At 72.4% G+C, this 57,671-nt stretch carries 51 protein-coding genes and 1 pseudogene; 34 read left to right on the top strand and 18 right to left on the bottom strand.

Annotation, left to right across the window (positions count from 1 at the left end):
* Positions 1 to 87: 87 nt before the first annotated feature.
* Genes ABZS37_RS15815 through ABZS37_RS15790 form a run of 6 tightly spaced genes read right to left on the bottom strand, consistent with a single transcriptional unit; the run spans position 88 to position 5,275 of the window.
* Positions 88 to 603 (bottom strand): NUDIX domain-containing protein, encoded by a 516-nt coding sequence (locus ABZS37_RS15815; RefSeq protein WP_355169473.1) that lies wholly within the window; start codon positions 601 to 603, stop codon positions 88 to 90.
* A 54-nt stretch (positions 604 to 657) separates the two neighbouring features.
* A complete protein-coding gene (locus ABZS37_RS15810) occupies positions 658 to 1,299 on the bottom strand; it encodes an SRPBCC family protein (protein ID WP_355169471.1) in 642 nt (213 codons plus the stop codon).
* Complete coding sequence (locus ABZS37_RS15805) at positions 1,299 to 1,664, bottom strand: metalloregulator ArsR/SmtB family transcription factor (protein ID WP_355169469.1); 366 nt, start codon at positions 1,662 to 1,664, stop codon at positions 1,299 to 1,301. Before ABZS37_RS15805 ends, ABZS37_RS15810 begins: the two co-directional genes overlap by 1 nt.
* Positions 1,665 to 1,692: 28 nt before the next feature.
* A complete protein-coding gene (locus ABZS37_RS15800; RefSeq protein ID WP_355169467.1) occupies positions 1,693 to 3,792 on the bottom strand; it encodes a xanthine dehydrogenase family protein molybdopterin-binding subunit in 2,100 nt (699 codons plus the stop codon).
* Complete coding sequence (locus ABZS37_RS15795; RefSeq protein WP_355169465.1) at positions 3,789 to 4,781, bottom strand: xanthine dehydrogenase family protein subunit M; 993 nt, start codon at positions 4,779 to 4,781, stop codon at positions 3,789 to 3,791. Before ABZS37_RS15795 ends, ABZS37_RS15800 begins: the two co-directional genes overlap by 4 nt.
* A complete protein-coding gene (locus ABZS37_RS15790; protein WP_354994389.1) occupies positions 4,778 to 5,275 on the bottom strand; it encodes a 2Fe-2S iron-sulfur cluster-binding protein in 498 nt (165 codons plus the stop codon). The genes ABZS37_RS15795 and ABZS37_RS15790 overlap by 4 nt, the downstream gene beginning before the upstream one ends.
* A 112-nt stretch (positions 5,276 to 5,387) precedes the next feature.
* Between ABZS37_RS15790 and ABZS37_RS15785 the strand changes: the two genes are divergently transcribed.
* The 4 genes from ABZS37_RS15785 to ABZS37_RS15770 all read left to right on the top strand — a co-directional run bounded on the left by ABZS37_RS15785 (position 5,388) and on the right by ABZS37_RS15770 (position 9,914).
* Positions 5,388 to 5,984, top strand: coding sequence for a nucleotidyltransferase family protein (locus ABZS37_RS15785; RefSeq protein WP_355169463.1), 597 nt, complete (start codon positions 5,388 to 5,390; stop codon positions 5,982 to 5,984).
* 110 nt (positions 5,985 to 6,094) lie between these two features.
* Positions 6,095 to 6,736 carry a helix-turn-helix transcriptional regulator gene (locus ABZS37_RS15780; RefSeq protein ID WP_355169461.1) on the top strand — a complete coding sequence of 214 codons (642 nt, stop codon included), beginning with the start codon at positions 6,095 to 6,097 and terminating at the stop codon, positions 6,734 to 6,736.
* On the top strand, positions 6,733 to 7,458 hold the full coding sequence (locus ABZS37_RS15775; RefSeq protein ID WP_355169459.1) for an ABC transporter ATP-binding protein: 726 nt from the start codon (positions 6,733 to 6,735) through the stop codon (positions 7,456 to 7,458). Before ABZS37_RS15780 ends, ABZS37_RS15775 begins: the two co-directional genes overlap by 4 nt.
* A complete protein-coding gene (locus ABZS37_RS15770) occupies positions 7,455 to 9,914 on the top strand; it encodes an ABC transporter permease (protein WP_355169457.1) in 2,460 nt (819 codons plus the stop codon). The genes ABZS37_RS15775 and ABZS37_RS15770 overlap by 4 nt, the downstream gene beginning before the upstream one ends.
* Positions 9,915 to 10,040: 126 nt before the next feature.
* Here the strand turns inward: ABZS37_RS15770 and ABZS37_RS15765 are convergent, their stop codons facing one another.
* The 4 genes from ABZS37_RS15765 to ABZS37_RS15750 all read right to left on the bottom strand — a co-directional run bounded on the left by ABZS37_RS15765 (position 10,041) and on the right by ABZS37_RS15750 (position 14,640).
* On the bottom strand, positions 10,041 to 11,417 hold the full coding sequence (locus tag ABZS37_RS15765; RefSeq protein WP_355169455.1) for a GH1 family beta-glucosidase: 1,377 nt from the start codon (positions 11,415 to 11,417) through the stop codon (positions 10,041 to 10,043).
* A 29-nt stretch (positions 11,418 to 11,446) separates the two neighbouring features.
* Entirely contained in the window at positions 11,447 to 12,286 is an 840-nt protein-coding gene (locus ABZS37_RS15760; protein ID WP_355169453.1) for a carbohydrate ABC transporter permease, read from the bottom strand.
* Entirely contained in the window at positions 12,279 to 13,271 is a 993-nt protein-coding gene (locus ABZS37_RS15755) for a sugar ABC transporter permease (RefSeq protein ID WP_355169451.1), read from the bottom strand. Before ABZS37_RS15755 ends, ABZS37_RS15760 begins: the two co-directional genes overlap by 8 nt.
* 70 nt (positions 13,272 to 13,341) lie before the next feature.
* Positions 13,342 to 14,640: a sugar ABC transporter substrate-binding protein gene (locus tag ABZS37_RS15750; protein WP_354994264.1), complete on the bottom strand. Its 1,299-nt coding sequence runs from the start codon at positions 14,638 to 14,640 to the stop codon at positions 13,342 to 13,344.
* 233 nt (positions 14,641 to 14,873) lie between these two features.
* Between ABZS37_RS15750 and ABZS37_RS15745 the strand changes: the two genes are divergently transcribed.
* Complete coding sequence (locus ABZS37_RS15745; RefSeq protein WP_355169449.1) at positions 14,874 to 16,073, top strand: ROK family transcriptional regulator; 1,200 nt, start codon at positions 14,874 to 14,876, stop codon at positions 16,071 to 16,073.
* A gap of 226 nt (positions 16,074 to 16,299) precedes the next feature.
* Positions 16,300 to 18,933 (top strand): discoidin domain-containing protein, encoded by a 2,634-nt coding sequence (locus tag ABZS37_RS15740; RefSeq protein WP_355169447.1) that lies wholly within the window; start codon positions 16,300 to 16,302, stop codon positions 18,931 to 18,933.
* A gap of 112 nt (positions 18,934 to 19,045) precedes the next feature.
* On the opposite strand, the gene ABZS37_RS15735 is transcribed toward ABZS37_RS15740, so the two are convergent.
* Complete coding sequence (locus tag ABZS37_RS15735; RefSeq protein ID WP_355169445.1) at positions 19,046 to 20,431, bottom strand: FAD-dependent oxidoreductase; 1,386 nt, start codon at positions 20,429 to 20,431, stop codon at positions 19,046 to 19,048.
* 230 nt (positions 20,432 to 20,661) lie between these two features.
* Between ABZS37_RS15735 and ABZS37_RS15730 the strand changes: the two genes are divergently transcribed.
* Both ABZS37_RS15730 and ABZS37_RS15725 read left to right on the top strand, forming a co-directional pair.
* The gene (locus ABZS37_RS15730) at positions 20,662 to 21,018 is read left to right on the top strand and encodes a YciI family protein (RefSeq protein ID WP_354994260.1); all 357 of its coding nucleotides are present in this window, start codon (positions 20,662 to 20,664) and stop codon (positions 21,016 to 21,018) included.
* 2 nt (positions 21,019 to 21,020) lie between these two features.
* Positions 21,021 to 22,228: pseudogene (locus ABZS37_RS15725) on the top strand (RNA polymerase sigma factor).
* Positions 22,229 to 22,242: 14 nt separating this feature from the next.
* On the opposite strand, the gene ABZS37_RS15720 reads toward ABZS37_RS15725, so the two are convergent.
* Positions 22,243 to 22,965 (bottom strand): hypothetical protein, encoded by a 723-nt coding sequence (locus ABZS37_RS15720; RefSeq protein ID WP_355169443.1) that lies wholly within the window; start codon positions 22,963 to 22,965, stop codon positions 22,243 to 22,245.
* Positions 22,966 to 23,081: 116 nt separating this feature from the next.
* On the opposite strand from ABZS37_RS15720, the gene ABZS37_RS15715 reads away from it, so the two are divergent.
* Positions 23,082 to 24,215: a glutamate--cysteine ligase gene (locus ABZS37_RS15715; RefSeq protein WP_355169441.1), complete on the top strand. Its 1,134-nt coding sequence runs from the start codon at positions 23,082 to 23,084 to the stop codon at positions 24,213 to 24,215.
* A 10-nt stretch (positions 24,216 to 24,225) separates the two neighbouring features.
* Here the strand turns inward: ABZS37_RS15715 and ABZS37_RS15710 are convergent, their stop codons facing one another.
* Positions 24,226 to 26,010 (bottom strand): N-acetylglutaminylglutamine amidotransferase, encoded by a 1,785-nt coding sequence (locus ABZS37_RS15710; RefSeq protein WP_355169439.1) that lies wholly within the window; start codon positions 26,008 to 26,010, stop codon positions 24,226 to 24,228.
* A 204-nt stretch (positions 26,011 to 26,214) separates the two neighbouring features.
* Positions 26,215 to 26,646, bottom strand: a complete 432-nt coding sequence (locus ABZS37_RS15705) for a MarR family transcriptional regulator (protein WP_354994255.1) — start codon at positions 26,644 to 26,646, stop codon at positions 26,215 to 26,217.
* Positions 26,647 to 26,741: 95 nt separating this feature from the next.
* On the opposite strand from ABZS37_RS15705, the gene ABZS37_RS15700 reads away from it, so the two are divergent.
* Entirely contained in the window at positions 26,742 to 28,520 is a 1,779-nt protein-coding gene (locus ABZS37_RS15700) for an ABC transporter ATP-binding protein (protein WP_355169651.1), read from the top strand.
* A gap of 31 nt (positions 28,521 to 28,551) precedes the next feature.
* On the opposite strand, the gene ABZS37_RS15695 is transcribed toward ABZS37_RS15700, so the two are convergent.
* Positions 28,552 to 29,406, bottom strand: a complete 855-nt coding sequence (locus ABZS37_RS15695; RefSeq protein WP_355169437.1) for a TetR family transcriptional regulator — start codon at positions 29,404 to 29,406, stop codon at positions 28,552 to 28,554.
* Positions 29,407 to 29,515: 109 nt separating this feature from the next.
* On the opposite strand from ABZS37_RS15695, the gene ABZS37_RS15690 reads away from it, so the two are divergent.
* From ABZS37_RS15690 to ABZS37_RS15660, 7 genes are all read left to right on the top strand, one after another.
* Positions 29,516 to 30,496: an ABC transporter ATP-binding protein gene (locus tag ABZS37_RS15690; protein WP_355169435.1), complete on the top strand. Its 981-nt coding sequence runs from the start codon at positions 29,516 to 29,518 to the stop codon at positions 30,494 to 30,496.
* Complete coding sequence (locus ABZS37_RS15685) at positions 30,493 to 32,118, top strand: anibiotic ABC transporter (protein WP_355169433.1); 1,626 nt, start codon at positions 30,493 to 30,495, stop codon at positions 32,116 to 32,118. The genes ABZS37_RS15690 and ABZS37_RS15685 overlap by 4 nt, the downstream gene beginning before the upstream one ends.
* 203 nt (positions 32,119 to 32,321) lie before the next feature.
* Positions 32,322 to 32,627, top strand: coding sequence for a hypothetical protein (locus tag ABZS37_RS15680; protein WP_355169431.1), 306 nt, complete (start codon positions 32,322 to 32,324; stop codon positions 32,625 to 32,627).
* Complete coding sequence (locus ABZS37_RS15675; RefSeq protein ID WP_355169429.1) at positions 32,605 to 33,276, top strand: DUF559 domain-containing protein; 672 nt, start codon at positions 32,605 to 32,607, stop codon at positions 33,274 to 33,276. The genes ABZS37_RS15680 and ABZS37_RS15675 overlap by 23 nt, the downstream gene beginning before the upstream one ends.
* A gap of 112 nt (positions 33,277 to 33,388) precedes the next feature.
* Positions 33,389 to 33,955: a hypothetical protein gene (locus tag ABZS37_RS15670; protein ID WP_355169649.1), complete on the top strand. Its 567-nt coding sequence runs from the start codon at positions 33,389 to 33,391 to the stop codon at positions 33,953 to 33,955.
* Between the two features lie 81 nt (positions 33,956 to 34,036).
* Positions 34,037 to 34,312, top strand: a complete 276-nt coding sequence (locus ABZS37_RS15665; RefSeq protein ID WP_355169427.1) for a hypothetical protein — start codon at positions 34,037 to 34,039, stop codon at positions 34,310 to 34,312.
* Between the two features lie 141 nt (positions 34,313 to 34,453).
* On the top strand, positions 34,454 to 35,413 hold the full coding sequence (locus ABZS37_RS15660; protein ID WP_355169425.1) for a DUF559 domain-containing protein: 960 nt from the start codon (positions 34,454 to 34,456) through the stop codon (positions 35,411 to 35,413).
* Between the two features lie 79 nt (positions 35,414 to 35,492).
* On the opposite strand, the gene ABZS37_RS15655 is transcribed toward ABZS37_RS15660, so the two are convergent.
* Positions 35,493 to 36,326, bottom strand: a complete 834-nt coding sequence (locus ABZS37_RS15655; RefSeq protein ID WP_355169423.1) for a hypothetical protein — start codon at positions 36,324 to 36,326, stop codon at positions 35,493 to 35,495.
* 230 nt (positions 36,327 to 36,556) lie between these two features.
* Between ABZS37_RS15655 and ABZS37_RS15650 the strand changes: the two genes are divergently transcribed.
* The 17 genes from ABZS37_RS15650 to ABZS37_RS15570 all read left to right on the top strand — a co-directional run bounded on the left by ABZS37_RS15650 (position 36,557) and on the right by ABZS37_RS15570 (position 55,104).
* Positions 36,557 to 37,006 carry a ribonuclease domain-containing protein gene (locus tag ABZS37_RS15650; protein ID WP_355169421.1) on the top strand — a complete coding sequence of 150 codons (450 nt, stop codon included), beginning with the start codon at positions 36,557 to 36,559 and terminating at the stop codon, positions 37,004 to 37,006.
* Between the two features lie 67 nt (positions 37,007 to 37,073).
* A complete protein-coding gene (locus tag ABZS37_RS15645) occupies positions 37,074 to 37,421 on the top strand; it encodes a barstar family protein (RefSeq protein ID WP_355169419.1) in 348 nt (115 codons plus the stop codon).
* A gap of 173 nt (positions 37,422 to 37,594) precedes the next feature.
* A complete protein-coding gene (locus ABZS37_RS15640; protein ID WP_355169417.1) occupies positions 37,595 to 38,536 on the top strand; it encodes a hypothetical protein in 942 nt (313 codons plus the stop codon).
* 103 nt (positions 38,537 to 38,639) lie between these two features.
* Positions 38,640 to 39,809, top strand: coding sequence for a hypothetical protein (locus tag ABZS37_RS15635; RefSeq protein WP_355169415.1), 1,170 nt, complete (start codon positions 38,640 to 38,642; stop codon positions 39,807 to 39,809).
* A gap of 17 nt (positions 39,810 to 39,826) precedes the next feature.
* Entirely contained in the window at positions 39,827 to 40,255 is a 429-nt protein-coding gene (locus tag ABZS37_RS15630) for a hypothetical protein (RefSeq protein WP_355169413.1), read from the top strand.
* A gap of 50 nt (positions 40,256 to 40,305) precedes the next feature.
* Positions 40,306 to 40,560, top strand: coding sequence for a hypothetical protein (locus ABZS37_RS15625; protein ID WP_355169410.1), 255 nt, complete (start codon positions 40,306 to 40,308; stop codon positions 40,558 to 40,560).
* Between the two features lie 2 nt (positions 40,561 to 40,562).
* A complete protein-coding gene (locus ABZS37_RS15620) occupies positions 40,563 to 43,784 on the top strand; it encodes a hypothetical protein (protein WP_355169408.1) in 3,222 nt (1,073 codons plus the stop codon).
* On the top strand, positions 43,781 to 45,262 hold the full coding sequence (locus ABZS37_RS15615) for a hypothetical protein (RefSeq protein WP_355169406.1): 1,482 nt from the start codon (positions 43,781 to 43,783) through the stop codon (positions 45,260 to 45,262). Before ABZS37_RS15620 ends, ABZS37_RS15615 begins: the two co-directional genes overlap by 4 nt.
* Positions 45,263 to 45,264: 2 nt before the next feature.
* Entirely contained in the window at positions 45,265 to 45,762 is a 498-nt protein-coding gene (locus tag ABZS37_RS15610) for a hypothetical protein (protein ID WP_355169404.1), read from the top strand.
* A complete protein-coding gene (locus ABZS37_RS15605) occupies positions 45,762 to 46,412 on the top strand; it encodes a hypothetical protein (RefSeq protein ID WP_355169402.1) in 651 nt (216 codons plus the stop codon). The genes ABZS37_RS15610 and ABZS37_RS15605 overlap by 1 nt, the downstream gene beginning before the upstream one ends.
* The gene (locus ABZS37_RS15600; RefSeq protein WP_355169400.1) at positions 46,409 to 48,436 is read left to right on the top strand and encodes a hypothetical protein; all 2,028 of its coding nucleotides are present in this window, start codon (positions 46,409 to 46,411) and stop codon (positions 48,434 to 48,436) included. The genes ABZS37_RS15605 and ABZS37_RS15600 overlap by 4 nt, the downstream gene beginning before the upstream one ends.
* Positions 48,437 to 48,446: 10 nt before the next feature.
* Positions 48,447 to 48,770, top strand: coding sequence for a hypothetical protein (locus tag ABZS37_RS15595; RefSeq protein ID WP_355169398.1), 324 nt, complete (start codon positions 48,447 to 48,449; stop codon positions 48,768 to 48,770).
* Position 48,771: 1 nt separating this feature from the next.
* Entirely contained in the window at positions 48,772 to 49,275 is a 504-nt protein-coding gene (locus ABZS37_RS15590; RefSeq protein WP_355169396.1) for a hypothetical protein, read from the top strand.
* Positions 49,268 to 50,704 carry a baseplate J/gp47 family protein gene (locus ABZS37_RS15585; protein ID WP_355169394.1) on the top strand — a complete coding sequence of 479 codons (1,437 nt, stop codon included), beginning with the start codon at positions 49,268 to 49,270 and terminating at the stop codon, positions 50,702 to 50,704. The genes ABZS37_RS15590 and ABZS37_RS15585 overlap by 8 nt, the downstream gene beginning before the upstream one ends.
* 11 nt (positions 50,705 to 50,715) lie before the next feature.
* Positions 50,716 to 53,061, top strand: coding sequence for a hypothetical protein (locus ABZS37_RS15580; RefSeq protein ID WP_355169392.1), 2,346 nt, complete (start codon positions 50,716 to 50,718; stop codon positions 53,059 to 53,061).
* Positions 53,062 to 53,074: 13 nt separating this feature from the next.
* Positions 53,075 to 54,202 carry a hypothetical protein gene (locus tag ABZS37_RS15575; protein WP_355169390.1) on the top strand — a complete coding sequence of 376 codons (1,128 nt, stop codon included), beginning with the start codon at positions 53,075 to 53,077 and terminating at the stop codon, positions 54,200 to 54,202.
* Positions 54,203 to 54,339: 137 nt separating this feature from the next.
* Positions 54,340 to 55,104 carry a BTAD domain-containing putative transcriptional regulator gene (locus ABZS37_RS15570; RefSeq protein ID WP_355169388.1) on the top strand — a complete coding sequence of 255 codons (765 nt, stop codon included), beginning with the start codon at positions 54,340 to 54,342 and terminating at the stop codon, positions 55,102 to 55,104.
* Between the two features lie 39 nt (positions 55,105 to 55,143).
* Here ABZS37_RS15570 and ABZS37_RS15565 read toward each other — a convergent pair whose 3' ends face one another.
* Together ABZS37_RS15565 and ABZS37_RS15560 are read right to left on the bottom strand one after the other, a co-directional pair.
* On the bottom strand, positions 55,144 to 56,637 hold the full coding sequence (locus ABZS37_RS15565) for an FAD-binding oxidoreductase (protein ID WP_355169386.1): 1,494 nt from the start codon (positions 56,635 to 56,637) through the stop codon (positions 55,144 to 55,146).
* A gap of 151 nt (positions 56,638 to 56,788) precedes the next feature.
* Positions 56,789 to 57,517 carry an HD domain-containing protein gene (locus ABZS37_RS15560; RefSeq protein ID WP_355169384.1) on the bottom strand — a complete coding sequence of 243 codons (729 nt, stop codon included), beginning with the start codon at positions 57,515 to 57,517 and terminating at the stop codon, positions 56,789 to 56,791.
* Positions 57,518 to 57,671 lie beyond the last annotated feature (154 nt).

The raw sequence follows: 57,671 nt of genomic DNA, 5'->3' as shown, positions 1-57,671 counted from the left end.
AACCAGGATCGAGCACGATCTTGCGGCGGGCGGCGGGCGGCGGGCGGCGGGCGGCGGGCGGCGGGCGGCGGGGCCGGGTCAACGCGGTCAGGCGCGGCGGTCGGGGGTGAGGAAGTCGGCGAGCGCCCGGGTGTGGGTGGAGAACGCCAACTCGACCGGGTCGGTGAGCACCAGCCACTCGGTGGCCTCTTCGGTCGGCGTGGACGACGGCAGCTCCTCGACCGGCCGCTCGGGCAGCACCCCGAAGATCATCAGCGTGCCGCCTGCCGGGGCGCCGTGCACCGCGAAGAGACGCGCGTCCTCGGCCGCCGCGACCAGCCCGGTCTCCTCCCGCAGCTCACGGACCAGCGCTTCGGACCACTCCTCGCCGTACTCGATGAAGCCGCCGGGCAGCGCGAGCAGCCCGCGGGCCGGCTCGATGTCCCGGCGGACCGCCACCACACCGAGGCCCTGCGGGGTACGCACCGGCAGCACCGCCACCGCGACGGGCAGCGGGTTGCGCCAGACGGTCTCGCCGCAGGTCGCGCAGACGCGCGGCCATCCGGCGGCCGGCGGGTAGGCGGCGCCGCAGTAGGAGCAGTGCGAGTACGGCGTGCCGGTCATGCCGCAGCACGTTACCCCCGATCGCCGCTCAGGCTGCGGCGCCGCCGCCCGCGCTCAGGCCTCCGGGGCGCCGGTGTAGAAGGCGGTGGTGCGCTCGGCGGCGGCCTTCGCCTCGTCGGCGTCGGTGCCGGCGGCGATGCTCGCCTCACCCCACAGGTGGCTGCTCAGTTCCATGGCCCGTCGTCCCTCGGCGGAGGCGCTCCATTCGGCGCTCTTCTCCGGCGTGATCCCGCTGCCGTCGCCGGCCAGGTGCGAGGCGAGGCCGAGCAGCCCCAGGTCCCAGCCGACGCCGACGGCGCCCGGCCCGAACTGGGCCCACCGGTCCTGGTCGACGTGGGCGATGTGGTCCAGGTCGAGGCGGGTCCGCTCGTCGTCGACGGGGGTGAGTCGTACCTCGATCCAGCTCACCTCGTCGCCGTACTCCCAGGTGGCGGTGAAGCGGTGCGGCGGCTCGCAGCTCTCGATGGTGCCGTGGGCGTTGCCCTGGAGCTCGTACGTGCCGTGCAGCCGCAGGTCGCCGGAGACCGGTAGGAACCAGCGCGGGATGCGCTCGGCGCTGGTGCAGGCGTCCCAGAGATCCTCGACCGTCGCCTGGTAGGTCTGGCTGATCGTGGTCACCCGAGCCTCGCCGGCTGCCAGGGTGCGGCTGCCGACCTGCCGTTGGACGGCGTTGATCTGCTCGGTCGCGTCGAACATCAGGTGTTCCTCTCGTCGGGTGGGTCGGCGGGCCCGTGTAGCCGACGTTCACGTCGGCCCCGGGCCAGCTCGGTGGCGAGTGCCGCCAGGGGCGGGGTCCAGAACCGGCGGAAGTGTTCCAGCCAGCCGTCGACCTCGCGCAGTGGGCGCGGGTCGACCGCGTACAGCCGCCGGGTGCCCTCCGGTCGCACGGTGGCGAAGCCGTTGTCCCGCAACACCTTGAGGTGCTGGGACACGGCGGGCTGGGAGATGCCGAACTCGTCGCGGATGACCGCGCTGACGGCGCCAGCGGTCTGCTCGCCGCTGGCGAGCAGTTCCAGGATGCGGCGCCGGACCGGATCGCCCAGCACATCGAAGGCGTGCACGACAACCTTTATATCACCACACGCTTATTTAAGCGAGGGCTGATACCCCGACCAGCTTGTCCAACCGGATCGGCAGATCCCGGATCCGCACGCCGGTGGCGTGATGCACGGCGTTGGCGATCGCCGCCGCAGCGCCGACGATGCCGATCTCGCCGATGCCCTTCACCCCGGCCGGGTTCAGCTCGCCGTCCTGCTCGTCCAGCCAGTACGCCTCGATGGACTCCACGTCCGCGCAGCCGGTGATGTGATAGGTGGCCAGGTCGTGGTTGACCCAGTCGCCGTACCGCTCGTCGAGCAGACCCTCCTCGTGCAGCGCCATCGACAACCCCATCGTCATGCCGCCGATGAGCTGGCTGCGCGCCGTCGTCGGGTTCACCACCCGGCCCGCCGCGAACACCCCGAGCATCCGGTTCAGCCGTACCTCACCGGTGTCCGCGTCCACGCGCACCTCGGCGAACTGCGCCCCGTACGCGTACCGGGGCAGCGCGGCCTGCCCGCCCACCTCGTCGGCGGTGTCCGCCTCGGCGGTCACGGCACCGTCCGCCGGCACCCCACCGGGGAGGTCCCGCAGCTTGTCGCGCAGCGCCTGACAGGCTCGGATCACCGCCCAGCTCCAACTGGCGGTGCCCATCGAGCCGCCGGCCACCGGGGCGGTCGGCAGGTCGCTGTCACCGATGCGGATCTCGACCCGCTCCGGCGGCACCCCGAGCGCGTCGGCGGCCACCTGCCACATCGCCGTCCGGGCGCCGGTGCCGATGTCGGTGGCGTTGATCTGGACCAGGAAGCCGCCGTCGGGCCGGGCGGTGGCCATGGCCGAGGACGGCCTGGCCCGGGCCGGGTAACTCGACCCAGCCACACCCGTGCCGATCAGCCAACGCCCGTCGCGCCGGGCGCGGGGCGTCGGGTCCCGGTCCGCCCAGCCGAACCGCTGGGCACCCTCGCGCAGACAGGCCACCAGGTTGCGGCTGGTGAACGGTCGCCCCTGGTCGGGGTCAACCTCCGCGTCGTTGCGGATCCGCAACTCCACCGGGTCGATGCCCACGGCAATCGCCAGCTCGTCCATCGCCGACTCCAGGGCGTACGCGCCGGGGCACTCGCCCGGGGCGCGCATCCAGAACGGCGTGGGCACGTCGAGGCGGACCAGCCGGTGCGTGGTGCGTCGGTGGGGTGCGGCGTACATGCTGCGGGTGTAAACGGCGGTCTGCTCGGTGAACTCCCGGATGGTCGAGGTCTGGCTGATCGCGTCGTGGCAGATCGCGGTGAGTCGCCCGTCGGCGTCGGCGGCGAGGCGGACCCGCTGGATGGTGGGGGTGCGGTAGCCGACCGGGCCGAACAGCTGCTGGCGGGTCAGCGCCAGCTTGACCGGTCGGTCGACGTGCCGGGCCGTGAGGGCGGCCAGCACCACGGCTGCCTTGGCGTACCCCTTGCTGCCGAAGCCGCCACCGACGTGCTCGGTGACGACCCGGATCGACTCCGGCGGCAGCTCGAACAGCTCGGCCAGCGTGCCCCGTACCGCCGACGCGCCCTGGTTGGAGTCGTGCACCAGCAGCCGCCCGTCGCGCCACTGCGCCGTCGTGGCGTGCGGCTCCATCGGGTTGTTGTGGTAGGCCGGCGTGCGATACGTGGCATCCATGCGCACCGGGGCAGCCGCGTACCCGGCGTCGAAGTCGCCCTCGGCGGTGTCCGTCGGGTAGCTGGGGTTGACATGGTCCGGCCGGTACAGGCCGGGATGGTCGGAGGTGAGCACGGTGCTGTGCGGCTCGGCGTCGTAGTCGATCCGCACCAGCCGGGCACCCTCCCGGGCCGCCTCCAGGCTGGTGGCCACCACCACCGCGATCAGCTGCCCCCGGTAGTGCACCCTCGGCTCCTGCAACAGCCACAGCTCCGGCTCCGGGCCGGGCGCGAGGCGGGGCGCGTTGCCGTGGTGCAGGACGGCCAGCACGCCGGGAGACGCGAGCGCCTCGGCCGTGTCGACCCGGGTTATCCGGCCCCGGACCACTGCCGACGGCACCGCCCAGCCGTACGTGACCCCGTCCACCGGGTACTCCACCGCGTACCGCGCCGTGCCGGTGACCTTCTCGCGGCCCTCCAACCGGGGGTACGCCCGGCCGACCGCGTCGGCGGTCACGACGACGCCCCCTCGGCCAGCTCGCTGAGCGCGCGCACGGTGATGGCCCGGATCAGCGGCAGCTTGAAGCCGTTGTGCCGCAACGGGCGCGCCTGGGCCAGTTCCGCGTCGGCGGCCCGTGCCGCCAGCTCCGGGCTGAACGGTCGACCCCGCAGCTCCTCCTCGGCCCGGTGCGCCCGCCAGGGCCGGTGCGCCACCGCCCCGTACGCCAGTCGCACGTCGCGGACCACGTCGCCGTCGAGGTCCAGCACCGCGGCCACCGAGCCGGCGGCGAAGGCGAACGAGGCCCGGTCGCGCACCTTGAGGTACGTCGAGCGGCGCGCTGCCGGCAGCGGCGGCAACCGGACGGCGGTGATCAGCGCGCCCCGGGCCAGGGTGGTCTCCCGCTCGGGGTGCGTGCCGGGGGAGCGGTGCAGGGCGGTGATCGGGATGTCGCGGGCGCCGTCGGTCTCGTGCACCTCCACCACCGTGTCGAGTGCGGCCAGCGCGACGGCCAGGTCGGACGGGTGGGTGGCCACGCACTGCTCGGACCAGTCCAGCACCGCCAGGTCGCGGTTCTGGCCGTGCAGCGCCGCGCAACCGCTGCCCGGGTCCCGCTTGTTGCACGGCTTGCCGGTGTCCTGGAAGTAGACGCAGCGGGTGCGCTGCAACAGGTTGCCGCCGGTGGTCGCCATGTTGCGCAGCTGTCCGGAGGCGGCGGCGAGCAGGGCGCGGGCCAGCACCGGGTAGTCCCGGCGGACCACCGGGTGGGCCGCGAGGTCGCTGTTGCGTACCGTCGCGCCGATCCGCAGCCCGCCGTCGGGCGACTCCTCGATGGTGTCCAGCGGGAGCCGGGTCACGTCCACCAGCACGTCGGGGCGCTGCACCCCGAGTTTCATCAGGTCCACCAGGTTGGTGCCGCCGCCCAGGTACGCCGCCTGCGGTTCCGCGGTGAGCACGGCGACCGCGTCGGCCACGTCGGTCGGGCGGTGGTAGCGGAACGCCCTCATCGGGTCGCCGCCGTCTCGCGCACGGCCGCCACGATGTGCGGGTACGCGGCACAGCGGCACAGGTTGCCGGCCATCCGTTCGCGGATCTCCGCGTCGGTCAGCTCGGCCGGTGCGCTCAGGTCGTCGGTGACCGCGCTCGGCCAGCCCCGGGCGACCTCGTCGAGCATGCCGCGGGCGGAGCAGAGCTGCCCGGGGGTGCAGTAGCCGCACTGGAACGCGTCGTGCGCGATGAACGCGGCCTGCAACGGGGACAGCTCGTCCGGCCCGGCCAGCCCTTCGACGGTCACCACCGACCGGTCGGCCAGCGTGACCGCGAACACCAGGCAACTCTTCACCCGGCGGCCGTCCAGCAGCACTGTGCAGGAGCCGCACTGGCCGTGGTCGCAGCCCTTCTTCGCCCCGATCAGGCCGAGGTGCTCGCGCAGCGTGTCCAGCAGTGTGGTGCGGTTGTCCAGCCGCACCTCGCGTGACGCGCCGTTGACCTCGAACGCCACCCGGGACGAGTGCCGCTCGTCGGTGGTTGTCTCGTTCTCCGGTCCGCCCTGCACCGGCCCAGACTAGCTTTATCGGTACATTTGAGGGCGAATAACGCGGGAGGTGGGGCGGGTGCCGGACCTACCGGTGACCGCCGGGTTGCTGCTGGCCGCCGGCGCCGGGCGGCGGTACGGCCGACCGAAGGCGCTGGTCGAGCTGGCTGGCGAGCCGCTGGTGCGACGCGGGATCCGGCTGCTCGGCGACGGTGGCTGCGCACCCGTGCACGTGGTGCTCGGCGCGGGCGCCGACGAGGTGCCCGACCTGTCCGGCGCGGTGCCGGTGCGTCACGACCGCTGGCCCGAAGGGCTCGGCTCGTCCCTGCGCCGGGGCCTGGCCTCACTGCCGGCCGACGTACCCGCTGCTGTCGTGGTCCTCGTCGACCAGCCGCTGCTCAGCCCGGTGGCGGTCCGCCGGGTGCGAGGGGCGTACGCGAGGGGCGCGGTCGTCGCGGTCGCCACCTACGCCGGTCGGCGGGGGCACCCGGTCCTGCTGTGTCGGGAGACCTGGCCGCTGCTGGACGGGTACGCCGTCGGCGACCGGGGTGCCCGCGACCTGCTGCGCGACCGACCGGACCTGGTGGTCGAGGTGCCCTGCGACGACGTCGGCTCACCGGTCGACGTGGACACCCCGGCCAACCTGCTCGGGCTGCGACGGGTCAGCGACGTGTGAGCCACCGGGGGCCGTACAGGACCACGACTGTGGACGGAGGTCGAACGGGGGAGTGTCAGCGCGATAATACTGTGTATTATACCGAGTATGCTGACTGTAGGTGATGGATCGTGAGTATTCGTCATGCCATGCTGGCGCTGCTCACCGAGGCACCGAAGTACGGTCTCCAGCTCCGGCAGGAGTTCGAGGCGCGCACCGGCGAGGTCTGGCCGCTCAACGTCGGGCAGGTCTACACCACGCTGCAACGCCTCGAGCGCGAGGGACACGTCGAGACCGACGACGCCGGCCGCGACGGCGCCCAGAAGCGCTACCGGCTCACCGCCGACGGCGAGCGGGAGCTGCACACCTGGCTGCGGACGCCGCCGCAGGCCGGGCCGCCGCCCCGCGACGAGCTCGTGATGAAGGTCCAGGTGGCGATGCGGCTGGCCCAGGTGGACGTGACCGAGATCCTCCAGGCCCACCGCCGGCGGATCGTCGAGGAGATGCAGCGCTACACCCACCTCAAGGCCGACGCGGCACCGGAGGACATCGGCCTCGGCCTCGTCGTCGACGCCGAGCTGTTCCGCCTGGAAGCGGTCGTCCGCTGGCTGGACGCTGCGGACGCCCGCCTGCGCAGCCACCGGACCGCGCCCGCCGCGGGCGCACCGCCCGTCGCCAGCGCACCGCCCACGGACACGTCGCCGACCGCGGACGGCCAGGACAGTCGCCCCACGCGGCCGGCCCGGGGCGACGCCGCAGGAGCCCGGCGATGAGCGTCGTGCTGAGCCTGCGTCAGGTGTCCAAGGTGTACGGCTCGGGCGCCGCCGCCGTGCACGCCCTGCGCGCGGTCGACCTCGACGTGGTCGCCGGTGAACTGGTCGCGGTCATGGGCCCCAGCGGTTCGGGCAAGAGCACCCTGCTGACCATCGCCGGCACCCTGGAGGAGCCGACCGCCGGCCAGGTGACGGTCTGCGGGTCCGACCTGGCCGGTTTCTCCGCCGACGCCACCGCCCGGTTGCGTCGCCGCTCACTCGGCTTTGTCTTCCAGGACCTGAACCTGCTCGCCGGTCTCTCCGCCGTCGAGAATGTGGCCCTGCCCCTGGAGTTGGACGGCATGGCCGTACGCCCGGCGCGCGCCGCCGCCCTGCGCGTGCTCGACGAGCTGGGGCTGACCGACCGCGCCGGTCACTTCCCCGACGACCTCTCCGGGGGCGAGCGCCAACGGGTCGCCATCGCCCGGGCCGTGGTGGGGGAGCGGCGGCTGCTGTTGGCCGACGAGCCCACCGGCGCCCTCGACGCCGCCAATGGCGAGGCGGTTCTGCGGATGCTCCGCTCGGCCTGCAAGCGTGGCATCGCCGGAGTGATGGTCACCCACGATGCCCAACTCGCGTCCTGGGCCGATCGTGTGATCTTCATTCGGGACGGTCGGGTGGTCGACCAGACCGCCCCGTCGGCCGGTCCGGACGCCCTGCTCGCCCCGGGCCCGACGCCGTGACCGCCGACCCTGGCCGCAGCCGGACGACCGCCCGGCCCGCTGGCGGCGGGCTCCCGGCCCGCCGCGCGGTGATCCGCTGGGCGGTACGACTGTTCCGCCGCGAGTGGCGGCAGCAACTGCTGGCCATCGCGCTGATCACGGTCGCGGTCACTGGCACCACCTTCGGTCTGGCGGCGACCTGGAACCTGGCCGCGTCGACCGACGCCACGTTCGGCCGCGCCGACCAGCTCCTCCGGATCCCCGGTGACGACCCGGCCGCGCTGGACGCCCGGGTCACCGCCGCTCGGGCATGGTTCGGCACGATCGACGTGATCGGTCACCGGCACGTGCCGGTGCCGGGGCTGTTCGACCCGGTCGACGTCCGGGCCCAGGACCCCGCTGGCGCGTACGGCGGCCCGATGCTCGCCCTGCGGCAGGGCCGCTACCCGACCGGGCCCGCCGAGGTGGCGGTCACCGACGGGGTGGAGCGAGCGCTGCGGGCCGGGCTCGGCACCCGGGTCCAGCTCGGTGACTCCGACCGCCTGATCGTCGGGGTCGTGGAAAACCCGGCGGACCTGCACGACGAGTTCGCCCTCACCGACCCGGCGCACGCCGATCGACCGCAGTCGGTGACCGTGCTGGTGGCCGGCGACCGCGACACCATGGAGGAGTTTCGCCGGACCATCGACGGCCCGCTGGTACGCGAGGCCCGGCCGGCGGCCGAGCGCACCACGCTCACCATCGCCGCGCTGGCGCTGGCCACCGTCGGTCTGCTGCTGGTGTCTCTCGTGGCCGCCGCCGGGTTCGTGGTGCTGGCACAGCGCCGGCTGCGTCAGCTCGGCATGCTGGCGGCGATGGGCGCCACCCGTCGGCACCTGCGGTTGGTGCTGCTGGTCAACGGCGCGGCGGTCGGGTCAGTCGCCGCAGTCTGCGGCACCGGCGTCGGGGTCGCCGCCTGGCTGATCACCGCCGGCTTCGTCGAGACCTCTGCCGGGCACCGCATCGCCCGGTTCGACCTGCCCTGGCTCACCATCGGCGCGGGCATGCTGCTGGCCGTGGTGACGGCTACCGCCGCGGCCTGGTGGCCGGCCCGCGCGGTTGCCCGTACCCCGATCATGAGCGCACTGTCGGCTCGGCCGCCGACCCCGCCGGCGGCGCGGCGGACCGCCGTGGTCGCGGTCGCGCTGCTCGCCGCCGGCCTCACGGCATTGGTGCTCTCCGACGGGTCGAACCCGCTGCTCATCGGGGTGGGCGCCGTCGGCATCACGCTCGGCGTGCTGTTCGTCGGTCCGCTGGCCATCCCGGCGCTGGCGGCGGCCCGGGGAAACCTCCCGGTGGCGGTCCGGCTGGCCCTGGCGGATCTGGCCCGGTACCGCGTTCGGGCCGGGGCCGCGCTCGCCGCGATCAGTCTCGCGGTGGGCCTGTCGGCGGCGATCGTGGTGGGTTCCGCCGCAGCGGAGTACCGCAGCCGGGAGGCGGCCGGGCTGGGCAACCTCGCGGCCAGTCAACTGCTGATCCGGATCGGCCAACCGGATCCGGTGATTCCAGAGCGCACGGCGGCCGAGCTCGCCGCTCTCCAAGCCCGGACCGACACCATCGCGGCCACCGTGGGAGCGGCCACCGTCATTCCGCTCGACATGGCGGTGGTGGCCGCGCACACCGACCCCGGCCGGGAGGGTGGACCGACCGGCCACCCGGCGGTCGAGATTGGCGCCCCGGTCGCAGACGGCGAGTCGACGCCGTCCCATCCGCTCTACGTGGTCAGTCCCGGGCTGCTCCGGCTGAACGGCGCGGCCGGGATGGCCGTCGACGCCGACACCGATGTGCTCACCACCCGCACCGGTGAGCTGGCGCTGCTGAACATCCCCGCCCGCGGGGTACGGCCGACCGTGCGCCCCCTGCCCCGGTCCGGCTACACCGGGCTGCCCGACTCGCTGATCACTCCCGCCGCGCTCGGCCGGCACGGCTGGCAGCCGGCCCGGGTCGGCTGGTTCCTCGCGGCCGATCATCCCCTCACCGACGCGCAGCTGGCGACGGCCCAGGACCTGGCCGCTGCCGCCGGGCTCACCATCGAGTCCCGTCGGGAGCAGAGTTCGCTGACCCCGCTGCGGACCGGCGCGACCGGCGCCGGCGTGCTGCTCGCGCTCGGCGTGCTGGCGACGACCGTCGGGCTCATCCGGGGTGAGGCGGCGGGGGACCTGCGCACGCTGGCCGCGACCGGGGCACCGAGGCGGGTACGGCGGACGCTCACCGCCACCACCGCCGGAGCGCTGGCCCTGCTCGGTGCCGTGCTGGGCGTGACCGGCGCCTACCTGGCGCTGGCCGGCGCCCTGCACCGCGACCTCGATCCGCTCGGCGCCGTGCCCGTCGCTCACCTCGTCGCGATCGCCGCCGGGCTGCCGTTGCTCGCCGCCGGCGCCGGCTGGCTGCTCGCCGGCCGACTGCCGCCGTCGCTGTCCCGCCGCGTCCTGGACTGAGCGCCTGGTCCCGCGTCCTGGACTGAGCGCCGGTCGCGTGTCCTCGACCGAGCGCCGGTCGGCGGACGGAACGCCCTGGGCGCCGCTCGACGCGGCGCCCAGGGTGCCGGCCTCGCCGGCCCCCGTTCAGGCCACCGGTGTGGCGGTCCCGGTGGCACCGGCGAGACGCTGGTGGGCGCGGATCAGCTCGGCGTAGCGCAGGCCGCTCGCCTTCACCGTCCGACGCTGGGTGGCGTAGTCGACATGCACCAGCCCGAAACGCTTGTCATAGCCGTACGCCCACTCGAAGTTGTCCAGCAGCGACCAGACGAAGTAGCCGTCCAGGGGCACACCCCGGGCCACCGCCGACGCGCACGCGGCCAGGTGCTGCTCCAGGTGGTCGGTGCGCTCCTTGTCCTCCACCGTGCCGTCCGCGGTGACCTCGTCGGGCCACGCCGAGCCGCTCTCGGTGACGATGATCCGGCCCGGCCGGTACTCCTCGTGCACCTCGACCAGCAGCCGCTCCAGCCCCGCCGGGTACACCTCCCAACCCATCCCCGTCTCCACCGAGCCGGGCACCGGCACCTGCCGGGCGTACGGGGGCGGTCCGGCCGGGTCGTCGACCACCAACTGACGGAAGTAGTAGTTCACACCGAGGAAGTCGGTCGGCGTGGCGATGACCGCCAGGTCGTCGCCGCGTACCGGTGGCTCGACCCCGTAGGTGGCGACCATGTCGGCGGGGTAGCCGCGCCCGTGGATCGGGTCCAGCCACCACCGGTTGACGTGCCCGTCCGCGCGTCGGGCCGCCGCGACGTCCTCGGGTCGGTCGGTCGCCGCCTCGATCGGGCTGAGGTTGAGCACCAGCCCCACCGAGGCCGGTCGGGCGGCGTTGGCGCGGATCGCCTGGGTGGCCAGCCCGTGCCCGAGCAGCACGTGGTGCGAGGTGTGCACCGCGCGGGTGAGGTCCCGCTCGCCGGGGGCCATCTTCCCCTCCAGGTGCCCGATCCAGGACACGCAGAGCGGCTCGTTGACCGTGTTCCAGTCGGCCACCCGGTCACCGAGGCGGGTGGCGACCACCGCCGCGTAGTCGGCGAACGCGTCGGCGGTTGTGCGCTGCGGCCAGCCACCCCTGTCCTGCAGAGCCTGCGGCAGATCCCAGTGGTAGAGCGTGACGAACGGTCGGATCCCGTCGGCGAGCAGCGTGTCGACGAGCCGGTCGTAGAAGTCCAGCCCAGCGGGGTTGACCCGCCCGACGCCGTCGGGCATCACCCGGGGCCAGGCCACCGAGAAACGGTACGCGTCCACGCCGAGCCGACGCAGCAACGCCAGGTCCTCCGGCCACCGGTGGTAGTGGTCGCAGGCCACCGCGCCGGTGTCGCCGTTGTCGACGTTGCCCGGGGTCGCCGAGAAGGTGTCCCAGATGGACGGCGCCCGGCCGTCGACGTCGACGGCCCCCTCGATCTGGTACGCCGCGGTGGCGACGCCCCAGAGGAAGTCGGGTGGCAGCTTGGACAGGTCGGGCACGGGTCGGTTCTCCTCTGAGGTTGGATGACTCACTTGACCGCGCCGGCGGTGAGGCCGGCGACGAAGTAGCGCTGGAGGGCCAGGAACCCGACGACGACCGGGATGCTGACCACCAGCGAGGCGGCCATGATCTGGTTCCAGTAGACGTTGAACTGGGTGGAGTAGCCCTGGAGACCGACGGCCAGGGTGCGGCTGCCCTCGTCGGTCATCACCGACGCGAAGAGCACCTCACCCCAGGCGGTCATGAACGCGTACACGGTGACCGCGACGACGCCGGGCACGGCGGCCGGCAGGATGACCTGGAACAGGATGCGCAGCGGCCCGGCCCCGTCGACCTGCGCCGCCTCGTCCAACCCCCGAGGGATCGAGTCGAAGTAGCCGACCAGCATCCAGATGGAGAACGGCAGCGAGAAGGTCAGGTACGTGATCACCAGGCCGGTGCGGCTGGCGTACAGCTCGATGCCGGTGGCGTTGCCCAGGTTGACGTAGATGAGGAACAGCGGCAGCAGGAACAGGATGCCGGGGAACATCTGGGTGGACAGCACCGTCACCGAGAAGACGCCCCGGCCGCGGAACCGGTACCGGCTGACCGCGAACGCGGCGAAGATGGCCACCGCCACCGAGCAGACGGCCGCGATGCTCGACACCACCAGGCTGTTCACCAGGTACCGGGCCAGCGGCACCGTGCTCCACATGTCGACGAACGGTTGCAGGGTGGGTCGGCTGGGCAACCAGGTGAAGCCGTTCTGCACGTCCTGCAACGGCTTCGCCGCGGAGGTGACCATCACGTAGAGCGGGATGACGACGAAGAGGGTGAGCAGGGTCAGCACGATGCGCCGGCCCCAGCGCTCACCGGCGGTCTCACGCATGGTCGTCCCTCCGACGGTTGGTGATCAGCAGGTAAGCGGCCGAGACGATCATCAGGAACAGCAGCAGCGCCACGGACATCGCCGAGCCGGAGCCGAAGTCCCAGGTCTTGAAGGAACTGCGGTAGATGTGGATGGAGATCAGGTTGGCCTGCTCCGGCGCGGAGCCGCCGAAGAGCACGTACGGGGTGTTGAAGTCGTTGAAGGTCCAGAGGAACAGCACCAGCAGCAGCACCAGGTTCACCGGCCGCAGCATCGGCAGGGTGACCGAGCGCAGTCGGCGCCAGAACCCGGCGCCATCGATCGCGGCGGCCTCGTACAGCTCGCCGGGCACGTTCTGCAGGCCGGCCATCAGGCAGAGGAACGCGAACGGCCAGTTGCGCCACACCGACACCACCAGCAGCGACCAGAAGCTGTTGTCGCCGATCAGCCAGAACGGCCGCTCGTTCAGCAGCCCGAGCTGGTCGACGAGGACGTGGTTGACCAGGCCGGTGTCGCGTTGCAGCAGGAAGCTCCAGGTGATCACCGCGGCGTAGACGGGCAGGGCGTACGGGGTGAGGAAGAGCGCCCGCAGGATCGCCCGCCCACGGAACGGCTTCTGCAACACGACCGCCGCCGAGATGCCGAGCAGCCAGGCGAACCCGACCGAGAGCAGGCTGTAGGCCAGGGTGACCCAGAACGAGTGCAGCAGTTCCCTACCGGCGGCGCTGTTCAGGTCGAGCGTCGCCCGGTAGTTCTCCCACCCGACGAAGGGGGCGGTGGACCAGTCGCGGATGTGGAACTGGGTCAGCTCCAGCAGGCTCATCCAGACCCCGACCACCATCGGGATCACGTGGATGGCGAGTTCCAGCACGATGGCCGGTACGAGCAGCAGGTACGGCAGGAGCGAGCGGCGGGGGCCGCGGGGCCGGCGGGCCGGCCCCCGAGCCGGTGACCCGGCCCGGGGTTCGCGCCGGTCGGCGTCCGGCGCGGTGGTGCTGGTTGCCATCGGGGTCCTCTCGGAGGCGGTGGCCGTGGCCGGGCTCAGCACCCGACCACGGCCACCGGTGACGCCTGGGTCAGCGCATCTTCTGCTGCGCGTCGGTCAGCTTCGCCTTCACCGACTCCTCGGTGACCGGCTTGCCGCTGGCCGCGTCGGCGAACAGCTCCTTCATCGCGGTGCCGACCAGGGTCTCGAAGGTGCTCTCCTCGGGCACCTGCGGCAGCGGGGCCGCGGTGGTGACCAGGGTCTCCTGGATGGTCTTCTGCTCGACGGCGGTGAACGCCGGGTCGGAGCCCGCGGTCTTCACCGCCGGCAGCGAGCCGTACGTGCGGTTGAGGATCGTCTGCTCCTCGTCGCTGGTCATGAACTTCACGAAGTTCAGCGCGCCGTCACGGTTCTTGGTGTGCTTGAAGACCGCCATGTTGATGCCGGCGACCATGCTGTTGACCTTCTTGCCGCCGGCCGGTGGGCTGGCCAGGAACGGCACCGGGGCCACCCCGTACGCGTCGGCGGGCATGTTCTGCGTCTTCAGGTTGGAGCCGGCGGACTGCCACAGCAGCATGGCGGCCTTGCCGTTGGCGAAGTCGGAGACCGACTGGTTCTGCGCGTACTCGGCGTTGCTCGGGTTGGTGATCTTGTCGGCGGCCATGAAGTCGATGTAGCGCTTGATCGCCGAGACGTTCTGCGGGGTGTCGAAGGTCGGCTTGCCGGCCGAGTCGAACCACTCACCGCCGTACTGCTGGCTGAAGGTGAAGGCGTGGTGGGCGTTCTCCGACGGGTTGGCCCCCTCGATCGCCAGGCCCCACTTGCCGCCGGTGCTCAGCTTCTTGCCGTACTCGGCGAGCTGCTCCCACGTGGTCGGCGGTGCGGTGATGCCGGCGTCGGCGAACGCCTTCTTGTTGTAGTACAGGCTGTACGCCATGCTGTAGAGCGGCACGGCGGCCGGCGGCTTGCCGGGGGCGCCGGCTGCGGCGAGCGCGGCGGGCACGATCCGGTCCTTGCCGCCGACGGCCTGCAGTGTGGCGTCGTCGAACTCGACCAGCGCGCCGGTGGCCTGCAACGACGCCGACCAGGTGTTGCCGATGTTGACCACGTCCGGGCCCTTGCCGGAGGCGGCGGCCGCGAGCAGGCGGTTGAGCAGGTCAGACCACGGGACCACCTCGACGGTGACCTTGATGCCGGTCTGCTTCTCGAACTTGTCCAGCTCCGGCTGGAGGATCGTCTTGTCGGCCTCCAGGCTGGCGCCCTGGTTGCTGGCCCAGTAGGTGAGCGTCTTCGGTGCTGCGGCAGAGTCGTCGCCGGAGCCGCCGCAGGCCGTCAGCGAGGCGGCCGCCAGTACGGCGGCGGTGAATATCCCGAGGTGTCGTCTCGACACGGTCAGCCCTTCCGGTGCGTGGTGGGAGTCCGCCGACCTCCGTCGTCGATAGGGGTGGGCGACGGGCGGCCGGCTGCGGACGGGTTTCGGGGGTGCGCCGTCGGGGGCCGACGGCGTTTCCCGGGAGTTACATCACGGCTTAATGAATGTCGTCATTAAAGTTCCTGTCCAGTGGGTCGTCAAGCACGGGGCGGTTACAGTCGCTCGAACGACCGACGGGATCGAGGTGCCGAGTGGAGCTGGCGCGAGCCACCAACCGGAGTGTCCGGCTGCGCAACAGGTCTGCCCTGCTGACGAAGCTCTTCCTCGATGCCCCGCTCACCCGGCAGGACCTGGTGCGCAGCACCGGGCTGAGCCAGCCGGCGGTGAGCAACGTGGTGGCCGACCTGATCGACGAGGGGCTGGTCGCCGAGGCCGGCGCCGCCGAGTCCGACGGCGGGCGGCCCAGCATGCTGCTGCGAATCGCGCCCCGCTTCGCGTTCGTGATCGGCGTGGACGTCGGCGAGACCCGGGTCCGGGTCGAGCTGTTCGATTTCGCGATGACCCTGCTGGCCAGCGTCGAGTACCCGCTCGATCCGGCGCGCACCGAACCCGACCTGGTGGCCGGGCACGTGCTGGCCGGTATCGACGCGGTGACCGGGCAGGCCGGGGTCGCCACCGGCGACGTGCTCGGTGTCGGGATCGGCGTCTCCGGCGTGGTCGAGCAGGGCACCCAGGCCGTGGTGGACGCCCAGGCCCTCGGCTGGGACCGGGTGCCGCTGGAGCGCCTGATCGGCGCGGGCACCGACCTGCCGTTGCACATCGACAACGGCGCGAAGACCCTCGGGCAGGCCGAGATGTGGTTCGGTGCCGGCCGGGGCGCCCGGCACGCGGTCTTCGCGCTGGTCGGCTCCGGCGTGGGCGCGTCGGTGGTGACCAACGGCGCCACCTACCGGGGCGCGTCCAGCAGCGCGGGGGAGTGGGGGCACACCACCCTGGTGTACGGCGGACGCGCCTGCCGGTGTGGCGCGCGCGGCTGCCTGGAGGCGTACGTGGGTGCGGAGGCGATCATCGACCGCTACCGGGAGGCACGCCGGGGTCGAGCGGTGCCGGGGGAGGACGAGGAGTCCCAGATCGCCGCGCTGGTGGCCGCCGCCGCGACCTCGGCCACCGCCCGGCGGGTGCTGGACGACACCGCCGGCTACCTCGGCGCAGGCGTGGCCAACCTGATCAACCTGTTCAACCCGGAGCGGGTGGTGCTCGGCGGGTGGGCGGCGATGGCGTTGGGCGACCTGCTGCCGGCCGTCCGGGAGGCCGCCGGCCGGCAGGCACTGCGCCAGCCGTACGAGCAGGCGTCGATCGAGCTGTGCCGGCTCGGGGTGGACGCGGTGGCGTTGGGCGCCGCCACGCTGCCGATCGCCCGGTTTCTCACCGAGGGTGGCGTCCGCCGCTGACCCGACGGTGGCCTCCGCACTGAGGGCGAACCGCCCATAGCTAACCTTCGGGATAAATAACAGTGTTATAGATCGATGTCTTGACGCCGTCGCAATCGCGCCGCAACACTCCTACGAGAGCGCTCTCCACCCCGCGACGCCGCATCGGCGGCACCACCCACGGCATCACGGGCGAGCCCGATCCCACCTGCGCGTCGTCCGGAACCCCCTATCGACAGGCGATGTCATGACATCTCGTGCTACATCCGTACGCCCGCGTCCCCGGCGTGCCGTCCGCCACCTGCTCCTCGGGCTCACCGTGGCGCTGGTCGCCGCCCTCACCCCGACCGGCGCCAGCACACCGGCGCAGGCCGCGCCCACGCTGCTCTCCCAGGGGCGCCCCGCCACCGCCTCGTCCACCGAGAACGCCGGCACCCCGGCCGCCGCCGCGGTCGACGGCAACACCGGCACCCGCTGGGCCAGCGCCTTCAGCGACCCGCAGTGGCTCCAGGTCGACCTGGGGACCCGGGCCACCATCAGTCAGGTCAACCTGCTCTGGGAGGGCGCGTACGGCCGGGCCTTCCAGCTCCAGACCTCCGACGACGCTGCCACCTGGACCACGATCTACTCGACCACCACCGGCGCCGGCGGCACGCAGAACCTCACCGTCACCGGCGCCGGCCGCTACGTACGTATGAACGGCACGGCCCGGGGCACCGGCTACGGCTACTCGCTCTGGGAGTTCCAGGTCTACGGCGAGACCGGCGGCAGCACGCCGACCTGCGGCAGCACCAACGTCGCGCAGGGCAGCCCGGCCACCGCCTCGTCCACTCAGGATGCCGGCCTCGCGGCGTCCGCCGCGGTCGACGGCAACCCGGGCACCCGCTGGGCCAGCGCCGCCAGCGACCCGCAGTGGCTGCGCGTCGACCTCGGCAGCACCCGGACGATCTGCCGGGTGGTGCTCACCTGGGAGGCCGCGTACGCCCGCGCCTTCCAGCTACAGACCTCGGCCGACGGGGCCACCTGGACCACGATCTACTCGACCACGACCGGCGCCGGTGGCACGCAGTCCCTCGACGTCACCGGCAGTGGCCGCTACCTGCGGATGTACGGCACCGCCCGGGGCACCACCTACGGCTACTCGCTGTGGGAGCTGGCGGTGCACACGACCGGCGGCACCAGCGAACCCCCGGTGACGCCCACCGACCCGCGCAACCCCAATCTCGGGCCGAACACGTTCGTCTTCGACCCGAGCACCCCCACCGCCACCATTCAGAGCCGACTGAACACCCTCTTCACCCAGCAGGAGACCAACCAGTTCGGTCCGCAGCGCTACGCGGTGCTGTTCAAGCCCGGCACCTACACCGCGGACGTCAACCTGGGCTTCTTCACCCAGGTCGCCGGCCTCGGCATGAGCCCCGACGACGTCAACCTCAACGGCCACGTCCGGGTCGAGGCGACCTGGTTCGGCGGCAACGCCACCCAGAACTTCTGGCGGGCCGCCGAGAACCTCTCGGTGACCCTGCCCGCCGGGGTCAGCGTCGAGCGCTGGGCGGTGTCCCAGGCCGCGCCGTACCGGCGGATGCACCTGCGCGGCGCGCAGAACCAGATCCAGCTCTGGAACGGCGGCGACGGCTGGTCCAGTGGCGGCCTGATGGCCGACACCCGCGTCGACGGGCTGGTCGTCTCCGGCTCGCAGCAGCAGTGGTACTCCCGCAACAGCGAGTTCGGCAACGGCTGGACCGGCTCGGTGTGGAACATGGTCTTCCAGGGCGTCACCGGCGCGCCGGCGCCCAGCTTCCCCAACCCGTCGCACACCGTCATCGGCCAGACCCCACAGGTCCGGGAGAAGCCGTTCCTCTACGTCGACGGCACCGGTGAGTACCGGGTCTTCGTGCCGGCGCTGCGCACCAACTCCGCCGGCACCAGCTGGTACAACAAGACCCCGGCCGGCTCGTCCATCTCGCTGTCGCAGTTCTTCGTCGTCCAGCCGGGCACCAGCGCGGCCACCATCAATACGGCCCTCGCCCAGGGCAAGCACCTGCTCTTCACCCCGGGCGTGCACCACGTCACCGAGCCGATCCAGGTCAACCGGGCCGACACGGTGATCCTCGGCCTCGGCCTGGCGACCATCCAGGCCGACAACGGCACCGTGGCGATGCGGGTGGCCGACGTGGACGGCGTCAAGGTGGCCGGCCTCATGTTCGAGGCCGGCACGACCAACTCGCCGGTGCTGATGGAGGTCGGGCCGGCCGGCTCGTCCGCGAGCCACGCCGCGAACCCGACCTCGCTGCACGACGTGTTCTTCCGCATCGGCGGGCCACACGTCGGCAAGGCCACCAACACGTTGACCGTCAACAGTGACAACGTGATCGGCGACCACATGTGGCTGTGGCGGGCCGATCACGCCGCTTCCGGCGTACCCACCGGGTGGACGCTGAACACCGCGGACACCGGGCTCACGGTCAACGGCGACAACGTCACCATGTACGGCCTCTTCGTCGAGCACTACCAGAAGTACCAGACCGTCTGGAACGGCAACGGCGGCCGGACGTACTTCTACCAGAACGAACTGCCGTACGACCCGCCCAACCAGGCGGCCTGGATGAACGGGTCGACCCGGGGTTATGCCGCGTACAAGGTCGCGGATTCGGTGACCAGCCACCAGGCGTTCGGGTTGGGCAGCTACAGCTACTTCAACGTCAACCCCGCGGTGGTCGAGGAGCGGGCCTTCGAGGTGCCCACCAACCCGAACGTGCGGTTCACCAACATGGTCACCGTCTCGCTGGGTGGCGTCGGCACCATCAACCGGGTGATCAACAACGCCGGTGGCACCGCGAACGCGGCGAACCAGCAGGTGTACCTGACCACCTACCCCTGACCGGGGCGCCCGCGCCGGCCCGGTCGTCCCACCGACCGGGTTGGCCGGGTCGCCACCGTGGGCCGAGCCGGCCCGGTCCCGCCGAGACCGGGCCGGCCTCGGTCGTCCCCGCTCACACGGCCAGCACCTCGGCCGCCGCCCGCTCACCGGCCCGCACCGCGCCCTCCAGGTAGCCGGTCCAGCGGGTCGCCGTCTCGGTGCCCGCCCAGTGCACCCGCCCCACCGGTGCCCGCAACCGCGGGCCGTACGTGCTCCACGTCCCCGGGGTGAGGGCGCCGCAGAAACAGCCCCGCGTCCACTCCTCGGCCGACCAGTCGTACTCGACCAGCGCCATCGGATTGCCGGCCCCCGGCCCGACCAGGGCGGCGAACGCGTCCAGCAGACACCGTCGACGCTGCTCGGAGGACATCTCGCGCAGCGCGGCGGCGTCCGAGGAGTAGCTGAACCCGGTCAGCACCCCGAGCGGCGACGTCGGGGTGGAGTTGTCGACCGTCTCGGTGAGCGGACCGGCGCTGCTGGTGGCCACCCCGGAGAGCCCGTCGGCACGCCAGAACGGCTCCGGGTAGACGGCGTGCACCTTCAGCGCCGAACCCATCGGCATCCGCTGGGTCAGCCCGTCGCGCAGCGCGGGCAGCGGCGGGTCGTACCGGATCCGGCTGGCCAGCGCCGGCGCCAGCGCGACCACCATCGCGTCGCCGTCGACGCGCCCGGTGTCGGTCCACGCCGTCACCCCGTCGATGGTCTGTGCGATCTCCCGCACCGGTGTGGCCAGCGTCAGCGTCCCCGGTGGCAGGGCCGCGGCCATCCGTTCGGCGAGTGCCGGCGGCCCACCCACGATCCGGTCCTGCTGCGCGCCGCCGGCCATCCCCAGCAACGGCCCGGTGCCGCCGGCGCTGCGCAGGTAGAACAGCAGGTGCAGCAGGGACAGCTCGTCCGCGCTGGTGGCCAGCAGCCCTCCGGCGAGCAGTCGCCCGAGGTAGTCGGCGGTGTCGCCGTCCCCGGCCGTGGCGCGCAGCCAGCCGCCGAGGATCGTCCGGTCCCACTGCGCGGCCTCCGGCGCCTGCCAGGGCGCGGCCGGGTCCAGCCGTGCGGCGTACTCGTCGAGCAGGCCGAACACCCGACCGGCCTGCGTCGGCGGCTCGGCCCGGCGCTGGCCCGCCCAGAGCAGGGTGGGCGCGCCGACCGCCGCCGACGGGAAGGTGGCCAGCCCGTGCTCGGCGACCAGCGCGTACATCCGGTCCTGGGTCGGGCCGATCCACTGCGCGCCCAGGTCGAGTTGGGTGCCGTCGGGCAGCCAGCGGGTCAGCACTCGCCCGCCCACCCGGTCGCGGGCCTCCAGCACCCGCACGTGGGCACCGGCGCGGGTGAGCGCCAGCGCGGCGGCGAGTCCGGAGAAACCGGCGCCGACCACGACCACCCGCATGCCGTCGGCCACGGCGCCGCTTACCCGCAACCGCCCGGCGCATGACTCCCCGGCGCTGATCGAACGGCTGATCACGCCACGGCAGCGCGGGGTCGCACCCCTGTCCCGCGTCCTTTGCTCTGCTTCAACCCACGCGACACTCGACCCCCCTCATCGTTGCGTCCGGTGAAGCAGAGCAAAGGAGGCGCCAACACCGAGGTCGGGGGCCTTCGAGATTTCTTGCGGCGGCCTGTCGATCCGGGCGGGGGCCGAACGTGTGAAGGATGAGAGGTCGGCGACGCGCCGGCCCCCCGCGAGGAGGAACCATGACCATGTACCTGCTCAGCCTTCACCAGCCCCAGGGCGAGCTGCCCCCGGACCCGGAGTTTCTGGCCGGGGTGATGCGCCAGCTCGGTGAGCTGCGCGACGAGCTGGCGTCCACCGGGTCGTGGGTCTTCGGGCAGGGGCTGCACGGCCCGGAGACCGCCACCGTGCTGCGTGCCCGCGATGGCGAGGTCCTGGTCACCGACGGCCCGTTCGTCGAGGGGAAGGAGCACCTGGGCGGCATCACCATCATCGACGTGCCGGACCTGGACGTCGCCCTGGACTGGGGCCGCCGCTACGCGTTGGCCACCACGCTGCCGATCGAGGTGCGCCCCTTCCAGGGTGGGGCCGGCGACTGATCGTGCTGGATGTGGAGGCGGTGTTCCGCGCGGAGTACGGGCGCGCGGTCGCCGTCCTGGTTCGCCTCCTCGGCGACATCGAGCTCGCCGAGGAGGCCGTCCAGGAGGCATTCGCCGTCGCGGTAGCGCGGTGGCCGACGACCGGCCCGCCGCCCAGTCCCGCCGGTTGGATCATCACCACCGCCCGGAACCGGGCGATCGACCGGCTGCGTCGGGCGCATCCCTCCTCGACCGGCACGCCCAGGCGGCCCTGCTGTTCGCCGCCGACGGACCCGTCGAGGAGGGACCTGTGCGCGACGACCGGCTGCGTCTGATCTTCACCTGCTGTCATCCGGCGCTCGCTCCGGCCGCCCGGGTCGCGCTCACCCTGCGCCTGCTCGGTGGCCTGAGCACCGCCGAGATCGCCCGGGCCTTCCTGGTGCCCGAGCCCACCATGGCGCAGCGGCTGGTCCGTGCCAAGTCGAAGATCCGTAACGCTCGGATCCCGTACCGCGTGCCGCGTGATGCCGACCTGCCCGACCGGCTGCACGCCGTGCTCACGGTGCTCTACCTGGTCTTCAACGAGGGGTACACGGCCAGCGCCGGGCGACATCTGGGCCGTGCGGAGTTGTGCGCCGAGGCGATCCGGCTGACCCGATTGCTGGTGGAGCTGATGCCGGACGAGCCGGAGGCGCTCGGCCTGCTCGCGCTGATGCTGCTCACCGAGTCCCGCCGCGACGCGCGGACCACCGCCACCGGTGAGCTGGTGCCGCTGCCCCAGCAGGACCGGGGCCGGTGGGACGCCGAACTGATCGCCGAAGGCCAGGCGCTGGTCCGCCGCTGCCTGCGCCGCGGGCGGCCCGGGCCGTACCAGATCCAGGCCGCGATCGCCGCCGTGCACAGCGCCGCAGCGCGCGGCGCCGACACCGACTGGGGCCAGATCCTTGCGCTGTACGACCAACTGCTGGTGGTGGCACCCGGCCCGGTGGTGGCGCTGAACCGGGCGGTCGCGCTCGCCGAGGTGGCCGGGCCGGCGGTGGCGCTGGTCGAGGTGGATCGGCTCGACCTGGACGGCTACCACGTGCACCATGCGGTCCGGGCTGACCTGCTGGCCCGGCTCGGCCGTGGCGGGGAGGCCGTCGACGCGTACCGGACAGCCGTCGCGCTGACGGACAACGCGGCCGAACGGGCCTTCCTCACCGCGCGCGCGGCGGCCCTCGCGCCGCACTGACCCGCCATGGCCGGTTACTGGTCCGCCACCGCCGAGTGACGCGTGGGCTGGCCGGGAAGGGCCGGTGGGTCGGCGAGGATGCCGCGCATCACGTCGTCGACGTTCGGCACCTGGGCAAGCTCGCCGAGCCCTTCGACGTAGCGCAGCAACCGGCGCTGCATCGCCGCCAGCTCGGCGCGGCATTCCGCGTCGTCGGGCCAGGCGGACTCGGACCCGTCGGGATTGGCCTGCTCCCACGCCCGCAGCCGCGGATGCCACCGTCCGAGGAATGGTCGAAGCTCGTTGTTCAACATGGCGATCGCGAGGTGCTCCACGGTCGGGCGACCGGTCGTACGCATGGACGGCGCCGCCTCGCCCAGCACCTCCCTGGTGATCGCGAACAGCTGGTAGAGCGACGTCATCGCCTCCCGCACGAGACCCGTGCCGGTCGCCAGCGGCTGGCCGGACACCCGGGTGACCGCCTCGACGAACAGCCGCCAGGCGGTCTGCTTGTTGTCCCGGGTGACGGCGAACCTCAGCTCGCTGAACTGCGGGACCGAGACGGTCACCTCCGCCAACTGGAAGAACCGTGAATAGGCGGACGCCACCACCGCCGCGACGCCGCCCGCCGTCGTGCCGCAGAGCGCGAAGAGGGCAGGCCCGGTCAGTCGACTGGCCAGGTACACCGCCAACCCGACGGCGCCACCGACCACCAGACCCAGGGCGATGTGGAACCACCGGGAACCGCGCCAGCGCATCAACATTCCTGCATCGTCTCAGAACCGCGCCCGCGTTTGCCGCATGCTTTGCCCGGGAAACCGAGGCGCCCCGGCCACGGGTCCACCCGTGGCCGCAGGAGCCGATGGAGGCGGCCATGGCATACCGTCCGACGACCGTCGACACCGTGCCCGACCTCGACATCCTCACGCTCGGCGTGGAGGAGGAGTTTCTGCTGCTCGACCCGGACAGCGGGCGCAACCTGCCGGTTGCCGACCAGGTGCTGACCGCGCTGCGTGGTCCGGCCCGGCACCAGAGCCGCCAGGAGTTCCGGCACAGCATGGTCGAGATGGTCACCCCGGTCTGCACCGACCTCGCCGAGCTGCGCGCGCACCTGGTGGCGCTGCGCCGCTCCGCCGCCGAGGCCGCCACCGCGGCCGGGGCCCGGCTGGTGGCGGTCGGGGCCACCCCCGTGGCCGAGCCGCACCGGACGGTGCCCGACAGGCCGCGCTACCACGCGATGTCACGCCGGTACGGGCCGGTGGCGCACGACCCGGCGGTGTGCGGCTGTCACGTGCACGTCGGGCTGCCCGACCGGGAACTGGCCGTGCAGGTCTGCAACCACCTGCGCGTGTGGCTGCCGGTGGTGCAGGCGATCACCACCAACTCACCGCTGCACGACGGGCAGGACACGGGCCACGCGAGCTGGCGCTCGATGCAGTTGGAGCGCTGGCCCAGCATCGGCCCGACGCCGTACTTCGACTCCGCGGCCGACTACGACCGGACGGTCGACGAGCTGATCGCCGCCGGCATCATGCTCGACGCGGCGATGGTCTACTGGTACGCCCGGCCGTCGTCGGCCTACCCGACCGTGGAGGTGCGGGTGGGCGACGTCTGCCCCGACGTGGACGACGCGGTGCTGGTCGCCGCGCTGGTCCGGTCACTGGTCGCCACCCTGGCCGACGACGTACGCGACGGGGTGACCGCCCCGCCCACCCGTGACTGCCTGGTCGCCGCGGCGCACTGGCGTGCCGCGCACGACGGCCTCGACGGTGAGCTGATCGACCTGCGCGCCGGTGGCACCCGACCGGCCTGGGCGCTCGTCGACGAGATGATGGCGGTGATCGCCCCGGCTCTGCTGCGCCACGGCGACCTGGGGTACGTGTTGGCACAACTGGCCCGGCTGCGCCGCGACGGCACCGGCGCGACCCGGCAGCGTCGGGTGCTGGAGCGTACCGGTGACCTGCGCGCGGTCATCGACGACCTGGCCGCGCGCACCACCACCGACTGACCGGCGGCTCTCAGCGGATGTCGTGCGTCTGCAGCCACAGCTCCAGGAGCCCGAGCTGCCACAACTTGTTGCTGCCGGCCGCCGCCCCAGCCCGGTCCGGCTCGGCGAGCAGGCGTGCCACGTACTCCGGGCGGAACAGCCCCCGCTCGCGCGCGGCCGGCGCCTGCAACGCCTCGGCGACCAGCTCGCGCACCGGGCCGTCCACGTTGCGCAGCGCCGGTACCGGGAAGTAGCCCTTGGGCCGGTCGATCACCTCGGCGGGCAGCACCTCCCGGGCGACCTCCTTCAGGACACCCTTGCCGTTCTGGGCGACCTTGTGCTCCGGCGGGCAGTGCGCGGCCAGGGTGACCAGGTCCTGGTCGAGGAAGGGAGTGCGCACCTCCAGGCCCCACGCCATGCTCATGCTGTCCACCCGCTTGACCGGGTCGTCGGGAAGCATCAGGTGGGTGTCCAGGCGCAGCACGGCGTCCAGCGCGGTCTGCGCCCCGGGCGCGGCGAGGTGCCCGGCGAGCAGTTCCCGACTGGCGTCGTGGTCCAGGGCGTACGCCGGGCCGACGATGCTGCGCAGCTCGGCGTGGTCGCGGTCGAAGAACGCGGCGGCGAACGTCTCGCCGGCGCCATGCTGGGGCGCCTCGGTCAGTGGCTGGTGGTAGCCGTACCCGGCGAACACCTCGTCGGCGCCCTGCCCGGACTGTGCCACCTTCACGTGCCGGGCCACCTGCTCGGAGAGCAGATGGAAAGCGACCACGTCGTGGCTGCCCATCGGCTCGGTCATCGCGAGCACGGCACGCCGTACGGCGGGCACCAGGTCGTCGTTCGACAGCCGGATCCGGTGGTGGTCGGTGTCGTACGCGCGGGCCACCAGGTCGGAGTAGTGGAACTCGTCGCCGGACTCGCCGTCGCGGCTGTCGAAGCCGATGCTGAACGTCCGCAGGTGCTGTTGGCCGGCCTCGGCGAGCAGCGCCACGATGAGGCTGGAGTCGAGTCCACCGGAGAGCAGCACCCCGACCGGTACGTCGGCGACCAGCCGTCGGCGTACCGCCGCGCGCAGCGCGTCCCCGATGGCGGCCCGCCAGTCGGCGGCGTCCATGCCCGCGTCGGCCGGCTCCCGCACGTAGTCGGGTCGCCAGTACACCTCCTCGCGGCTGCGCCCGTCCGCCTCGATCACCCGCAGGGTGGCCGGCGGCAGCTTGCGTACGCCGCGCAGCACGGTCCGTGGCGCGGGCACGATGGAGTGCCAGGACAAATAGTGGTGCAGCGCCACCGGGTCGATGCCGGTGTCGACGTCACCGGCCTGCAACAGCGCGGGCAGGGTGGAGGCGAACCGGAGCCGCCCGGGTGTCTCGGCGAGGTAGAGCGGTTTGATGCCGAGCCGGTCGCGCGCCAGGATCAGCCGCCGTCGGGCCCGGTCGACGAGGCCGATCGCGAACATGCCGACCAGGTGGTCGACGAAGCGTTCACCCCAGTGCGCGTACGCCACCAGGATCACCTCGGTGTCGCTGGTGGATCCGAAGGCGTACCCGGCGTTCCGCAGCTCCTCGCGCAGCTCGGGGTAGTTGTAGATGCAGCCGTTGAAGACCAGCGCCAGGCCCAGGTCGTCGCGCACCATCGGCTGGCCGCCCGCGTCGGACAGGTCGATGATGGTCAGACGGCGGTGTCCGAGGGTCACCCAGTCATCGGTGAACAGCCCCTCGTCGTCCGGGCCGCGCGAGCGCATCGCCTCGGTCATCCGGATGACCGCCGCCGCGTCGGGCGACTGGCCGTCGAATCGCGCCTCCCCGCTGATCCCGCACATCAGGCGGGGCGGTGGGTCAGGTGGGCGTGGTGGCGGCTCAGGTGGGCGTGGTGGCGGCTCAGGTGGGACACCAGCGGCACGAGCATCCTCCTGTCACCTCGTCTCCGGACGGTGGCGGCTGGCTACCCGCGCGCGAGGTGGGCAAACCCGCTGCCAGGCCCCGTCCTCTACACGAGGCGCCAACAAAGTGCCCTTCCGTGCAGCTCAGGCGCGCAGGGTGCGCAGGATGCGGGCCAGTTCGGCACGGTCGGCGTCGTCCAGGTGGCCGAAGAAGCGGTCGGCCTCGGCCCGGCGGGCGGTCCGGATGGCAGCACTGACGCGGTTGCCCTCCTCAGTGAGCGCGACCAGGGTCGCCCGCCGGTCGGCCGGGTCGGGTCGGCGTTCGACGAGCCCACGGGCCTGGAGGTCGTCGACGACCTCGGTGGCCGAGCGGGGCGCGATGCGCAGGTGCTCGGCGAGCGTGCTGGGGCGTACCTCACCGTGCCGGCCCAGCACACCGAGCGCCCGGGACTGGCTGGGCGTGATATCCCACGGTGCCAACGACTCCCGGGTCTGCTGGCGCAAACGGGACGCGACGCCCCAAAAAGTCTCGGCCAGGCTCTCGTCGTCGGCGCTGCCGGTGGTGTCCGCGGTCACCGGAATACCGTAGCAGTCGATGCTGTTGCTCCCTCATGATGAGGTAACCTCAGCATATGTCAACCGAAGGGTAGTGCTCCTTGGAACCCACCCCCATGGGCCGCGACCGCGGTCACCGTACCCTCAGCGCCGAAGAGAAGGCGCAGGCCAGCCAGGTGTCGCTGCGCCGCATCGGCCGCCTGTTCACCCCCCACCGGCCCGCGTTGGCCGCCGTCACCGCGATCATCGTGATCTCCTCGATCATCGCGATGGCCACCCCGTTCCTGCTGCGCGCCGTGATCGACCGGGCCCTGCCGCAGGGCGACGTGACCCTGCTGGTCTGGCTGGTCCTCGGCATGGTCGCCGTGGCCGCCGTGACCGCCGTCCTCGGCGTCGTCCAGACCTGGATCTCCACCCAGGTCGGCCAGCAGGTCATGCACCGGCTGCGCACCGACGTCTTCAGTCACCTCCAGCGGCAGTCGCTGGGCTTCTTCACCCGGACCCGCACCGGCGAGGTGCAGTCCCGGATCACCAACGACATCGGCGGCATGCAGTCGGTGGTCACCTCCACCGCCACCGCCGTCGCCTCCAACCTCACCACCGTGGTCGCTACCGCGGTCGCCATGGTCGCGCTCTCCTGGCAGCTCTCCCTGGTCTCGCTCGTGGTGCTGCCGCCGGCGATCTGGCTGACCCGCAGGGTCGCCCGGATGCGCCGCGAGATCACCGCCCAACGGCAACGCGAACTCGCCGACCTCAACGTCACCGTCGAGGAGGGGCTCTCGATCAGCGGCGTGCAACTGGCCAAGACCCTCGGCACCGGCCCGGCGCTGATCGACCGGTTCACCGCCTCCTCGGCCCGCCTGGTCGACCTGGAGTTGCGCAGCGAGTTGGCCGGCCGCTGGCGCATGGCCTCGATGAGCATCATCTTCGCCGCCGTACCGGCGGTCATCTACCTCGCCGCTGGCCTGCCCGGCACCGCCGGCACGCTGAGCATCGGCACCCTGGTCGCGTTCACCGCCCTGCAGGGCGGGCTGTTCCGGCCGCTGATGGGGCTGCTCAACGTCGGCGTCTCGCTCACCGCGTCGCTGGCGCTGTTCGCCCGGATCTTCGAATACCTGGACCTGCCGATCGACGTGGCCGACCCCACCGAGCCGGTCCGCATCGACCCCGCCCGGGTACGCGGCCACCTGCGCCTGGAGGACGTCACCTTCGGCTACCCGGGCAGCGACACCGCAGCGCTCGCCGGGATCACCCTCGACGTGCCCGCCGGCACCAGCCTCGCCCTGGTGGGGGAGACCGGCTCCGGCAAGAGCACCCTCGCCGGGCTGGTCAGCCGGCTGCACGACCCGACCGGCGGCCGAGTAACCGTCGACGGTGTCGACCTGCGTGACCTGCGCCTGGCCGACCTGGCCGCGATCGTCGGCGTGGTCAGTCAGGAGACGTACCTGCTGCACACCACCGTCCGGGAAAACCTGCGCTACGCCCGGCCGGACGCCACCGACGCGGAGATCGAGGACGCCGCCCGCGCGGCTCAGATCCACGATTTGATCGCCGGGCTGCCCGACGGGTACGACACCACGGTCGGCTCACGCGGCCACCGGTTCTCCGGCGGCGAGAAGCAGCGGCTGGCGATCGCCCGTACGCTGCTGCGCGACCCGCGCATCCTGGTCCTCGACGAGGCCACCAGCGCGCTGGACACCGAGACCGAACGGGCCGTGCAGCGGGCGTTCGACGTGCTCGCCGAGGGGCGGACCACGATCACCATCGCGCACCGGCTCTCCACGGTCCGCGACGCCGACCAGATCGCGGTGCTCGACCACGGCCGAATCGTCGAGGCCGGCACCCACGACAGCCTGCTGGACCGCAACGGCCGCTACGCCACACTGGCGGCCTGACCGGTAGTTCGCAACCGTCGCTAAACCGTCGCTAAACCGTCTCATTACTGTCGTCCAGGTGGCGGTAGACGGTGGCCCGCGAGACGCCCAACGTGGCGGCGATGGCATCCACCGAGTGGGTGCCCGCCGCGTGCATCCGCCGAGCCGCCTCGACCTGCTCGCGGCCCAGCGCCGCAGGCCGTCCCGGCCGCCGCCGACGGGCAACCGTCCCGACGCCCGAGGTTGCGTCCGGCGGGCTCCCGGAGCCTGAGGCCGTGCCCGCCGGAGCCGTGCCCGCCGGAGCCGTGCCCGCCGGAGCCGTGCCCGTCGTGGCCGTGCCTGTCGGGGCTGCGGCGTTCGAGGTTGGCGTGGCCAGCAGGCGGCGTACGCCGTCGAGCATGTCGGCGCGCAGGACCTCGTCGGGTACGTCGACGAAGAAGACGATCGGATCGCTGCAGCTGGCCACCGCCTGTACCGCCCGGACCCGCTCCCGACGCCCGGCGTCCGGCCCCGCGATGAGGTCGTTGGCCCGCATCGCGATCACCATCAGCCGGTGGTACGTGTCGCCCCGGCCGACCAGCGCGATGTCGTGGAAGAGCATGCCGAGTGGTCGGCGATGGGCGAGCATGACGTCGACCCAGCCCTCCAGTACCGTCCATCGGGCCTTTTCGGTCGGCTGGCCCTGCGCGGCGTCGAGCAGGGCCTCCAGGTCGGCCACCAGTGGCTCGACCAGTGCGGCGAGCAGGTGCTCCTTGGCCGGGAAGTGGTACAGGATCGCGGCCTTGGTCAGTCGCAGCCGCTCGCCGATCTGGCGCAGCGAGGTGCGCTGGTAGCCGTGCTCCGCGAAGAGGTCGAGCGCGGCGCGCAGGATCCGGGTGCGGGTGTCGTCCGCGGGATCGGCGGTCATACCGGCCAGCCTAGCGACGTCCTGACCGGTGGCCCCCATCACCGTTGATTCGACTGACCATCGGTCAGTACAGTGGGGACGGTCGACGCAGCCAACGGCAGGAGGGGCGATGCCCGTCATCTCGATCGGCAACCTGGTCAAGACGTTCGGCGCCATCCGGGCACTCGACGGGCTGGATCTGCGGGTCGAGCAGGGGGAGGTGCACGGCTTCCTCGGGCCCAACGGCTCCGGGAAGTCCACCACCATCCGGATCCTGCTCGGGTTGCTCCGCCGCGACTCGGGCGAGGCCCAGGTGCTCGGCGCCGACCCGTGGCGCGACGCGGTCCGCCTGCACCGCCGGCTGGCGTACGTGCCGGGCGACGTCAGCCTCTGGCCCAACCTCACTGGCGGGGAAGCCATCGACCTGCTCGGTCAGCTGCGCGGCGGGCTCGACCGACGTCGCCGTGACGAGCTGCTGCAACGCTTCGACCTGGACCCGACCCGCCGGTGCCGCACGTACTCCAAGGGCAACCGGCAGAAGGTCGCCATCGTCGCCGCCTTCTCCTCCGACGTGGAGCTGTACGTGCTCGACGAGCCGACCTCCGGCCTCGACCCCCTCATGGAGGCGGTGTTCCAGGACGAAATCCGGCGGATCAAGCAGGCGGGCGCCACCGTGCTGCTCTCCAGCCACGTGCTCGCCGAGGTCGAGGCGCTCTGTGACCGGGTCAGCATCATCCGCGAAGGTCGTACCGTCGAGTCCGGCACCCTCGCCGAGCTGCGCCACCTCACCCGCACGGCGGTGACCGTCGAGACCGCCCGCCCGGCCACCGGCCTGGCCACGCTGCCCGGCGTGCATGACGTGCACGAGGTCGACGGGCGTACCCATCTGGAAGTCGACCCGGCTCACTTCGACGAGCTGCTCGGTCAGCTCATCCGCTTCGGCGTCCGCGCGTTGACCAGCACCCCACCCACCCTGGAGCAGCTCTTCCTGCGCCACTACGCCGACGATCCCGCCGCCGCCAACGGCCACCGGCCGGCCGTTGCCCCTGATGCCGGTGCTTCCCACCCCGGCGCCTCGGATGCCGGTGCTCCGCAGGCCGGTGCCCGGTGAGCGCCCTCACCGGCACGCCCCGGCTGGCCCGGCTCGTGCTGCGCCGCGACCGGATCCGCCTCGCGATCTGGATCCTCGGCACGCCCCTGCTCGGCTACGCCCTCGCCGGCAGCGTCGCCGGCATCTACCCGGACCAGGCGGCCCGCCTGGGCTACGCCACCACCTCAGCGTCCAGCCTGGTCGCCCGCGCCTTCAACGGCCCCATCGCCGGCACCGACCTCGGAGCCGTGGTGGTCGCCGAGACGTACGCGACGCTGGCCGTGATCGTCGCCCTGCTGAGCACCTTCGCGGTGACCCGGCACACCCGGCAGAACGAGGAAACCGGCCGGGCGGAGCTGCTCGGCGCCTCCGTGGTCGGCCGGTACGCGTCGCTCACCGCCGCGCTGCTCGTCGTCGTCACGGCGAACGTGCTGGCCGCTGTGCTGCTCGCGTTCGCGCTGGTCGGTGCCGGCCTGCCGCTCGTCGGCTCCATCGCGGCCGCCGCCGCGATCGGCGGCGTCGGGGTCGCCTTCACGGCAATCGCCGCAGTCACCGCTCAGCTCTCCGTCACCTCCCGGGGCGCCAACGCGCTCGCCGCCGCCGTCGTCGGGCTCTCCTTCGTGCTACGTGCCGCCGGCGACGTGTTCGGCGACTCCAGTGCGGCCGGCACCCGGGTGGACAGCGCCTGGCCATCGTGGATCTCCCCGCTCGGTTGGGGCAATCAGGTGCGGGCCTTCGCCGGTGAACTCTGGTGGGTGCTCGCCCTGCCCGTCGCGCTGCTGCTCGCCGGGGTGGCGCTGGCGTACGCCCTCGCTGAGCGACGCGACCAGGGCGCCGGGTTGGTCGCCCCCCGACGAGGGCCGGCGACCGGTGCGCCTCGGCTGCTCAGCCCCGCCGGGTTGGCCTGGCGGATGCAGCGCGGCACGCTGCTCGGCTGGGCGGTCGGGGTGGCCGTGCTCGGCCTCTCGATGGGCGTCGCCGGTGACGAGTTCAACGCGATGATCGACCAGAATCCGGCCGCCGCCGAGGCGATCACCGCGATGGGCGGTGGAACCGGCTTCGTCGACGCGTACCTGGCCGCGATGCTCGGGCTGTTCGCGCTGACCCTCGGGGCGTACGTGGTGCAGGCCCTCCTGCGGGTACGCGGCGACGAAACCGACGGGGTGCTGGAGGCCGCCCTCGCGGGAGCGGTGAGCCGTACCCGCTGGCTCGGCACCCAGGTGCTCGCCGCAGTGCTCGGCGCGGTCGCCCTGCTGCTGCTCGCCGGCCTGACCACAGGTCTCGGCTACGGCATGGTCACCGGAGACCCGCTCGGCTCAGCTATCGAGCTGGCCTGGGCCGCGCTGCTGCGACTGCCCGCCCTGCTCGTGGTGGCCGGGGTGGTGACCGCGCTCTTCGGGCTGCTGCCCCGCTGGTCGGTGGTGCTCTCCTGGACGGCGCTGCTCATCTTCCTGCTCCTCGGGCAGCTCGGCGCGGTGCTGAAGCTGCCGCAGGCCGCGCTCAACGTCTCGCCGTACACCCATGTGCCGTCCGTGCCCGCGGTCGACCCGGCGGTGCTGCCGCTGGTGGTGCTGGCGGCGGTGGCGGCGGCCCTTCTCGCCGTCGGCCTCGCGGCCTTCCGCCGCCGCGACGTGCCGTCGTGACGTGCCGTCGTGACGTGCTTCCCATGATCGTTGGCAGCTGAGCAGGTCTGCGCTCGGCGTGTCGCCCTGCTCAGCTGCCAACGATCGCTGTGGCTAGCTCAAAGTGCGGGGCGGTGGGGCACCCTCCACAGGTTGGGTGCTGTCCACAGGGGTGAGGTTGGCTCGGTTGCGGGGGACCGGGGTGGGGCTTCACGGTTCGTGGTGTGAATGTGGTGCTTCGGGAGCTGGTGGCGCTCGGCGGGGGACTGGTGACACTCGGGGCGGTCTGGCAGCGGGTGCCGCAGTGGGCGTTGCAGCAGGCTTGCCGCAATGGTGAGCTGGTGCGGGTGCTGCCCGAGGTTTTCGTGGCGGCGTACCTGGTCGACAGTCGACCCGGCGCCCCCGCCTTGAGCCGACTCGATCCTGCCCTGGGCCAGCGCGGGGCTCTGGCCTGGGCCGACGGCTGCGGTGCACTCAGTCACCTCAGCGCGCTCAGCCGTGTGGGGGGTGCGCCCGCAGGCGGCCGGTGACCTGGTGCACCTGAGCGCACCAGCGAGCGCCAGCCTGCGTACCCGACCCGGCCTGGTCGTGCATCGGCGCCGGAACCTCAGCATGGCACCGCCGCACGTCGTTGTCCGGCGGGGACTGACGGTCACCCGGCTTGAGCAGGCCCTCGTCGACTCGTGGCCGACGTTGCCGCCCGCCGAGCGGCGGGCACCGGTGATCCGGGCAGTCAACGACTGGCTGACCACATCCGAGCGGCTGGCGGTGGCTCTGGAGAGTGCGCCGAAGCTGGTCGACCGTGGAGCACTCCGAACGCTGGTGGCCAGGCTCGCCGACGGCTGCCGCAGCCCGCTGGAGATCTGGGGGCACGAGCACGTCTTCACCGGCCCGGGCATGCCGGCGTTCCGCAGGCAGGTGCCCATGCGCCTCGGGCTACGCACCATCTACCTCGACATGTTCGCCGAGCGGGAACGGGTCAACATCGAACTCGACGGGTCCACCACCCACGGTGACCCACGCCAGCGGGAGATCGACCTACGACGTGACGCGCTGCTGGCGACCATCGGGATCCTGGTGGTCCGCTTCGCCCACCGTCGCCTGGTGCACGAGATCGACGCGGTACGCCGGGAAACCCTGGCCATCCTCGCGACCCGCCGGCCGGGCGTGATCGCCTGAGCTGATGGGATGCTGGCTCAGTGAGTGGGCTTCACGAGCAGGACGAGCGGACGAGTTGGTGGAACACCCTTGGCCGGGCTTGACCGGTGCTGGCAGCCTCGGCGGCGTGAGCATGTTTCTGACGCAGCTTCCGGCACTCCTCGGCGTACTGGTCGGCACTCTGGGCACGATCCTCGCCACCTCGCTGGGCGACCGGGCGCGGTGGCGGCGTAGTCAGAGCGTCCGCTGGGACGAGCGGCGGCTCGATGCGTACGTCGACTATGCCCACGCCCTCAAGGAGAGTCACGCGGTGGCGCTGCGGATGACAGCCGACCACCGGCCGGGGTCGTACAGCCATCCGATCGCCAGGGACGACGGCTTGGCCCGATTGGCCGCCTCGGATGCTCGGCGCACCATCGTCTGGGAGAACCTGCTGCTGCTCGGCGACGAGCCGACAGTCATCGCCGCCGCAAGCTGGCGCGACGCGGTATGGCAGGTCGAACGGCTCGCCCGGGGGATCGTCGGGGCTCCACCGGACGTTTCCGCGATGCTGACCCAGGTCAACGAGGCTCGCGACGGCTATTACCGGGCCGCTCGGCGGAGCCTCGGCGTCCGAGGTGGATCGGTCGAGCAGTCCGCGGCGCTGCGCCAGGCGCTGCTCGGCCGGTCCGCCGCGACGTCGGACGTACCCGCTGGCTGAGAGCAGCGGCCTTCGCGGTACGGGTGCAGGTGACCGTTCGGACAGTGGTGTTGAGATCGACTCTCACGCACCCTGTTCGATGTGAAGGCCTTCGTAGGGGTGACGGACGAGAGGTGGTACCGCTTCCTCGCAGAGCGTCCCGAGCTGAATGAGGTCAACTTCTGGCGGCCGTCCGGCGGTGCTTTCCGCGCTCTTACCCCAGGAGAGCCTTTCCTGTTCAAGGCGCACTATCCGCTGAACAGAGTGGTTGGGGGCGGCTTCTTCAGCGGCTTCACGCAGCTTCGAATCTCGGAGGCCTGGGAACTCTTCGGCGAGGCCAACGGCACTGCGGGGCCTTCAACGCGCAGGGAGAGTTGACCCGGACGCGGCACCACGGGTCCTAACGGACGCGTACCACAATCGGGAAGGGCGTGGGCTGCCGTCCACAGGTGCCTTCGCTGTCCACAGCGGCCCCCGCGCGGGCATTGCTCGGGCGGCAGATCGGGGCAGGGTAGGCGCGTGGACCCGAGGCTGTACGCCCTGCTCGTACGCGGCGATGGCCTGGTCACCCGTCGGGACATGATGCGAGTGGCGCCGGCCTGGACGATCCAGAGTGCCTGGCGGGCTGGTCGGCTGGTACGGCTGCTGCCCGGGATCTACGTTGATGCGGCGCTGATCCGTGACACCACCGCCGACCTGCCGATTCTTGCCCGGGTCGAGTCCTCGCTGGCTCGCCGGGCGGCGCTGGCGTACACCGACCGGCGTGCGGCGCTCAGTCGCCTGACCGCGCTCGACGTGTGGGGTCTGCGCCGCCAGCCAACGGGCGAGCCGGTGCATCTCGACCTGCCCAAAGGGTCAGGGTTGCGTGGTCGGCCACATCTCGTGGTGCGTCATCGCTCCGGCTTCGCCGTTGCGCCGCCGCAGGCGGTGACCAGGGGAGGGTTGCCGGTGACCCGGCTCGACCGGACCCTGGTGGACTGTTGGCCGCTGCTGATGCCGGTCGACCGATCGGGCCCGCTCATCCGCGCGGTCAACGACCGGCTGACCACCCCGAGGCGGCTCGTCGCCGCTCTCGCCGAGGTGCCGAGGATGACCGACCGCGCGGCATTGGGCGGTTTGCTGGACAGGCTCACCGTTGGTTGCCGCAGCCCGTTGGAAATCTGGGGCCACGACCACGTTTTCACCGGCCCGGGTATGCCGACCTTCACCCGGCAGGCGCGGGTGCAGGTCGGTGCCCGGACCATCTACCTCGACATGTTCGCCGAGGCCGAACGAGTCGACATCGAGCTGGACGGCGCCACCAACCACGGCGATCCAGCGGAACGCGAGATAGACCTCCGCCGCGACGCCCTGCTCGCCACCGTCGGCATCCTTGTCGTCCGCTTCACCCACCGCCGCCTCATGTCCAACCCCACCCAGGTCCGGCAGGAAACCCTCGCGATCCTCGCCGCCCGTCCCCGTTACCCCATGATCAGTTGATGAAAAGTAGGCAGCGGAGGCCGTCAGAACCTACTTATCATCAATTGATCTTGCGGGGGAGGGGAAGGGGAGGGCGCCGCTAGGGCTCCGCAGGGCTGGGGCGGCTCTGTTGGGGTGGGATTGGGGACGGGGCCGGTGGGTCTGCGGGGTGCTCGGCGTGGCGGCGTAGGAGTTCGCTGATCCAGCGGGCGGCTTCCTTCTGAGTGGCGAGCATGTGCTGGCGAGCGTCCGCCACGTCCTGGTTCTCGGCGTCGGCGTGCTCGCCCAGAATCGCGGCCCACTGCCGGCTCAGCTCCTCGGCGTACCGGGCCTTTCGAAGCTGCTCGTCGAACTGGTACTCCAATTTCAGTAGCCGGTCGACGTGCGGCTGGAACGTCGGCATGATCCGCTCGTCGAGCCGGACGGTGGCGTCGGGTTGGCAGGTGATGACGATGTCGCCCCGCTGGTAGGTCCATGTCGGGTCGTCGGCGAGCACCCGCTGCAACGCCAACTCCAGTTCCGCCGCCCGGTGCGGCGGTAGGTCCCGGGCGGCGTCGGCGGCGAGCCGGGTCAGCCGCTGGATCGCGTTGGGTTGGAAGTACTGCACGTACCAGCTCAACACCTCGGCCCGGAGGCTCACCGGCGACGACCAGGCGAACGTGGCGCGGATGTGGAACGAGTACACGTAGCCGCGGGCGGGAACCACGATCAGCCGGGGCGCGTCGCGCTGTTCGACGAGCGGGCCGGACGGAGACGGCTCGGCGGCCAGCCCGACAGGCGCCTCATCCTGGAGCGACGCGACCAGTCGGTCCCAGGTCCGTGCCCACCACCGCCAACTGCGGACACTCGCGTCCCGGGTGATGGTCAGCCCGCGGATGCCCCGGCGCCTCCACTGGTCCGCAGGCCTTGGCCTCCCATCGGGGGCGTCCGTCATGGCACCCCTCCATCGTCACGGATCCGCGTTCCACGCTAACAACAGGTGACCGATATGTCCGCCGCCACGCCGTACGAGCCCGCGGCACTGCCCCGGCGGGGGGAGCGGTTCACCGAGCATTGTGGAGCTGTTGGCGCGTTGAGGGTTGTTGCGGGCAGCCGCCAACGGTGAGACTGGTCCCGATCCCACGATCATAGGGATCGATGGATCGGATGGTCTGGAGGCAGCCTGTGCCCACCCTCGTGTCCCCGCTGGCCACGCTCGGCGCGATCCGCCGGCGTACCACCACCCTCGCCCTGCTCCTCGCCATGGTCGCCGCCGCGCTGGTCGGCCCGTCCGTGGTGGCCCCCCAACTGACCGACTCCGCCTCGGCGGCGGTCTACAGCTCCTGCACCATCAGCCGCTGCGCGGACGCCCGTGCCGCCCGCTCGGGCTGGTCCGCCAAGAGTTTCCCGACCAGCCGCGGCTGGTATTCCTGGAGCGGCGGCACATCCAACTTCGCCGGCGGCCGGTTCTACAACTACGAGGGTCAACTGCCCACCAACGCCACCTACCACGAGTACGACGTGTACCCGCGCACCCAGGGCGCCGCCCGGGACGCGTACCGGATCGTGGTGAACCGCAGCACCGGGGTCACCTGGTTCTCGCCCAACCACTACACCGACTTCTACCGGCTCTGACCGACCCGGGGCCGGCCGGTCGCCCGGCCGGCCCCGCCGTCGCCCCGGCCAGATCAGGAGGTACGTGATGGTCGATCACGATTGGCTGACCGTGTGCCGGGACGGCTCCCCGCAGGTGCCCGACGCGTCGGTGCTGGCCGGTGCGGCAACCCGGACCCGGCCGGCGCTCTTCGCCGCGTTGGCGGATGCGCTGGCCCTGCCGGCCCACCTGGGGAGCACCTGGGACGCGCTCGCCGACGCGCTTCGGGATCGGCTGGACGCCGGCCCGCTCACTGTGCTGATCAACGACGCCGACCAGCTGCTCGCCGACGAGCCGGCCGGTCAGTACGCCCTGCTGCTCGCCGTGCTCGGTGACCTGGCCACCACCGCCCCGCACCCCCTACGCGTCGTCCTCGACGAAGCCCCTCCGTCCTGACCGTTACCCGGACCCCCGAGCATCGGAGTGCTGTGCGGCTGCTCAGTTTCCGACAGTCGGGGCCGCACACGGGCACGGTGACGGTGGCGGTGACGGTCGGGTGACGGGCCCTTCGCGATCCTCGTGCCGAGCCGGGCATGGTGCACCGGCGCGGGCAGCGGGGAGGCCGTGCGGTGGACTTCGTCGACGGGGTGCTGGTGCGGTTGGCCGATCCGGGCACCCGCGCCGCGCTCTTCGATGACGCGTCGCTGGCCCACCTGGTCGAGGCCGCGTACGACACCGAGGCGATGCCCGTCGCGCCCCCGTACGCGGCGGTGTTCGACGAGCTGACCCTCGGCTTCGCCGCCGCCCCGGTGACCCTGGCCGAGGGGGAGTGGCTGGGCTCGGGCGGCACCACCCGCACCGAGCTGCGCGTACGCCTGCACGGCCTCGGCGGCTCGGCGTTGCGCATCGACGCGTTGTGGCGGGGCAGCCTGGTGGTGCGTACCAGTGTGGCCCGGGACCGGGTCGAGGACCTCGACGTGGCGGTGCCCGCCTTCGACGTGGACCCGCAGATCATCGCCGACCTGGGCGCGCTGCCGGCTGACCCGTCGCAACTGGAGACCGAGCGCAGGGCCCGGCTGGTGGCCCGGCTGCGCTCTGGGCTGCACCAGCCGGCCGCGTTCACCGACGCGCACCTGGACCGGCTGCTCGCGGGCGTGGGAGCCGCGAACGCCGGCGACCTGGTGACGCGAATGCGCGGGCAGGCCGCCGGTGCCACCGTGAAGCTGCGCTACGCGGCCCCACCGGCGGCCCCACCGACCCCGCGTCCGCTGCCGTTCGCCGCCGCCGTGCTGGTCCGCGACCAGGGCTTCTCGCTGGCCGACCTGCTCGTCGAGACCCGCCTGGTGCGGGCCCGCGCCGAGGAGTTGGGGCTGGACGTCCCAGCACCGGACGACGTCCGACGGCGGCACCGGGTGGTCGCCGTCTGGGTGGTCCCCGTCGAGACGTTCGACGACGACGGCTGGCCCGGCGGCGACACCGGCACCGAGCCGCAGAAACGGGCCGCCCGGTTCGCCCGGGCCGGCCAGTGGCTCGCCCGCAGCGGCATCGGGCTCGCCGCCGTGACGACGTGAGACTCCCGGCCGCTGGCAGCCGCAGCGGCCGGGAACCGCGTACTGACCGCAGCGGCTGGAAGCCGCGTACCGACCGCAGCAGCAACTTCGTCCGGGAGGACCCGTGGCACCGACAGCAGCATTCCCGTTCATCGAGGTCCGGATCGTGCCGCCACCGGCGCCGCTGGCCCAGCGCTCACCCGGCGTCATCGCCGTGGTCGGCAAGGCGCCCTCCACGGCCGACGGTGGGTCGGCACCGGCGAACACGCCGGTCCGGATCGAGACCCTCGACGACGCGGTCACCAACTTCGCCCGCCGGCAGGCCGGCAACGTGCTCCGCAACGCCCTCTACAACTCGCTCGAACTGGCGTTCCTGCAGGACCCGCGACCGGCCAAGGTGTACGGGGTCAAGGTGTCCGGCGACGACTACGCCGCCGCGCTCAGCGGCCTGGAGGCCGCCGACGACGTGACCATGGTGTCGCTGGCCAACGAGTCGGGCGTCGGCAACCCCGCCGGTGCGGGCGCGCCGACCGGGTTGCACGCGCTCAAGGCGCACGTGGAGACGATGTCGGCGGCCGGTCAACGGCGGATCGGCTTCGCCATGGTCAACCCGGCCACCGAGAAGGGCCCCAGCTACGTCGCCGACATCACCACCGCCGCGAACCCGCTCAAGAGCAGCACCAGCCGGATGCTGATGATCGCCGCCCGGGGTGCGGACGGCGACGCGGCCACTGCCGCGATGGCCGCCGTGGCCGGCCTGCCCGTGCACCACAGCATCGTCCTGAAGAAGATCCGTGGCGTGGCCATCCCGGTGGCCAAGCAGTACAGCCCGGCCGAGATCAAGGGCCTCTCCGAGGCCAACCTCACGCCGATCATCGACCCCACACTGATCACCGGGGAGAGCCTGCACTTCGCCGACGGTCGGCTCTTCACCACCGACGCGAGCCTGCTGCACGTCGACCTGGTGCGCACCCTCGACCAGATCGAGTTCATGCTGCGCGCCGGCCTGATCGGCCTGGTCGGCGACGCGCGGATCACCAAGCCGGGCATGACCCTGCTGAAGACCCAGGTCGACGGCATCCTCGGCCCCCTCAAGCGGCAGTCGGTCATCGACGACTACCGCATCGAGATCCCGGTGCTGGAGATCCTCAGCATCCCCGAGGTCGCGCGTACCGCCACCGACACCTCGATCGTCACCGCCGCCCGGGCCGACCGCACCGTCGACCTGGTCGTCACCGTCACGTACGGCCCGGCCGTGAGCCGCCTGCTGGTCACGCTCGTGGCCAAGTTCTGACCCGGAGGAACCAGACCATGGAGTGGAAGACCCGCCTCGCGGTGCAGTACACCAAGGGCACCGAGACGGTGCTGATCAGCCCGATCGACTCGTTCAGCCCATCCTTCTCGCTCAACGTCGAGGCGCTGCACTCGTGCGAGGTGACCCACCTGGGTGCCATTCACGCGCCGGTGTCGATGAACTTCACGATGACCGTCAAGGCGATCGGGGACGTCGCCGGCCGGCTCACCAAGCTGGCCCTCGACGGTGAGCTGTTCGACATCGCGCTGCTGGAGCACACCGGCGACGACTGGGCGTTCTCGTCCTTCGTGTTGCAGGACTGCATGATCACCAGTGCGACGCCGACCACCGCCACCATCTCCGGCGCACCGGCGGCCACCTTCAGCGGCTTCAGCCTGGCCGCCACGGTCGACCCGAAGACCGGCGACCAGTCCGTGCTGCCCTGACGCGCCAACGACAGCCCGCCCACGACAGCCCGACGAACCGGAGGTAGCAGATGGCGACCGGTGCTGGCCGTGCCGCCCGGGTCACCCGTACCGGGCTGGCCCTGGTGCACGCGGGTGAGTTGGTGCTGCCGGCGGCCGGCAGCGAGGCGGAGGCCGAGCAGGTGGCCGAGGACGACCGCGCGGTCATCGCGTACCACTTCCCGGTGGAGATCGAGGTCATCGCCGCCGGTGGCGCGGTCGACGCCGACGCGCTCGCCGACCTCGCGCTGGCCCGCCTCGCCGAGCACCTGGACGGGCGGTTCTGACGGTGGCCATCTCGGTGCACGTGCCGGTGCGGATCCGGCTGGACGCCCGGTCGCTGACCGAGCGGCCGGAGGCGGTGACCGAGGCACTCGCCGCAGCCCTGGCCCGCGCCCTGGAACGATCCCGCCGCGAGGTGGTCGCGCCACGCGGCGGCTACCTGGAGGTACGCGCAAAAGCGCCGGAGTTCCGGTGGACCGGCGCGGGCGGTGACCGGGTGTCCCCGGACGATCGGCGGGCCTTCGAGGCCCGGCTGCGCCGGCGCATCGACGAGGTCGTCACCGCGGCGCGGCTGGACCCGGGGCTGCCTCCCGGGGTGGCCGCGCCGTTGAGCCGGCCGGCCGTCGAGTTGTTCGACGCGTCTCGGATGCGCCAGCTGCTGGCCGTCTACCGGGTGCCGTCCTACGACGACGGTGGTGACGCCGCCGAGGTGCCGGTGGACGGCGACGAGCCGCCGCCGGTCACCCACCAGTGGCTGCTGCGACCGGTCACCTACCTGATCAGCCATTTCGCCGAGCTGGCTCGTGAGGCGGTACGCCAACACGGCGGCCTGCCCAGAGGAATCCCGCAAGGTGTCATCGCCCGGGTGATCGACCCCACCGGCCGGCAGGTCTGGCTGGTCATGGTGACCACCACCCCGCTGTCCTACCTGACCTTCGACACCTTCGGCGAGACGGTGTTACGGACCACCCCGCAGCCGCACTTCGAGGTCGAGGCACGGGTGCCCAGCCCGCAGCCCGGCACCGTCGAGCGCCGGCCCGTCACCGACCGGGCCGCCCTGGTCGCCATGGTGGACGACGAGATCGGCGACGACGTCCGGCAGCGCCTACGGACCGCCCAGCCGCGCGGCGAGACGACAAGCGTGGAGGAGTACCGGGCGCAGATCGAGCGGGCCGTGGACGTCGAGGTGACCCGGAGGGTCGACGCGATCCTCGCCTCGGTGGGTGGGGCCATGCCGAGCTGCCTGGTGGTGATCCGGGTCGGCGGGGTCTCCCTGCTGTTGGTGGGCACGGAGGAGACCGACGCCACCCTGCACTGGACCGGCACGGCCAATCTGCTGCCGATCAGCATCGAGCAGCGCCCGGCTACTCCGCCGGACCCGAACGCCCCGCCCGGCGGCGACGTCGGCGACGGTACGGGTACCGGCTCGGGACCCGGCGCCGGCAGCGGATCCGGCAACACAGCCGGCAGCGGACCGGGCGGAACCGGCACCGGTGGCCTCGGCACGGGCACCGGACCGGGTGGTGACGCCGGTGGCACCGGTGGGGACGGCACCGGTGGCGCCCGGCGGGGCGGGTTCGTCTTCGACCCGAGCAGCCCGAGCGCCCCGCCCGGCGCCGAGGGACGGCGGTTTCCCGCCGTCACGAGCGCGCACTCCGAGATGCGTGCCTGCGCGCCGTACAACGGTGAACCGGAACTGGCCACGCTCGGCCCGGACGGCGACGAACTACGCCGGCTGATGGACGACATCGCGTTCCGGCTCCAGATGGGCGAGCCGTGCCGCTATCCGGCGAACTTCTGCCTCCAGGCCGCCGCCATGCTGCGCGGCCGGGCCGCGACGATCAGCCTGCTGGTCGGCGCCGCCGAGCGCGAGGCGTTCACCCGACCCGTGCCGGAGGGCACCGGAGGGCTCGGCCCGCTGGACTTCCGACCGGTGGCCTCGCCCGCCGTGCAGTTCCTGCGCCACCTCGCCGGTGTGGTGCCCCGCCTGGACCACCTCGCCCAACTGGTCATGGGCCGCTACAGCCAGCCCGAGCACTTCGCCCGCATCCAGGGCGGCTGGATCGACTCGTCCGCCTCCTGGAACCTGCACTTCATCCAGGCGCTCAGCGGCGCGATCAAGGGCGCGGTCGGGCAGCTCTTCATGGTCGGCAGCCAGGCCATGCTGGTGCAGTTGCTGCTCAGCTCGCGTACCGGCATCGACGCCCGGATCACCAACTTCGACCAGTACGCGCCGATCTTCGAGCGGCTGATGGTCTCCCAGCTCACCGACTACGCCGAACTCCAGGGGCTGCGCGAGCGGCTGCGCCGCCACGAGGCCGCCCGCTGGACGTCTGAGCACACGTCGATGGGCGGCGGCACCCTCGCCACGCTGAGCGTGGCCAACCCGTCCACCGCCTGGTACGGGGCAGCCCGCGCCATCTCCAGCGCGTTCCTCGCCACCGAGGCGGCCCTGACCAGCCCCGGCGCGGCCGGCGAGATCGTTGAAACCGACGGCACCACGCGGATCCGCGACTCGCACGCGGTGCTCTGGACCCAGGCCGAGATCGAACAGGCGCTGGTCATCCAACGCGGCGAGGCGGAGGGCATCGACCCGCTGGTCAAGCAGATCACCGACCTGCCCGACCTGCTGGCCCGCTTCGCCGGCAACCGGTCGGCGATCCGCGACGAGCTGTGGCGGGTGCTGCAGGACATGCGGCGCAACAACACCGAGATGCTCGGCCGCGCCCGCACCGACGCCCGGTTCGCCTTCAGGTCCAGCCGGATCAGCGAGCACATCCCGTCGGCCACCATCCCCCGTGGACGGTTCGCCCTGCAGGGCATCCACCTGGTCACCCACCAGCAGATCGGCGAGTTCTTCGGAGGCAACCTCTACTACGCCACCGGCGTGGACGACCTGTTCGCCACCGAGCTGGGCCGGGAGGCGTTGTCCTCGTTCGGGATCATGGTCGGGATCATCGCGCTGTCCATTCTCTGCCCACCGCTGGGCTTCGTGGTCGGGGTGGCCGTCGCCGCCGTCGACGTGGCGCACGCCCACCAGCGCGCCCGCCTCTACGCGTCGATGCTCGACCCGGAGCTGGTGCTCACCCGCACCGAGGTCGAGGTCGAGCTGTTCGCCGCGTACCTCGGGTTGGCGTTGTCGCTGATCCCGGAGGTCGGCACCATCGGTGGCGCGGCCGTGCGCGGCGGCCGGGTCGCCCTGCGCTTCGGCGTCCGCGCCGGGCTGCGCGCCGCCCGGGGGTACGTGGTGCGCCGGGTCACCCGGCAGATCATCGAAGCGGCCTCCCGCGACCTGCTCCAGGCGTTCCTCACCGAGATCCTGCTCAACGAGGTGCTGGAACGGGTGGTGCAGAAGCTGATGGAGCCGGTGCTCGCGTACGTGGAGCGCGAGGCGATGCTCAGCGGCGCGGTCGGCGGCCCGGAGGGCGCCCGGTTCATCCTCATGGTGCTCGACTCGCAACCCGGTGGCGCCGCCGCTGGACCGCGTGTTCCGGTGGTGCGGCCGTGACCGGGCCCCGCCGGTTCCGTGCCGGCCGCTTCCTCGACGCCGCCGCCGTGCACGCCGCCGCCGACGCGAACCCCCGGCTGCGCCGGTTCATGCGGACCGTCGCCGCGCACAGCGAGGCCGGCGAGGTGCGGTCCCGGCGGCTGCTGGAGCACCTCATCCGCCGCATCGTCGACGACGTCGGCGACCTGCACCTGGGCAACGCGGTCAACCGGCTGGAACGCATCGCCGTGCTGCGGGACAACATCGCCGCGATCCTCGACCACGTCCTTGAGGGCGGGACCCTGCCGGAGGGGGTGCGGGTGGCCACCCTCGGCGAGTACTTCGACCAGCTCAACACCGAGATGCGCGAGCTGAGCCGGCCCCGCGACGGCATCGTCGGGGACGCGCCGCTGCGGCTGGCCGACGACGCCGCCCAGTACGCCGACTCGCTGCTGCGCGAGTTCGACTCCGCGGGCGGTGGCACCTCCGGTCGGCACGCCGAGCCCGCTGCCGTCGTCAATGACGCGTTCCGGGCCATGCCGGCGGACCGACAGGCCGCGCTGCGCCGTGCCGCCGAGCTGGAACCGCAGGCGCTGTGGCGGGCGGTGGCCGCCGAAACCGAGAGCGGCAAGCGGGCCGCCGTGGCCGACCTGGAAACCCGCCTCGGCGGCCGGCTCACCCCCGACGAGCTGGCCCGGATGCGCACCGCCGTCGACGACCTCGGTCGCGCCCGCTCACGCGGCCTGCAGATGAGTGAGGCCCGGCTCACCGAGGCCCTCGCGCGGATCGGCGACCCCGATCTGCGGGCGGTGGTGGCCGGTGGCGACGTGTGGCTCACCCAGCAGCTCGCCGTGCACAACCCGGAGGCGCTGGCCACCCTCTGGCGACGCTTCCGCGACCGGGGCGGACGCGCCGACGACGGCCCCGGCTTCCGTGCCTACCTGCGCCACGACATGGTCACCTACGGCCGGGGTGTGCTCGGCGAGTACAGCGCGGCGTTCTCGCTGAGCAGCATCGAGCTGTTCCTCAAGGGCCCGGACGCCAACGTCAAGGTCGCCGGCACCGACCTGGTCGGCATCGGCCACGACGGCTGGGTGTGGCTGATCGACGACAAGTCACACCGGGCGACGAGCGTCGGCGGGGTCAGCGCGCTCACCGACAACCTCGTCACCAACCTGCGCCGCGACGCCGCCGACTTCCGTGAGGCCATCACCCGGCTGCAACGCGACGACCCCGGCTTCACCCCCGACCCACGGATCCTCGACGCGATCTCCCGGATGGAGGACGCCGCCGCCGAGATCGACCGGATCAACCGGCGCGGCTCCGCGTCCACCCGGCCGGCGCGCATCAGCCGGGCACTGGAGGAGCGCCGGCTGCGGCTGCGGGTGACCAGCGCCGCCGGCGAGGTCCGCGAGATCACCCAGGCGCTGCGCGACCTCGGCCTGGCCGTCGAACCCACCGGTACGCCGGTGCCGCTGCCACCCACCGGAGGGCGCTGAGCATGGCCACCACCAGTTTCATGCGGTACGGCACGGTGCCGTCCGCGATCATCAGCGACGGGATTTTGCCGATCCCACTCTGGGCCGTCACCGCCATCTCCCTCACGCAGACCTACCACCTGCCGCCGATCGGCTCCACCGCGCACAAGGCGATCGTGGCCACCCACGACGACACCATCACCCTGACCGGGGTGCTGGTCGGCCCGGAACGCTACGCGTGGAAGTTCGCCCTGGAGACGATGGCGGAGGCGAGCAAGCGTGGCACCGCGCTGGCCGCGTACTCCGGTGGGAAGTTCGGCGGCCTGATCCTGGTCACCTCGATGACCATCCGCACCGACATGCAGGTGCAGTCGCTGACCTTCAACGCCTCCGCCGCCCGCCGGGATGTCCTCGACACCACCATCACCCTCGTCCACGTGCCCCGTCCCAGTCTGCTCGGCAAGCTGCTCGACGTGGCCAGCATCGGAGTCGGCGCGCTCGCCGACGGATTGGGGAACTGATGCCACCGTTCCCGATCGACCGCTACCTGCTGCCGGAGGCACCGATCGAGGTGCCCGACGGGTTCACCGAGGTGCGGCAGAGCCTCACCGCCGGCGTGCCGCACCGCATCGAGCTGGGCGCCGGCGTACACGCGGTGCTGATCCTGCCCACGGGGCTGGCCCGGCAGTGGCTCGACACCGACCCCCTGGCCGTGGTCAGCAGCTCCGCCGACGACAAGGCGCCCCGGCCCGCGCCCCCGGCCGCGCCCCGGCCACCGGCGCTGGTCGGCCGGGTGCCGCTGCGCCTGGTGGTCCGCCAGGGCACCCGGATCCTCGGCTCGGTGCCGCTCGCCGCCGGGCTGCGCCGGGTCTGCCCCGACGTCGGCACGCCCGCCGACACCGCCGGGCCCGCCCCGGTCGCCGTCGAGGTGGTGGTGCTCGCCTGGCTGCTGCACGCCGGGACGGTACGCGGCTCCGGCGACTACGGCTCGTCGGTGACGCTGGCCTGGCGCCGAGCCGACCGCGCGGTGGACCAGTTCGGGCCGCCCCCGATCAACGAGTTCGTCTGGCGTCGCCGCCCGCCCGCACAGCGCGTCGAATCCGAGCTGGGCCCCGGCAAGCTGCGCTACCGCTACCTGCTCGACAAGAAGCTGCGGAGGGTGCTGCGATGACGCTCACGCCGTTCCAGACCGGCCAGGTACGCCAGGGCGCGGTCGGCAACGACGCCGGCTGGACCGTGACCTTCCACCGGGAGACCCCGAACGGGCTCAGCCAGGACGCGGCCCTGACCCTGTCCAGCGCCGACTACTACGCGGCCATCGACGCCGCGCTGCCCGACGGGTTGGGCCCCGGCGCGTACACGATCACCGTGCAGGGGCTGATCGACGAGCACTTCGCCGCCCTGCGTACCGCCGAGGGGCAACCGCCGCTGGTGGCGAAGCTGCACCTGTACTGGCGTGACGCCAACACCTCTGTCGGCGCCTTCTTCACCAACCTGGTCGGCGTCAACGCCGGCCCGTCACCGGCCGAGCTGACCCAGGCACTGGTCGCCGTGCTGCGGGTGACCAAGGTACGCCGGCTCACCGGGGAACGGACGTACGACACCGAGCTGACCCTCGTCGAGCAGGCGTACGCCCGGCTCGGGCAGCGGGTCGCCGAGCGGTTCGAGGCGGCGAACTTCACCGCCGCGATCCGGGCCATCGCCGAGCGGAGCCGAGTGGACATCGCCACCTGGGGCGGCAACCCGGACGGCACGATGACCCGGGGCGCCAGCGAGGCGGCCGGTGACGAGCGGGTCGCCTTCGGCGCCGGGCTGCTCTACCGCGCCGCGCTGGACCGGATCGGCGGCGCGTTGCAGCAGTCGCTCAACGCGTACGGGCGGGGGATGCTGCTGATCCGCGACGGCACCGTGCACGTCGGCAAGCGGCCCATCCCGTACCCGGAGGGAGAGCCGAAGCCACTCACCCTCGCCACCGGTCTGCTGGCGTGCACGGAGAACGGCAGCCAGGACACCGACCCGTACGCGGCCACCGAGACCGCCGGCACCGCGGCACCGCGCCGTCGGGCGTGGACGCTGACCCTCAAGGGTCGCCCCGACCTGAAGCCCGGTGACCTGGTGCGTTTCGACCCGCCAGCGGTGGACGAGGCCACCACGCTGGGCAGCGTCGGCGCGGCGCTGCTCGGCTCGTTCGCCGCCCCGTTCGCCCCGTCGACCGGGGAGTTGGGCGCGGGGGCGAAGCTGCTCTACCTCAGCGCCGCCCGGCACACCCTGTCGCGTACCGCCGGTTTCGTCACGGTGGTGCAGGGCGTCGAGGTCACGTCGGGCGCGCAGGCCTGGGACAGCTGGAGTGACGCCTCCGGCGTGGGTACCGCCGAGCCGGCCGGTCCGGCGTCCTCGCCCGGCGTGGCCGCCGCCGAGGCGGTGCGTCGAGTGGCCCGCGCCACCCGGGGCGAGACGCGCGGCCTGGAGATCGGCGAGGTACGCGCGGCGGCCACCAACGCCAGCGGCGCCGTCGAGCCGCCAGCACAGACCGAGACGGTGTGGGAAGGGTTGGCCCGCTCCGACGGCCGACCCAACGGCGCCCGCCGTCTGCCGGTACGCCGGGAGCAGCCCGCGCCGCTGCCCGGGGTGACCTACCTGACCCCGTTCGCCTGGGGCGGGTGTGGGCTCATCCTGCCCCGCTACCCGGGCACGCGGGTGGCGATGGCCTACCGCAACGGCGCACCGGACGACCCGGTGGAGGTGGGCGCGCTCTGGCCGACCGGGCACGCACCGGTCTCCGAGCCGGGGGACTGGTGGCTGTCACTGCCGGTCGGAGTGGCCAGCGACCGTCGCTCGTCGATCGGCGACACGGTGGTGCCCGCCGACCACGACGGCAAGGTGGCGCACGACCTCACCGACGGCGACGGCAACCGGGTCATCGAGCTGGGGGAGCTGACGGTGCGGGTGGGTCGGGCCCAGCTGCACGGTCGGGGTCAGCGCCCGGAACGCGCCGCCGAGGCCGACAGCATCACCATCGAGCACGCCGCCGGCGGGTCGTCGATCGTGATGAAGCAGGACGGCTCGATCACCATCACCGCCACCCAGATCGACCTGGACGCGGGCAACGGCGCGGTGAACATCAGCGGCGGCACGGTCAACATCGCCGCCGACGACGTCGACGTCCAGGTCAGCAACGCGATGAACGTCCACTGAGGAGAGCGACATGGCTTTCGTGCTCACCACGTCGAGCGACGTGCACTGCCCGAGTCAGGGTGCGGTCACCCCGGCCGGGCAGGCGAAGCTGACGGTGGCCGGCACCCCGGTGGTCCGCCCCGACGGCATCACCGGCAAGTCGGTAACCGGCTGCACGATCACCGACAGCAGCTCCACCGTGCAGTGCAAGAACGTCGTCTCGGCGTCCGGCGCCGCCCAGAAGCTGCACGTCGGTGGGGCCGGGGTAGCGCTGGACACTCTCAGCGGCGCCACCAACGGCAGCACTCCCGGCCTGGCCGCCAGCGCCGGGCAGAGCAAGCTGAAGGCGGTCTGAGGTGGACCGGACCGAGCGGGAACGGCAGGCCGCCCAGCGCCGCTACCTCGGCTGGGGCCTCGCCTTCGAGCCCACCATGCCCGGCGTGGACCTGGCCCGCGACGTCGTCTTCGACGACGGGCCGAACGGCCGCGTGCTGGCCCTCGTCGCCGGCACCGAGAACGTGGCCCAGAGCCTCGCGGTGGCGCTGACCACGCTGCGCGGCTCGAACGTCTTCGACGCCACCTTCGGCTTCGACGGGCTCAACGCCCTCGCCGAACCGATCGAGCCGAACCTGGTCCGCGAGCAGGTGCGGATCGGCATCATCACGCTGCTCGACCGCGACCCCCGCGTTCGCAAGATAGTCGACGTGAATCTCGACGACGGCCGGCTCGGTGCGAACGGCACCGATGACGCGGCCCGCGCCGCGCTGCGCTCGTCGCGCACCCTGCAGGTGCAGGTCCAGTTCGAAACCATCACCGACGACCGGCTCTCGGTGCATCTCGGGGAGCTGCCCAATGTCTGATCCCACCCTCCCGGCCGAGCTGGCCGACGTCCTGGCCGTCGACGCCGCCGCGTTGCGGGCCACCGGCTCGACCGGCTTCGGCATCGTCGAGAGCGGCTTCGTGCCGAAGTCCTTCGCCCGGTTGCTCGCCGAGAAGCTGGCCACCGCCCGGCTGCTCTTCGGCGACGACATCGACCTGACCAGTGGTGCCGTGCTGCGCAAGGTCCTCGAACTGGCCGCGCTGGAGGACGCCCGACTGTGGGCGGCGCTCGGCGCGGTCTATGACAACTCGTACGTGGTGTCGGCGACCGCCGACGCGCTGACCCGCCTCGGCGAGGAACTCGGCATACCCCGGCCGTACCTGCCGGCCCGCGGCACGGTGAAGCTGAAGCTGAAGGCCGCGCTGCCCACCGGCCGAACCCAGCTCACGCTGCCCCGGGGCGCACGGCTGTCCACACCGGGCGGGCACCACGTCGCCCTGGACGAGACGGTCGTGCTCTCCGCCGCCGTCGGCGAACGGGTGCCGGCCGTCGCCGCGTTCTACCCCGGCCCCGCGCACAACCTCGACCCCGCCCAACCCAGCCAGAAGATCGACCGGTGGAACCGGGCCGACACCCTGCTGGCCGACCTGGACGACGCCGAGCAGGCCGCCGGCAAGGAACTGGTGGAGATCACCCACACCGTCGCGCTGACCGGGGGCGAGCAGCAGGTGCCCGACGCCCGCTACCGGCAACTGCTGCTGGCCGCGCCCCGCTCCATCTGGACGGCCGAGGCGATCGGCCTGGCCGTGGCGACCGTGCCGGGCGTACGCCAGGTGCAGGTCTTCGACGGCCGGGGCGGGCTGGACCTCAACCAGTCCATCTTCGGCAACTTCAACTTCATCGAGCGGGTCTTCAGCACCGAACGTGACCTGGGAAATCCGTACTACGTGACGGTGCTGGTCGCGCCGACCGCCGCCGCCATCTGGGACGGCCCGGACGGGCTGCACGCCGCCGTCGAGTCGGTCATCGAGGACCTGCGCCCGGTGGGCATCTTCGCGTCGGTCGACCGGGCCGACGAGGTGGGCATCGGCGTCGAGGCCGACCTGGTGATCCGTGGCCTGCCGCTGCCCACCGGTTCGAAGGAGACGGTGAACGCCTCCACCGCCGCCACCGAGCTGCGGGCCCGACTGCACGCCCGGTTGCGCCGCTACGTCGACGAGCTGCCCTTTGGTGAACCGGTCCGGGCGGCCGAGGTGATCTGGACGCTGATGAACGAGCCGGGCGTCGCGGACGTCCGCGCACTGCGGCTGGTCCGCTTCCCGGCCGACTCGGCGGTGGTGGTCACCGGCAGCGCGCCCACCGGCGACGGCGTGCAGCGGCTGCCGGTCGGCGACAACGCGGTGCTCGCCACCAACCAGGTGCCCGTCTACGTCGACCGGGACGACCCCCGGCCGTTCCGGATCGTCTGAGCGGGGGCGCGATGACCGACATCCGGGTGCCGGTGGACGGCGCCGACCCGTCCGTCGAACGTAACCTCGTCGACCAGCTGGAGGGCCCGTACCCGGGCACCGTCCGGCGGGTCGTGGTGCCGCTCGCCACCACCGGCACCGCCGCGGTGGACTGGACCAGTCGACATCCCCTGCTCACCGTGGTGCTACGCCGCGATCTGGTCGAGGAGACCGTCCGGGTGACGGTCACCGTGGACCCGGGCGGCACCGGTGAGCGGGTGCTGCCCCCGGTGGTCTTCGCGCCCTGGTCGGCCGCCGGAGCGTCGGTGCCGGCGTACGTGCCGGACACCGCCGACGAGCCGCTGGTCGCGTCGTTCACCGTCGTCGTGACCGCCGAGCGGGCCGTCGACGGTGCCGCCGCCACGGCGGTCACCGGTGCGGCGCTCACCGGACTAATCGAGCTGGCCGTGCTGGAGGGCAACCTGGGCCGGCTGCTGTACCTGGTGTCGTACGAGAAGCACCGGCTGCGCCGCGCGGCCCGGGAGGTGCACGCGTACCGGACCCTGGCCCACGCCCGGCGCGACGCGCTGGACCGGATCGGCGCGGACGTCGGGGTGGCGCGCTTCGTCGACGAGTTGGTGCACGAGCCGGCCAGCGGCGAGGTGTACGCCCGGCGGCTGGCCCCGCCGGCCCGCGAGCCGGACCCCGCGTACGCCCACCGACTCGGGCTCTACCGGCGCTTCCTGCTGCCCACTCCGGGTGCGGTGCGTCGGCTGCTCAACGGCCCTGGCGCCGACACCGACCCGAATGCCGGGCTCTTCGCGGATTTGCCCGGCGGCGCCCGGTTCACGCTGCGCGAGGACGACGACCGGTTCGCGGTGGCGATCCGGCTGGTCGCCGCCGGCGATCCGCAGCACCGCACGAACTTCCTCGCCCAACTGCGCCGGGACCGACTGGTGCTGCCCGCGAACACCCCGCCGAACAACACGGTGCACGCCGGCCGGGCGTTGCCGGGCAGCCGGCTGACCGAGGTCACCGCCCTGCGGGCCAGCCTGCGCCAGTCGTACGCCTTCGACAGCGCGCACGGCATCGCCCCGCCGCTGGCCGCTGCCCTGGACCGGGCGGGGCGGGTGTGCCGGGCGCTCGGGTCGTCGGTGGTGTGGCAGGTGACCCGGGCCCAGGACGACGCCGGTGGCAGCCGTTACGAGTTGGGCCTCGGTGTGGACGTGAGCTGGCCGACCCCCGCGCAGGCCACCGACCTGCGTAACCGGGTGTTGGACACCGGCCGGGCGGTCACCGGCGACCGGACCGCCGAGGCGTTGATCGTCGCCGCTCGCGCACGCGGTGTGCCCACCGTGGCGGCCGACGGCGAGCTGGCGTGGCTGTGGCGGATGTGCGGATTGCCGACCACGCACCGGATCAGCACCACCCGGATGTACCTGTCGCACCTGCCCACGCGCGGGCTGGCGGTGACCGCACCGCTGAGCGCCGCCGTCGGTGCCGACGCGGCGGTCGAGGCGCAGTTCCACGCGCCGGGTGACCCGGGCGGCAACGCGCTGCTGCTGGCCGGGCTGACCGCCGCCGCGACAGCCTGGACCGGCGGTGGCGAGCCGGCGTGGGCGCCGCTGACCGACGCGGTGGCCCGCACCCGGTGGGCGGCGGTGCCGACCCGGCCGGCCGGGCAGCCGGTGGACCAGGTGCTGGCCGCAGCCGGCCTTCCGGCGGTACGGGAGCCAGCACCCGTGGTGGCCGCGCTGAACCGGCTCCCCGACGAGCTGGTCGAGACCATCGAGCTGCCGGCCGCGCTGGCCACCGCGCTGATCGCCGGGCAGCCGGCCGCCGCCGACCGGCTGGCCCGGCTGGTCGGGTTGCTGCGCGACCAGCACCTCGCCGCCGCGCTGCCGCTGGTCGAGACGGGCAACCGGGTGCTGCTGGTGTGCAGCGTGATCGGCCTGCCGCAGGCCGGGCTGAACCTGGCTGAGCGCCGGGCCACCGGGTTCCGTTGGTACACGGTGGGGCTCGGCGGCGGCACGGCGGAGATCAAGGCGGTCGGCGCGCGGACCACACTGCGGCCCACCCACGCCGGGCTGGTCGCCGTGGTGGCGCTCTCCTATGTGCGCACCGGGCTGACCGACCCGTACGAGTTCCGGGTGGAGCTGCCCGACGGGGTGACGGTGACCCTGGCGCAGTACGAGCGGCTGATGAACGCGCTGATGAGGGTCTGCCCACTCGGCGTGGAGATCAACACATTCGGCATTCGCCGCGACCACGTCGACCTCGACGCCGACGGCGACGCCGAGCCGCTGCGCCCGGCGGTGGCCCGGACCTTCCGCACCTTCCAGCAGCGCCGGCACCGCGGCGTGTACGACCAGCTCTGAGAGGGATACCACCATGGCGAGCGAGATCAACTATGACGGGGTGACCGTCACCGAGCTGTACGAGGCGTTCACCAAGCACGGCATTCCGGCCTCGGACGCCAGCGTGCTGGTCTCCTCCTGGATCTACGAGAACGTGGGCACCGCGAAGCGGGTGTTCAGCTACGCCGAGTCGTTCCCGGCAGTGGAGCCGGGCTGCGCGCCACCGCCGTTCGCCCGCACCTTCGCCCACGCCGACTGGGTCGACGGCGAGGACGTGGTGCAGGCCGGGCAGACCCCCGGCGAGCAGGGCTTCAACGAGCGCTTCCACCGCATCGAGCACGACCTGGACCACCTCGGCACCGACCTGGCCAAGGCGTTCTCCTGCATGGCGGCGATGCGGGTGAGCCTGCGCCGGCTGCTCGACGAGATCCGCGCGGAGATCAACCGGCTGCACTCGACGGTGCACGAGACCAAGGTCAGCCCCGGCCCGTACACGATCGAGCAGATCCCGAACTACATCGGCGCGCTGGACTTCGGCAGGTACATGGGCACCACGATGTTCATGGACAAGAAGGTCAGCATCTGGCAGACCAAGGCGGGCACCATCGTGCTGCCGGCCGTGGAGACCCTCGGGGTGGACGTGATCGCCGGGCCGAAGGTCCGCGGTGCCGCCCAGCTCGCCCGGTACGCCGCCGAGCACGGAGACGTCCGGCAGCGCTTCCCGCGCGAGGTGAAGCTTGTCGAGTTCATCCGCCTCTTCGGCGAGGACGAGGTGGCCGACGGCCGGCTCGTCCGCGACGTGCTCAAGGTGCTGCCGGCGGAGACCGCCTACCCGAGCATCGACGCCATGTTCGCCGAGGTGAGCGAGCGGGAGGCCGTCATCGTCCGGACCACGGTCGGCGCCCAGTCGGCGGTCTCCGCCGCGCTCGGCATCGAAGCCGAACTGGAAAACGTCGCGGACGCCGACATCGCGATGCTCGCCGGCGTGCCGACCAAGGCCCGGGCGGCGCTGGCCCGCGCCGGCATCAGCACGCTCGGCAAGCTGGCCGACGCGCAGCCCGAGCAGGTGCTCGCCATCATGAAGGAGGCCCAGATACGCGCCGACGTCGGCGACGCCGCCGAGTGGACCGGGTACGCCCGGACGCTGAGCAAGCTGCGCTGAACGGCCGGTACCGACTCCGGCGAACGGTTGATCCGCGCCGCTCGCCGGGTCGGTGTGACGACACTGTGCTGGCGCGTCGACCCTCCACATCCGACCGTGGAACTGCCACGGGGCGATCGGGTGCGAAAGGCGCATGCATGGCTGTTCACGAGGTAACGCACGACCTCCGCTTCGGGGCACCCGAGACCGACGCGGGGCAGCTTCCCCGGTACGCGTTGCGGTTGCTCGGCGGGTTCGGGTTGGAACGCGACGGGCGGGCGGTGGCGGTGCCGCAGGGTGCCCGCCGACTGCTGGCCTACCTCGGCGTACGCCAGGGGTGTGCCCGGTCTGAGGCCGCCGGCACGCTCTGGCCCGGCTCGCACGAGGAGCGGGCGCGGGCCAACCTGCGCACCATGCTGTGGCGGCTGCACCGGGTCACCCCCGAGCCGCTGGTGGAGGAGGACGACCGGCTGGCCCTGGCCGCCGGGGTGACCAGCGACGTGGCCACCCTGGGCGCGGCGGCCACCGCGCTGCTGGCCGGCGGGTCACCGGTCGGTGTCCGCCCCGGTCTGCCGGCGCTGGCGACCGGCGAGCTGCTGCCCGGCTGGTACGACGACTGGGTGCTGACCGAACGGGAACGGCTGCGCCAGACCCAGCTGTACGCGCTGGAGGCGCTCGCCGAGCGGCTCACCACGCAGGGCCGGTTCAGCGAGGCGGTGCAGGTGGCGTTGACCGCTGTGCAGTTGGAGCCGCTGCGGGAGAGCGCCACCCGCACGTTGATCGCCGTGCACCTGGCGGAGCGCAACATCAACGAGGCGGTACGCCGTTTCGAGCTGTTCCGCGCCGACCTGGGCCGGGAGTTGGGCGTCGCACCGACACCCTGGCTGGAGCACCTCGTTCGCGCCGGCCTGCACCAGGTGTGACCTCGCCCGCAGCGGCATCCGCAGCGCCCGTCGCGCGGGTCAGTGTGTCGCGGGCGGGATGCTCTGCTCGTACTGGAAGACGTTGTGGGGGTCGTACTTCGCCTTGACCCGGCGCAGCCGGTCGAAGTTGTGTCCCCAGTAGGCGGTTTCCCATTCCGCCATGCCGATGTTCGGCACGTTGACGTAGGCGCCGTTCACGTAGGGCCGCAGTGCCTGGCTGAACTCGGCGATCCAGGTCTGGGCGATCGGGGTGATGGCGTCGCCGCTGTCGGGCTCTCCGCGAGTGCCCCAGCCTGCGCCGGGCTCGGAGTAGAAGAGCGCGTCGCGGTGCGGGAACGCCGCGCCACCGAACGGTTCATGTCTCTGCGCCCCGGTGCCGAAGGCCTGGGTGAAGAAGTTGCTGTCGTCCGACGGGGCGTCCTGCATGAACGCGCGAATGACGCTGATCGCCTCTTCCGGGAACGGCTCGCTGGTGAACTGCGAGAAGAACTTCCAGTTCGCGGGCTCGTCCTCGGTCGGAATCTGGAAGCCGGCATAGGTGTCGCCCCAGCCTCCGATCTGCACCGTCACCTCGGGGTTGCCAACCGACAGGATCGGCGCGAGCAGCTTCCTGGCCTCCGCCTCCGATCCCTCGGCGAGCACCCCGAACAGCAGGATCTCGTTCGGGTGGACCTCAAGCTGGCTGCCGAGGCGGGGGTCGGTGAACGGTGCGGTGCGCTGCCAGGTGTCGAAGACCCCGTGCAGGTCGTCGAGGCCCTCCCAGGTCGCCTGGAGGTAGGCGACGCTCTTGAGCGGGGCCACCCTGTAGGTGAGCGAGGTGACGATGCCGAAGTTGCCGTTTCCCGCGCCCCGCAGCGCCCAGAGCAGGTCCGGGTGCTTCCACGGGTCCACCTCGAGCACCTCCGCGCCGTCGGCACCCGACGCCACGACGATCTCCGCCCCGACCAGGTTGTCGCAGGCCATTCCGAGGTAGCGGGTGAGGAAGCCGAAGCCGCCGCCGAGGGTCGCGCCGGACAGGCCCACGGTTCCCTCCGTTCCCGTCGTCGCCGCCAGGTCGTACTCCCCGAGCGCGGTCACCGCCTCCAACTGGTTGAGCCCGGCGCCGACTCGTGCGGTGCGACTGGCGGCGTCGATGTGGGTTTCCTTCAGCTCGCTGACGTCGATCACGATGCCGTTGTCGACGTTCGACCAGCCCTCAAGGCTGTGACGGCCGCTGCGGACCCGCAGCGCGACGTTGTTCTGCCGCGCCCACGTGAGCGCGTTGACCACGTCCCGGGTCTCCTGGGCGAAGACGATGACCAGCGGATAGTGAACGAAGAGCTCGTCCCAGCCGATGCTCGCCTCCGCGTAGTTGGGGCTCTGGGGACGAACGATGCGGCCGGTCAGCTCCGCTGGCGGGTACTTCGCGCCGGAGGAGGACCCGTGACCGTCAGCCGCGATCGCCGAGCTGCCGGCCATCATGCCCGGGAGAGCGACCGCGCCGGCACCGACGGCCGTCGCCTTGAGCAGATCGCGCCGAGAAAGGTCGCGCATGGGTCCGAATCCTCTCGATCGGGGGTGCGCCAGAGATTCCGACCAAGAGGACTTTTGCCTCCCATCTGACGCAAACTCACCGTAATGCCGGAGGCTTCTTCACAGATCTGAGAACTTGTCGCAGAACCCGGTCGGGTGATGCGACGCCTGGTCAGTGGGGGTGGGCGGGCTGGTCCAGGATGGCGCTGAACCGCTCCTCGGCCAGGTCGAGCTGGCCGAAGATGTGCCGCTTCACCGCCGGCGACAACGGTGTGTCCGGTCGGCCGATCAGGTCCCGGAAGAGCGGCACCAGCGGCCGGTACTTCCGCGCCGACGAGACGACCTTCGGCCCCACCGTGTGGATCACCCCCACGCCGTTGTCGGTGAAGTCCGACACCTTGATCACCCGGGCCCAGGGCTCCCGGTCCAGGCTTATCGCCAGGTGCTCCCGGTACTGCGTGTTGCGGTCCCGCTCGGGGTCGTACACCGGGTTGGTGACGGCGGCGACCAGGGTGGCCACCCGCGGCCCGAACCGCGCGGCGAGCGCGGTCAACGCGGCCCCGGCCGGGTCGGCCCCCGGGTCGCCGCCGGCCAACTCGGCCGGGTGGTCCTCCACCGCGTCGTGCAGCAGGCCGGCGACGATCACGTCCACGTCCCGCACCTGGTAGTGGTGCATCAACCGGATCGCCACCCGCAGCAGGTGGTTGAGGTACGGCTCGCGGACGCGTCGGTCGTCGCGGTGCAGCTCGGCCGCGAGGTCGAGCGCGGCGGTCAGCCGCGCCCGGGCCGCGTCGTCGAACTGCTGGACCTCCAACCGGAAGCGTTCCAGCAGGCCCGGTTCGCCGTGGATCTCGGTGATCGCGTGCATCGGCATGCTGCCCAGGTGCGGCGGGAAGTCCATGCGTCACTTATAGCCGATCTTCACCACATCGATGAGCCCGTGCGTCGCCGACCCGACCACGAGATCCGCGAGGCAACCCGGTGTCCTTGGCGTGATCGACTCCGTTTCGCCGACATTGCGGTATCCGGGGCACTCGGACGCCGCAATGTCGGCG

Source organism: Micromonospora sp. NPDC005413 (assembly GCF_040606435.1).
Classification (GTDB): domain Bacteria; phylum Actinomycetota; class Actinomycetes; order Mycobacteriales; family Micromonosporaceae; genus Micromonospora.
Note: the sequence above shows the minus strand (reverse complement) of the source record. Positions and strands in the feature narration are given on the sequence as shown.

Bases quoted from the DNA above. Each gene is read 5' to 3' on its own strand.
- ABZS37_RS15815 (WP_355169473.1), bottom strand. From the start codon at position 603: ATGACCGGCACGCCGTACTCGCACTGCTCCTACTGCGGCGCCGCCTAC.
- ABZS37_RS15810 (WP_355169471.1), bottom strand. From the start codon at position 1,299: ATGTTCGACGCGACCGAGCAGATCAACGCCGTCCAACGGCAGGTCGGC.
- ABZS37_RS15795 (WP_355169465.1), bottom strand. From the start codon at position 4,781: ATGAGGGCGTTCCGCTACCACCGCCCGACCGACGTGGCCGACGCGGTC.
- ABZS37_RS15775 (WP_355169459.1), top strand. From the start codon at position 6,733: ATGAGCGTCGTGCTGAGCCTGCGTCAGGTGTCCAAGGTGTACGGCTCG.
- ABZS37_RS15760 (WP_355169453.1), bottom strand. From the start codon at position 12,286: ATGCGTGAGACCGCCGGTGAGCGCTGGGGCCGGCGCATCGTGCTGACC.
- ABZS37_RS15755 (WP_355169451.1), bottom strand. From the start codon at position 13,271: ATGGCAACCAGCACCACCGCGCCGGACGCCGACCGGCGCGAACCCCGG.
- ABZS37_RS15740 (WP_355169447.1), top strand. From the start codon at position 16,300: ATGACATCTCGTGCTACATCCGTACGCCCGCGTCCCCGGCGTGCCGTC.
- ABZS37_RS15730 (WP_354994260.1), top strand. From the start codon at position 20,662: ATGACCATGTACCTGCTCAGCCTTCACCAGCCCCAGGGCGAGCTGCCC.
- ABZS37_RS15720 (WP_355169443.1), bottom strand. From the start codon at position 22,965: ATGCGCTGGCGCGGTTCCCGGTGGTTCCACATCGCCCTGGGTCTGGTG.
- ABZS37_RS15715 (WP_355169441.1), top strand. From the start codon at position 23,082: ATGGCATACCGTCCGACGACCGTCGACACCGTGCCCGACCTCGACATC.
- ABZS37_RS15710 (WP_355169439.1), bottom strand. From the start codon at position 26,010: ATGTGCGGGATCAGCGGGGAGGCGCGATTCGACGGCCAGTCGCCCGAC.
- ABZS37_RS15700 (WP_355169651.1), top strand. From the start codon at position 26,742: ATGGGCCGCGACCGCGGTCACCGTACCCTCAGCGCCGAAGAGAAGGCG.
- ABZS37_RS15695 (WP_355169437.1), bottom strand. From the start codon at position 29,406: ATGACCGCCGATCCCGCGGACGACACCCGCACCCGGATCCTGCGCGCC.
- ABZS37_RS15690 (WP_355169435.1), top strand. From the start codon at position 29,516: ATGCCCGTCATCTCGATCGGCAACCTGGTCAAGACGTTCGGCGCCATC.
- ABZS37_RS15670 (WP_355169649.1), top strand. From the start codon at position 33,389: ATGTTTCTGACGCAGCTTCCGGCACTCCTCGGCGTACTGGTCGGCACT.
- ABZS37_RS15655 (WP_355169423.1), bottom strand. From the start codon at position 36,326: ATGACGGACGCCCCCGATGGGAGGCCAAGGCCTGCGGACCAGTGGAGG.
- ABZS37_RS15645 (WP_355169419.1), top strand. From the start codon at position 37,074: ATGGTCGATCACGATTGGCTGACCGTGTGCCGGGACGGCTCCCCGCAG.
- ABZS37_RS15630 (WP_355169413.1), top strand. From the start codon at position 39,827: ATGGAGTGGAAGACCCGCCTCGCGGTGCAGTACACCAAGGGCACCGAG.
- ABZS37_RS15625 (WP_355169410.1), top strand. From the start codon at position 40,306: ATGGCGACCGGTGCTGGCCGTGCCGCCCGGGTCACCCGTACCGGGCTG.
- ABZS37_RS15610 (WP_355169404.1), top strand. From the start codon at position 45,265: ATGGCCACCACCAGTTTCATGCGGTACGGCACGGTGCCGTCCGCGATC.
- ABZS37_RS15605 (WP_355169402.1), top strand. From the start codon at position 45,762: ATGCCACCGTTCCCGATCGACCGCTACCTGCTGCCGGAGGCACCGATC.
- ABZS37_RS15600 (WP_355169400.1), top strand. From the start codon at position 46,409: ATGACGCTCACGCCGTTCCAGACCGGCCAGGTACGCCAGGGCGCGGTC.
- ABZS37_RS15595 (WP_355169398.1), top strand. From the start codon at position 48,447: ATGGCTTTCGTGCTCACCACGTCGAGCGACGTGCACTGCCCGAGTCAG.
- ABZS37_RS15585 (WP_355169394.1), top strand. From the start codon at position 49,268: ATGTCTGATCCCACCCTCCCGGCCGAGCTGGCCGACGTCCTGGCCGTC.
- ABZS37_RS15580 (WP_355169392.1), top strand. From the start codon at position 50,716: ATGACCGACATCCGGGTGCCGGTGGACGGCGCCGACCCGTCCGTCGAA.
- ABZS37_RS15575 (WP_355169390.1), top strand. From the start codon at position 53,075: ATGGCGAGCGAGATCAACTATGACGGGGTGACCGTCACCGAGCTGTAC.
- ABZS37_RS15570 (WP_355169388.1), top strand. From the start codon at position 54,340: ATGGCTGTTCACGAGGTAACGCACGACCTCCGCTTCGGGGCACCCGAG.
- ABZS37_RS15565 (WP_355169386.1), bottom strand. From the start codon at position 56,637: ATGCGCGACCTTTCTCGGCGCGATCTGCTCAAGGCGACGGCCGTCGGT.
- ABZS37_RS15560 (WP_355169384.1), bottom strand. From the start codon at position 57,517: ATGGACTTCCCGCCGCACCTGGGCAGCATGCCGATGCACGCGATCACC.